Source organism: Streptomyces sp. NPDC093260 (genome assembly GCF_040683715.1).
GTDB lineage: Bacteria > Actinomycetota > Actinomycetes > Streptomycetales > Streptomycetaceae > Streptomyces > Streptomyces sennicomposti.
The window spans coordinates 55,498-113,168 of sequence record NZ_JBFBEK010000020.1; the positions used below are offsets into that span (position 1 = coordinate 55,498).

Annotated in this window: 40 protein-coding genes and 1 other RNA gene (1 of these 41 running past the window's edge); 15 read left to right on the plus strand and 26 right to left on the minus strand. The window is 73.9% G+C overall.

The window, feature by feature from the left end:
• The 11 genes from AB0N63_RS24350 to AB0N63_RS24400 form a co-directional block, all read right to left on the minus strand.
• Positions 1-873 carry the beginning of a UvrD-helicase domain-containing protein gene (locus AB0N63_RS24350; RefSeq protein WP_365531405.1) on the minus strand. 1,647 nt of this gene lie to the left of the window's left edge, so only the first 873 of its 2,520 coding nucleotides appear in the window; the start codon lies at positions 871-873; the stop codon falls past the left edge of the window.
• Positions 874-1,087: 214 nt separating this feature from the next.
• Entirely contained in the window at positions 1,088-1,915 is an 828-nt protein-coding gene (locus AB0N63_RS24355) for a zf-HC2 domain-containing protein (RefSeq protein ID WP_365531407.1), read from the minus strand.
• Positions 1,915-2,499, minus strand: a complete 585-nt coding sequence (locus AB0N63_RS24360) for a sigma-70 family RNA polymerase sigma factor (protein ID WP_009188888.1) — start codon at positions 2,497-2,499, stop codon at positions 1,915-1,917. Before AB0N63_RS24360 ends, AB0N63_RS24355 begins: the two co-directional genes overlap by 1 nt.
• A 259-nt stretch (positions 2,500-2,758) precedes the next feature.
• A complete protein-coding gene (locus tag AB0N63_RS24365) occupies positions 2,759-3,463 on the minus strand; it encodes a CGNR zinc finger domain-containing protein (RefSeq protein ID WP_365531409.1) in 705 nt (234 codons plus the stop codon).
• 310 nt (positions 3,464-3,773) lie between these two features.
• Positions 3,774-4,937 carry a uroporphyrinogen-III synthase gene (locus AB0N63_RS24370; protein ID WP_365531411.1) on the minus strand — a complete coding sequence of 388 codons (1,164 nt, stop codon included), beginning with the start codon at positions 4,935-4,937 and terminating at the stop codon, positions 3,774-3,776.
• A gap of 113 nt (positions 4,938-5,050) precedes the next feature.
• A complete protein-coding gene (locus tag AB0N63_RS24375; protein WP_365531413.1) occupies positions 5,051-6,406 on the minus strand; it encodes a NarK family nitrate/nitrite MFS transporter in 1,356 nt (451 codons plus the stop codon).
• A gap of 186 nt (positions 6,407-6,592) precedes the next feature.
• Positions 6,593-7,282, minus strand: a complete 690-nt coding sequence (locus tag AB0N63_RS24380) for a GNAT family N-acetyltransferase (protein ID WP_365531415.1) — start codon at positions 7,280-7,282, stop codon at positions 6,593-6,595.
• Between the two features lie 105 nt (positions 7,283-7,387).
• Positions 7,388-8,560: an acyltransferase gene (locus AB0N63_RS24385; RefSeq protein ID WP_365531417.1), complete on the minus strand. Its 1,173-nt coding sequence runs from the start codon at positions 8,558-8,560 to the stop codon at positions 7,388-7,390.
• Positions 8,557-10,722, minus strand: coding sequence for a bifunctional polysaccharide deacetylase/glycosyltransferase family 2 protein (locus AB0N63_RS24390; RefSeq protein ID WP_365531501.1), 2,166 nt, complete (start codon positions 10,720-10,722; stop codon positions 8,557-8,559). Before AB0N63_RS24390 ends, AB0N63_RS24385 begins: the two co-directional genes overlap by 4 nt.
• A gap of 368 nt (positions 10,723-11,090) precedes the next feature.
• On the minus strand, positions 11,091-12,137 hold the full coding sequence (locus AB0N63_RS24395) for a translation initiation factor IF-2 (RefSeq protein WP_365531419.1): 1,047 nt from the start codon (positions 12,135-12,137) through the stop codon (positions 11,091-11,093).
• Positions 12,138-12,292: 155 nt separating this feature from the next.
• Positions 12,293-13,261, minus strand: a complete 969-nt coding sequence (locus tag AB0N63_RS24400; protein ID WP_365531421.1) for a LysR family transcriptional regulator — start codon at positions 13,259-13,261, stop codon at positions 12,293-12,295.
• A gap of 83 nt (positions 13,262-13,344) precedes the next feature.
• Between AB0N63_RS24400 and AB0N63_RS24405 the strand changes: the two genes are divergently transcribed.
• A complete protein-coding gene (locus tag AB0N63_RS24405) occupies positions 13,345-14,682 on the plus strand; it encodes an MFS transporter (protein ID WP_365531423.1) in 1,338 nt (445 codons plus the stop codon).
• 71 nt (positions 14,683-14,753) lie between these two features.
• On the opposite strand, the gene ssrA is transcribed toward AB0N63_RS24405, so the two are convergent.
• From ssrA to ftsE, 5 genes are all read right to left on the minus strand, one after another.
• Positions 14,754-15,155, minus strand: a transfer-messenger RNA (tmRNA) gene (ssrA, locus tag AB0N63_RS24410).
• Between the two features lie 208 nt (positions 15,156-15,363).
• The gene (gene smpB / locus AB0N63_RS24415; RefSeq protein ID WP_365531425.1) at positions 15,364-15,843 is read right to left on the minus strand and encodes an SsrA-binding protein SmpB; all 480 of its coding nucleotides are present in this window, start codon (positions 15,841-15,843) and stop codon (positions 15,364-15,366) included.
• A 77-nt stretch (positions 15,844-15,920) separates the two neighbouring features.
• Positions 15,921-17,099: a S41 family peptidase gene (locus AB0N63_RS24420; protein ID WP_365531427.1), complete on the minus strand. Its 1,179-nt coding sequence runs from the start codon at positions 17,097-17,099 to the stop codon at positions 15,921-15,923.
• A gap of 68 nt (positions 17,100-17,167) precedes the next feature.
• Positions 17,168-18,085 (minus strand): permease-like cell division protein FtsX, encoded by a 918-nt coding sequence (ftsX, locus tag AB0N63_RS24425; RefSeq protein WP_009188902.1) that lies wholly within the window; start codon positions 18,083-18,085, stop codon positions 17,168-17,170.
• A 32-nt stretch (positions 18,086-18,117) separates the two neighbouring features.
• On the minus strand, positions 18,118-18,807 hold the full coding sequence (ftsE, locus tag AB0N63_RS24430) for a cell division ATP-binding protein FtsE (RefSeq protein ID WP_009188903.1): 690 nt from the start codon (positions 18,805-18,807) through the stop codon (positions 18,118-18,120).
• Between the two features lie 258 nt (positions 18,808-19,065).
• Between ftsE and AB0N63_RS24435 the strand changes: the two genes are divergently transcribed.
• Positions 19,066-19,260: a hypothetical protein gene (locus tag AB0N63_RS24435; protein WP_009188904.1), complete on the plus strand. Its 195-nt coding sequence runs from the start codon at positions 19,066-19,068 to the stop codon at positions 19,258-19,260.
• Between the two features lie 93 nt (positions 19,261-19,353).
• Here the strand turns inward: AB0N63_RS24435 and AB0N63_RS24440 are convergent, their stop codons facing one another.
• The 4 genes from AB0N63_RS24440 to AB0N63_RS24455 all read right to left on the minus strand — a co-directional run bounded on the left by AB0N63_RS24440 (position 19,354) and on the right by AB0N63_RS24455 (position 24,644).
• The gene (locus tag AB0N63_RS24440) at positions 19,354-20,097 is read right to left on the minus strand and encodes a hypothetical protein (protein ID WP_365531430.1); all 744 of its coding nucleotides are present in this window, start codon (positions 20,095-20,097) and stop codon (positions 19,354-19,356) included.
• 301 nt (positions 20,098-20,398) lie between these two features.
• Positions 20,399-21,514 (minus strand): peptide chain release factor 2, encoded by a 1,116-nt coding sequence (gene prfB, locus AB0N63_RS24445; protein WP_365531432.1) that lies wholly within the window; start codon positions 21,512-21,514, stop codon positions 20,399-20,401.
• Between the two features lie 49 nt (positions 21,515-21,563).
• On the minus strand, positions 21,564-22,805 hold the full coding sequence (locus AB0N63_RS24450) for a serine/threonine-protein kinase (protein ID WP_365531434.1): 1,242 nt from the start codon (positions 22,803-22,805) through the stop codon (positions 21,564-21,566).
• Between the two features lie 162 nt (positions 22,806-22,967).
• Positions 22,968-24,644, minus strand: coding sequence for a serine/threonine-protein kinase (locus AB0N63_RS24455; RefSeq protein WP_365531436.1), 1,677 nt, complete (start codon positions 24,642-24,644; stop codon positions 22,968-22,970).
• A 440-nt stretch (positions 24,645-25,084) separates the two neighbouring features.
• Here AB0N63_RS24455 and AB0N63_RS24460 point away from each other — a divergent pair, with 440 nt between their 5' ends.
• From AB0N63_RS24460 to AB0N63_RS24495, 8 genes are all read left to right on the plus strand, one after another.
• Entirely contained in the window at positions 25,085-28,870 is a 3,786-nt protein-coding gene (locus AB0N63_RS24460; RefSeq protein WP_365531503.1) for an FHA domain-containing protein, read from the plus strand.
• Between the two features lie 436 nt (positions 28,871-29,306).
• Entirely contained in the window at positions 29,307-30,710 is a 1,404-nt protein-coding gene (locus tag AB0N63_RS24465) for an ABC transporter substrate-binding protein (RefSeq protein WP_365531437.1), read from the plus strand.
• 78 nt (positions 30,711-30,788) lie between these two features.
• Complete coding sequence (locus AB0N63_RS24470; RefSeq protein ID WP_365531439.1) at positions 30,789-32,147, plus strand: sugar ABC transporter permease; 1,359 nt, start codon at positions 30,789-30,791, stop codon at positions 32,145-32,147.
• Entirely contained in the window at positions 32,144-33,049 is a 906-nt protein-coding gene (locus AB0N63_RS24475; RefSeq protein ID WP_365531441.1) for a carbohydrate ABC transporter permease, read from the plus strand. Before AB0N63_RS24470 ends, AB0N63_RS24475 begins: the two co-directional genes overlap by 4 nt.
• A gap of 177 nt (positions 33,050-33,226) precedes the next feature.
• On the plus strand, positions 33,227-35,539 hold the full coding sequence (locus AB0N63_RS24480; RefSeq protein ID WP_365531443.1) for a CDP-glycerol glycerophosphotransferase family protein: 2,313 nt from the start codon (positions 33,227-33,229) through the stop codon (positions 35,537-35,539).
• Positions 35,540-35,763: 224 nt separating this feature from the next.
• Positions 35,764-38,055 carry a CDP-glycerol glycerophosphotransferase family protein gene (locus tag AB0N63_RS24485; protein WP_365531445.1) on the plus strand — a complete coding sequence of 764 codons (2,292 nt, stop codon included), beginning with the start codon at positions 35,764-35,766 and terminating at the stop codon, positions 38,053-38,055.
• Positions 38,056-38,063: 8 nt separating this feature from the next.
• On the plus strand, positions 38,064-40,328 hold the full coding sequence (locus AB0N63_RS24490) for a bifunctional glycosyltransferase family 2 protein/CDP-glycerol:glycerophosphate glycerophosphotransferase (RefSeq protein ID WP_365531447.1): 2,265 nt from the start codon (positions 38,064-38,066) through the stop codon (positions 40,326-40,328).
• 128 nt (positions 40,329-40,456) lie between these two features.
• Entirely contained in the window at positions 40,457-41,722 is a 1,266-nt protein-coding gene (locus AB0N63_RS24495) for a hypothetical protein (protein WP_365531505.1), read from the plus strand.
• 21 nt (positions 41,723-41,743) lie between these two features.
• On the opposite strand, the gene AB0N63_RS24500 is transcribed toward AB0N63_RS24495, so the two are convergent.
• Positions 41,744-42,157 carry an organic hydroperoxide resistance protein gene (locus AB0N63_RS24500; protein WP_365531449.1) on the minus strand — a complete coding sequence of 138 codons (414 nt, stop codon included), beginning with the start codon at positions 42,155-42,157 and terminating at the stop codon, positions 41,744-41,746.
• Between the two features lie 133 nt (positions 42,158-42,290).
• Between AB0N63_RS24500 and AB0N63_RS24505 the strand changes: the two genes are divergently transcribed.
• From AB0N63_RS24505 to AB0N63_RS24515, 3 genes are all read left to right on the plus strand, one after another.
• The gene (locus AB0N63_RS24505) at positions 42,291-42,785 is read left to right on the plus strand and encodes a MarR family transcriptional regulator (RefSeq protein ID WP_365531451.1); all 495 of its coding nucleotides are present in this window, start codon (positions 42,291-42,293) and stop codon (positions 42,783-42,785) included.
• A 330-nt stretch (positions 42,786-43,115) separates the two neighbouring features.
• A complete protein-coding gene (locus AB0N63_RS24510) occupies positions 43,116-44,393 on the plus strand; it encodes a glycosyltransferase 87 family protein (RefSeq protein ID WP_365531507.1) in 1,278 nt (425 codons plus the stop codon).
• Between the two features lie 45 nt (positions 44,394-44,438).
• Positions 44,439-46,040 (plus strand): glycosyltransferase family 2 protein, encoded by a 1,602-nt coding sequence (locus AB0N63_RS24515; RefSeq protein ID WP_365531509.1) that lies wholly within the window; start codon positions 44,439-44,441, stop codon positions 46,038-46,040.
• Positions 46,041-46,297: 257 nt separating this feature from the next.
• Here the strand turns inward: AB0N63_RS24515 and AB0N63_RS24520 are convergent, their stop codons facing one another.
• Positions 46,298-46,921 carry a TetR/AcrR family transcriptional regulator gene (locus AB0N63_RS24520; protein ID WP_365531453.1) on the minus strand — a complete coding sequence of 208 codons (624 nt, stop codon included), beginning with the start codon at positions 46,919-46,921 and terminating at the stop codon, positions 46,298-46,300.
• Between the two features lie 179 nt (positions 46,922-47,100).
• On the opposite strand from AB0N63_RS24520, the gene AB0N63_RS24525 reads away from it, so the two are divergent.
• Positions 47,101-48,015 (plus strand): ABC transporter permease, encoded by a 915-nt coding sequence (locus AB0N63_RS24525; RefSeq protein WP_365531455.1) that lies wholly within the window; start codon positions 47,101-47,103, stop codon positions 48,013-48,015.
• Positions 48,008-48,793, plus strand: coding sequence for an ABC transporter ATP-binding protein (locus AB0N63_RS24530; protein WP_365531457.1), 786 nt, complete (start codon positions 48,008-48,010; stop codon positions 48,791-48,793). Before AB0N63_RS24525 ends, AB0N63_RS24530 begins: the two co-directional genes overlap by 8 nt.
• 93 nt (positions 48,794-48,886) lie before the next feature.
• Here the strand turns inward: AB0N63_RS24530 and AB0N63_RS24535 are convergent, their stop codons facing one another.
• The 4 genes from AB0N63_RS24535 to AB0N63_RS24550 all read right to left on the minus strand — a co-directional run bounded on the left by AB0N63_RS24535 (position 48,887) and on the right by AB0N63_RS24550 (position 57,465).
• Positions 48,887-50,404, minus strand: coding sequence for a hypothetical protein (locus AB0N63_RS24535; protein ID WP_365531459.1), 1,518 nt, complete (start codon positions 50,402-50,404; stop codon positions 48,887-48,889).
• A gap of 352 nt (positions 50,405-50,756) precedes the next feature.
• Positions 50,757-55,691 (minus strand): NAD-glutamate dehydrogenase, encoded by a 4,935-nt coding sequence (locus tag AB0N63_RS24540; RefSeq protein ID WP_365531461.1) that lies wholly within the window; start codon positions 55,689-55,691, stop codon positions 50,757-50,759.
• 538 nt (positions 55,692-56,229) lie between these two features.
• A complete protein-coding gene (locus AB0N63_RS24545) occupies positions 56,230-56,916 on the minus strand; it encodes an HAD family hydrolase (RefSeq protein ID WP_365531511.1) in 687 nt (228 codons plus the stop codon).
• Positions 56,917-56,952: 36 nt separating this feature from the next.
• Positions 56,953-57,465 (minus strand): hypothetical protein, encoded by a 513-nt coding sequence (locus AB0N63_RS24550; RefSeq protein ID WP_365531463.1) that lies wholly within the window; start codon positions 57,463-57,465, stop codon positions 56,953-56,955.
• Positions 57,466-57,671: the final 206 nt, after the last annotated feature.

The window sequence follows — 57,671 nt, forward strand, 5'->3', positions numbered from 1 at the left end:
CGCGTACCGGCGCCGGTCCTGGTAGAGCAGATAGGCGGCCCGGTGCAGCGCGACCGCCGTCTTGCCGGTGCCCGGACCGCCCTCGACGTACGTCACGGAGGAGGCGGGGGCGCGGATGACGAGGTCCTGCTCGGCCTGGATGGAGGCGACGATGTCGCGCATGGAGTGGCTGCGGGCCCGGCCGAGCGCGGCCATCAGCGCGCCGTCGCCGACGACGGCCAGCTCCCGCCCGTCCAGGAAGGCGGTCAGCTCGGGCCGCATCAGATCGTCCTCGACGCCGAGGACGCGCCGCCCCTTGGAGCGGACGACCCGGCGGCGCACCACCCGGCCGGGATCGACCGGGGTGGAGCGGTAGAACGGCGCGGCGGCCGGCGCGCGCCAGTCGATGACCAGCGGCGCGTACTCCGCGTCGAGCACGCCGATCCGCCCGATGTGCAGGGTCTCGGCGATGTCGGCGGTGCCGTCGGGGCGCACCGCGCCCTCGGCCGGCTCGACCGCGGTGTACGCGCCGTCGGGCCCCTTCTTGCCGTCCTTGCCGAGCAGCAGGTCGATACGGCCGAAGAGGAAGTCCTCGAACTCGTTGTTCAGCCGGTTGAGGTGGACGCCGGCCCGGAAGACCTGGGCGTCGCGCTCGGCCAGTGCGCCGGGCGTGCCGACCTGGCCGCGCCGGGCCGCGTCGTGCATGAGGAACTCGGCCTCGTGGATCTTCTCCTCGAGCCGCCGGTACACCCGGTCCAGGTGTTCCTGTTCCCCGCTGATCTCTCGGTCGCGCACGGAGTCGGCCTCGGCGTCGCGCGCCGTGTCGCGCACCGCGCCGGCCACCGCGTCGTGAACCGATTCGACCGCGGAATCCTGTTGAGCCTGAGCGGCCACCGGGCCCCCTTCTGACGTGCTGGGCAGCCGTCAACCGTACGCGAAGGGGACCCACCGGCGGAAGCCGGACCCGGCTTGCGCCGAGGCCGGCGCGGCGGAATGCGCCGCACCGGCCCTACCTCTCGGCCTCTCCCCCGGCTCCCGCGCCGCGACCTCGGCCCCCAGGCCCCCAGGGCCTTCGGGCCGTGCCGGGCTGATCCGGGGGGGAAAGACCTCAGGCCTTGACCTGGACGACCTTCTGGCCGTCGAAGGTCATCACCTCGAAGTGGTCGATCTGGTTGGGGTCGAAGGCCGCGCCGCCGCGCACGTACAGGGGGCTCTTGGCCTCCTCCGTCTTGGCGTTCGGCAGGCCGTAGCCCCAGTTCGGCACGGACCACGAGGTGATCGTCTCGCGTTCGCCGTTCTTGCCGACGGCGATGAGCGAACAGCGCTCGGGACCGGTGACGTTCTTCAGCTCCAGCACGGCGTTCGTGCCCCAGTCCTTCTTCTCCAGGGCGACGGTTGCGGTGGCGTGCGTGACCGGGTCGGTCGCCGTCACCTTGTCCGGCATCGCCTGGAAGGCGGCCTTGGCGGGGCTCGCGGCCACGGTGGCGTTCCCGCCGCCGTCCGAGCCGCCGACGGCGTACACCGTGAGCGGCCCGCCGACGATCAGCGCGGCCGCCGCGGCGACCAGGTAGAAGGACCTGCGCCGCTTGCGGGCCCGCCGCTCGGAGACCTCGTCCACGAGCTTCTCCACCAGCCGCGGGCTGGGCCTGGCCGACAGGGACTCGCCGATCGCGGGCGTGCCGGAGCCGGGCAGGTCCGCGAGCGCGGCCAGCATCGGTTCCATGCCGGCGAGTTCGTCCAGCTGCTGGGCGCACCACTCGCAGCTGGCGAGATGGGCCTCGAAGGCGGTGGCCTCGGCGTCGTCGAGGATCCCGAGGGCGTAGGCGCCGACGGTCTCGTGCTCGTTCGGGGCCGGTGATCCCTGCGTGGAGCCCATGGAGCCAGACATACCCGAACCACCTGTGCCGAATCCCTGATGTCCCCCGTACCCGCTCATCACGCCGTCACCCCCCGCTCCTCCAGAGCCAGCTTCATCGAACGCAGGGCGTAGAACACCCGGGAGCGGACGGTGCCGCTGGGGATGCCCAGCGTCTCGGCCGCCTCATTGACCGTACGCCCTTTGAAGTACGTCTCGACGAGCACCTCCCGGTGGGCCGGGGTCAGGTCGTCGAGTGCGTCCGACAGGGTCATCAGCCACAGCGCTTTGTCGATCTCGTCCTCCGCGGGGATGACCTCCAGCGGCGACGGATCGACCTCCTGCGGCCGGGCCTGCCGGCTGCGATGGCCGTCGATGACGATGCGCCGGGCGACCGTCACCAGCCAGGGGCGGACGGAACCGGTCGCTCGATTGAGCTGGCCGGCGTTCTTCCAGGCACGGATGAGCGTCTCCTGGACGACGTCCTCGGCACGCTGCCGGTCACCGGCGACCAGCCTGAGAACGTAAGCGAGCAAGGGTCCGGCGTGCTCTCGGTACAGCGCACGCATCAGCTCCTCGTCAGGTTCCGAGGGCTGTGAGGACATGCGATGTCGGGCCCTCGCTCCACGTTCATTGGCCACGGCCGCATCCTTGCGCACGCCCACCTCCGGTGTCCGGGGGTTCCCCCAGTCGGTCGCTCGCCGTCGGGTACGGACGTGAGCGGCGGCGTGTTCAAAGGAGGGCGACGGATTTCTGCGGGCCGGGGCGACGAGGCGGGACATGAGCGCACTTTTCCCCCGCGCCGCCTTCACATTTCCGCCATGGCGGGGGCGGGTGGGCGCTGCCCGTTGAAAACCGGACCGAAACGCCGCGTGGCGCGCATCACAGGGACCGAGTGGGCCGGGTGCGGGGCGTCGGCGTCGCTCAGGCGGGGCGGGTACGGGCCCCGGCCGCCGTACCCGCCGTGCGGCGGCGGTGGCGGGCGACGCGCTCGCGGTTGCCGCAGACCTCGCTGGAGCACCAGCGGCGCCGGCGCCCGCGGGAGGTGTCCAGGTACACGATCGGGCAGTCGTCGCCGGCGCACTCGCGCAGGGCGCTCCGGGCCACGGGGTCGGTGAGCAGCTCGACCGCGTCCCGGGCGACGACCGCGAGCAGCGCGGCACACCCCGGCGGCCCGGCCAGCACCCGCAGCAGGAGGCCGCCCTCACCGGGCACGGCACGCGGCGCGGGCGGGGCGAGACGGGCGGCGTCGTTGACGCGGTCGAGCGCGAGACGGTAGGCGCGGGGGTCGCCGCCGGGCGGGTACGACCCCGAATCGCCGCCGGACGCGTACGAGCGCGGTTCGTCCCCCGATCCGTACGCCCGCGCGCCCGCGCCCGTCACCGCGAGGTGCCCGCGCACCAACCGCCTGACGTCCCCGCGCAGTTCGCGGAACGCGGCGGGCCAGGAGGGGTCGGCGTGCGCGAGCGGGGTGCCCGGCGGGACCAGCCCGGACCCCGCGATCCAGGCGCGCAGCGGCATGAGGGAGTCCAGCCGCTCGCCGGGATGGCTGGTGGAGAGGAGGTCCAGGCAGATCCGCCCGGTGTCGAAACGCGGCTCGTAGGGGACCGTGGCCGTACCCAGTGCCATGTGCCTGTCACCGCCTAGGCAGGAACCGTCGGGGAGCCGAGAGGAGCACCCCCCTCCACAGTGCCCGCCCCGGGGTACGGCCGGAAGCCCCGCGTCGGGCAAGGACCGCCACCGCCGCGCGGCGACGCGGGCCCCGGCCTGGTCGACAGGCCCCGTACGCCGGCGTGGACGCGGTCGCGCCGGGGGCACGGATACGCGGTGCGGCCCGCGGGGGCAAGGATCTCCGCCCGGACGGTGGCGGACCCCGCCCGCGCACCCGTCAGGACCCGCACCCGGCGGCACGCGCACCCTGCCGGGGGCGCACCCGGGCTCAGCCGCCCCCGTCCGCGTACTTCGCGTCGCTCGCCGGGTCCAGGGCGAGGCGATAGCCGCGCTTCACCACCGTCTGGATCAGCTTCGGGGCGCCGAGGGACGTGCGGAGGCGGGCCATGGCCGTCTCGACCGCGTGCTCGTCGCGCCCCGCGCCCGGCAGCGCGCGCAGCAGCTCGCCGCGGCCGACCACCCAGCCCGGCCGGCGGGCCAGCGCCCGCAGCAGCGCCATCCCGGCCGGCGGCACCGGCCTGAGGTCGCCGTCCACCAGGGCCGCGTGCCCGCGGATCTCCACCCGGTGCCCGGCGACGGGCAGCACCCGGGCCCGCCCCGGCAGTTCCTGGCACAGCAACTGCACCAGCGGGCCGAGCCGGAAGCGTTCCGGCTGCACGGTCCTCACCCCGCGCGCCTGCAACGCCACGGCGGTGACCGGCCCGACGCACGCGGCCAGCACGTCCCGGCCCAGCACGGCCAACAGCTCGTCCAGCAGGCCCCGTTCCTCCGCCCGCGCCAGCAGCGACGCGGCGGCCGGCGCGCTGGTGAAGGTGACGGCGTCCAGGCCCTGCGAGACGGCCGCGTCCAGCAGCCGGTCCAACGGCGCGGGGTCCTCGGGCGGCAGCCACCGGTACACCGGCACCGGCACGACCTCCGCTCCCCCGGCGCGCAGTGCCTCCACGAATCCCGGCAGCGGCTCCCCGTGCAGCTGCACGGCCACCCGCCGCCCGCCGACGCCCTCCTCCAGCAGCCGGTCCAGCACCTCGGCCAGCGACTCCGAGGACGGCGACCACTCCTCGGTCAGCCCGGCCGCCCGGATCGCGCCCTTCACCTTGGGGCCGCGCGCCAGCAGTTCGGCCTCGCGCAGCCGGCCCAGCAGCGCCTCGCCGAGCCCCCAGCCGTCCGCCGCCTCCACCCACCCGCGGAAGCCGATCGCGGTGGTGGCGACCACGATGTCCGGGGTGCGGCCGATGATCTCCTTGGTGGCGGCGAGGAGTTCGCCGTCGTCGGCCAGCGGCACGATGCGCAGGGCGGGCGCGTGCACGACCGACGCGCCGCGCCGCTTCAGCAGCGCACCCAGTTCGTCGGCGCGGCGCGCGGCCGTCACCCCCACGGTGAACCCGGCCAGGGGCCCGCACCCGGCTCGCTGCTGTTCCTCGTCCTCGCCCATGGCTCTCGTCCCGCGCTCGACTCGTCGTACGTCCGGTTCCGTTCCGTCCCGGCGACCGAGCCTGTCAACGCCGCGTGACGGGCTCGGTTCGCCGGCATGTCACCAGTGTTACGTCACACCTCGGCATGGCTGAGCCGCGGCTCGGCCCCGACCGCGGCGGGACCGGTCACCACCCGCTCACCGCCCGGACGGCGAAGGTATACGGCGTACGTGACCACGAAGGCCGCGCCGTAGAAGACGAGGAAGGCGACGAACGCCGAGGTCCCCGTGCCCCGGGTGAGGAAGGACTGCCGGAAGGCCAGGTTGATCCCGACGCCGCCGAGCGCGCCCACCGCCCCGATCAGGCCCATCGCGGCCCCGGACAGCCGCCGCGCCTGCGCCGCTGCCGCCTCGCCCTCGAGCCCGCGCGCGAGGGCCCTGGCCTGGAAGATCCCGGGCACCATCTTGTACGTCGACCCGTTGCCGAGCCCGCTGAGCACGAACAGCACCACGAACACGGCCACGAACAGCGGCAGCGACCCCCGCATCCCGGCGGCGATCAGGGCGGCGGTCGCGGCGGCCATGGCGACGAAGTTCCACAGGGTGATCCGCGCCCCGCCGTACCGGTCGGCGAGCCGGCCGCCCACGGGCCGGATCAGTGAGCCGAGCAGCGGCCCGATGAAGGTGAGGCAGGCGGCCTGGAGCGGGGTCCTGCCGAACTGGCCGGTCAGCACCTGTCCGAAGGCGAAGCTGTAGCCGATGAACGACCCGAAGGTCCCCACGTACAGGAACGCCATGATCCAGGTGTGCGGGTCCTTCGCCGCGTCCACGGCCGCGCCGGTGTCGTTCTTCACGGTGGCGAGGTTGTCCATGAACAGCGCGGCCAGTACGGCGGCGGCGACGACCAGCGGGATGTAGATCCCCAGCAGCACGCGCGGGCCGCCGCTCGCGCCGATCACGGCGAGCGCGGCGAGCTGGATGACGGGCACGCCCACGTTGCCGCCGCCGGCGTTGAGGCCGAGCGCCCAACCCTTCTTCCGCATCGGGAAGAAGGCGTTGATGTTGGTCATCGAGGAGGCGAAGTTGCCGCCGCCGACACCCGCGAGCAACCCGACCCACAGGAAGGTGGCGAAGGAGGTCCCCGGCTCCATCACGACGAACGCGGCCACCATCGGCACGAGCAGCAGCCCCGCCGAGACGATCGTCCAGTTGCGGCCGCCGAACAGGGCGACGGCGAAGGTGTACGGCACCCGTACGACCGCCCCGACCAGCGTCACCATCGAGGTGAGCAGGAACTTGTCGGCGGGGCTCAGCCCGTACTCGGGCCCCATGAACAGGACGAGCACGGACCACAGGGTCCACACCGAGAACCCGATGTGCTCGCAGAGCACGGAGAAGAAAAGGTTCCGGCGGGCGATCCGCTCCCCCGTCGCCGCCCAGAACGCCTCGTCCTCCGGGTCCCAGTGCTCGATCCAACGCCTGCCGGCCATGCCGCCTCCCAGTACGCCCAGTACACCGACCAACGGACCACCGAAGGTAGGGACACCGGGTTTCCGCCCTGTGCCGCCGAGTGACCGGGAAGGAACGATGGCCTCACCCCGGAGCGCCGGGTGGTGAGAGGGCGGAGAGCAGGGGTGGGGAGCGGGGGTGGGGAGGCGGCCTCCGGGTGAGCCGGCTCAGCCCGCGTCCGGTGATCGCCCGACGGGGCCCCGGGCGATCAGGACGTCGGCCTCGTGGTGCCAGCCGAGGGCGGAGTAGAGGCGCCGGCCTTCCTGGCTGGCGATCAGGAGACCGGTGCGGGCGCCCTGGGACACCGCGGCCTCCGCCAGCGCGCTCATCACGGCGCGGCCCAGGCCGCGTCGGCGGTGCGCCGCCTCCGTCTCGATGCGATCGGCGATCGCGTCGCCGCCGACCACGGCGATCGTGCCGCGCGCCGCCACCTCTCCGGCGCGGTCGTGGAGGGAGACGACCGTGACCGGCCCGTCCGTGCGCACCTCGCGCTCGTACGGGGCGGCGGGCGCGTGCCGCGGGTGCTCGGTCAGATCGGTCGTCATGAACCACTCGGACCGCTGGACCAGCTCCAGTCCGGCGGCGCCGACGACGGCTTCGACGGCGTCCCGGCGCAGCGTCGGCACCGTGAGCCAGGTGACCTGCCGCGCGGTGGCCACGGCTGCCGCCAGCCGCCCCACGGACTCGGGCTCCTCGTCCGCGCACAGCGCGAACACCTCGACCTCGCGGCCGGGTTGGTCGCACTCGGACCGCAGACCGTCCCCGGCGGGCCCGACGGGCTCGGCCTCGGGCAGCGAGCGCGCGACGGTCCAGCCGTCCAGCCAACGTCGTATCAGCCCTGGTTCGATCGTCGTCATCCGGCGATTAGAGCACGCCCGCGGTTCCCGGACCGGAGAAGAACCTCCCGGCCGGCCGCCACCGAGCCATCCGGAGGCCACTCCCCCGGCCCACTCACCCCGGCGTCACTTCCCTCTCCCGTTCGGCCACAGGCGGGGCTTCCTCTTCGCCGCCACGTCCTCGATCCAGCCGAAGGCGAGGATCGCCACGGCTGTCAGCGGCCAGACCAGGAGGAACATCCACACCGAGTACGTGGAGTCCAGTACCGACGTCGCCGCGTCGCCCTGGAGGAAGGGCAGGCGGTAGGCGAGGTCGAGCAGCGGGACCGTGGCCGTGATCAGGGCGTTGTGCCAGAGGTAGATCGTGACCGCGCGGTTGTTGGCGAGGGTGATCGGCTTGTCCCAGCGGCGCAGGCGGGGCGGGAGTTCGCGCCAGGACGGGGAGTACTGGAGCAGGACCACCACCACGCCGAAGGACCAGGTCGCCTGTGCGAGCGGGATGTCGTTGAGGTCCCAGCCCTCCGGGCCGAGGTGGCCCGAGGCCCACCACAGGCCGAAGGCCATCACCAGCACCGCGCACGACACCGCCGCGTAGCGCGGGACGCGCCGCAGCACGCCCTCGTGGTGGGCGAAGCCGAGGACCCAGCAGCCGCCGTAGACCGCGAAGTCCGTCACCGCGTCGCCCGTCTCGCCGGGGAGTGTCACGAAACCCGTGCCGACCACCGCCGTCAGGGCCAGCGGCGCGAGCAGCGTCGGCCACGGCGCGCGGCGGAACGCCCACAGCAGCAGCGGCGAGGCCACCACGAACCACAGGTAGGCGCGCAGGTACCAGAGCGGTCCCGCCGCGTCGTCGGGCCACGTCACGTCCAGCAGCCCCGAGTCGGAACCCAGGTTCTCCGGGTAGGGCGGGGCGCCCACCGGGACGACGTACTCCAGGAGCTTCGGCAGGCCGCGCAGGCCCCCGAGGTCCGGGTCCCGCGCCGGGTTCCAGCCGGCGTACAGCATCAGGGGCAGGAGGACCGCGGCGAACGCCCACAGCGGGGGCAGCAGCCGCCGCAGCCTGCCCTTGATCACGCCCACCGCCGGGCGTTTCAGGGAGCGGGCCATCAGGGAACCGGCCAGGGCGAACATCACGCCCATGGACGGGAACAGCACCGTCAGCCAGCCCCAGCCGAAGAGGTGGTAGGCCACCACGCGGAGCAGGGCCAGGGCGCGCAGCAGGTCCAGGTAGCGGTCGCGGCCGGGGGCCGGTTCGCGGGGGTGGTCCGCGGTGGCCTCGGAGGTCAGTGCCTGGGTCATGCCACCGGCCTCCCCTCGCCTGGGAGGGCGCCCGGCTGCCCGTCGCCCGCGAGCGCGCCCGGCTGCCCGGCTCCGGCCCCGGCCCGTGTCCGTGCGACCGGTACCGGACCGCCCGGCGCCTCCACCACGCCCGTGCGGCGCAGCTTCTGCCAGCGCAGCCGGCCGCCGGTCAGCGCGGTGATCCAGGACTGGAGCAGCACGACGTACATGAGCTGCCGGTAGAGGATCTGCTGCAACGGCAGCGAGATCAGGTGCGTCATGCGTTCCCGGTCCAGCCGGAAGGCGTACGCCGCGCAGACCGCCTGGATCGCGAGGACGCCCAGCCACGCCACGATCGTCTTCTTCGTCGGGCCGAAGACGACGCCGTACAGCAGGAAGACGTCGATCAGCGGGGCCAGCAGCGGGGCCACCACCATGAACAGGGAGACCAGCGGCAGGCCGACCCGGCCGAAGCGGCCGGAGGGGCCTCGGTCCAGCAGGGCGCCGCGGTGCTTCCAGATCGCCTGCATGGTGCCGTAGGACCACCGGTAGCGCTGGGACCACAGCTGCTGGACGGTCTCCGGGGCCTCGGTCCAGGCGCGGGCGTTCTCCGCGTAGACGACGCGCCAGCCGGCGCGGTGCATCGCCATGGTGATGTCGGTGTCCTCGGCCAGGGTGTCCTCGCTCATGCCGCCGACATCCCGGAGGGCGGAGCGCCGGAACGCGCCGACCGCGCCGGGGATCGTCGGCATGCAGCGCAGCACGTCGTACATCCGGCGGTCGAGGTTGAAGCCCATCACGTACTCGATGTGCTGCCAGGCGCCGATGAGCGAATCGCGGTTGCCCACCTTGGCGTTGCCGGCGACCGCGCCGACCCCCGGGTCGCCGAAGGGCTGGACGAGTTCGCGGACGGTGGAGGGTTCGAAGACGGTGTCGCCGTCCATCATCACGATCAGGTCGTGCGAGGCGTGGGCGATGCCCCGGTTGAGGGCGGCGGGCTTGCCCGCGTTGCGCTGGCGCACCACCCGCACGCCGGGCAGGCCCAGGGCCTCGACGATGTCCGCCGTGCCGTCGGCCGAGCCGTCGTCGACGACCAGCACCTCGATCGGGTGCTCGCTCGCCGTCAGGGAACGGACCGTGTTCTCGATGCACTTGGCCTCGTTGTACGCGGGCACCAGCACCGAGACCGGTTCGGTGACCGGCTCTCCCCAGCGAAAGCCGCGGCGGCGCACCCGGCGGGCGTGCGCCCCGGAGAGCAGCAGCATCAGCGCGAACCGGGCGATGACCAGGCCGCCGATCAGGGCGAGACACACCCCGAGGCCGTCGGTGAGGCCGTCGGCGGCCTGGACCAGGAAGATCCACGCCCTGCCCTTCCACAGGCCGACGCCGGTGACCGGGGTGAGTGCGCTGGGCGCGCCGAGCGCCTCGGTGAGGTTGTCGAACCGGTAGCCCTCGCCCTGGAGTTCGGGCAGGTAGCGGTCGAGGGCCTGCACCGTCTGGTGGCGGTCGCCGCCGGAGTCGTGCATGAGGACGACCGCGCCCTCGCCGCCCTTCGGGGTGGCGTTGCGGATGATCCGCGCGATGCCGGGCTTCTGCCAGTCCTCGCTGTCGGCGGTGTTGACGACGGTGATGTAGCCGCGGCTGCCGATGTACCGGGTCACCGGCCAGGACCGGTTGTCCATGGCGTCGGCGAAGGAGGAGTACGGCGGCCGGAACAGCGAGGTGCGCACGCCGGCGGCGCCGGTGATGGCGAGCTGGGTCTGGGACAGCTCCCAGTCGATGCGGCTCTGGGACTGGTAGGAGAGGTCGGGGTGGTTGAAGGTGTGCACGCCCACCTCGTGGCCCTCGGCGACCATGCGCCGGACCAGGTCCGGGTAGCGGGAGGCCATGGTGCCGGTGACGAAGAAGACGGCGTGGGCGTGGTGCTTCCTGAGCACGTCCAGCACCTTCGGCGTCCACGTCGGGTCGGGGCCGTCGTCGAAGGTGAGGACGAGCCGGTGGTCGGGCACGCGCAGGCTGGTGGTCTGCCCGTGCCGGGTGTCGATGACCGGGCCGCCGTCGAGGATGTCCTGCGGCACCTGGTCGGTGGCGGCCTCGGGCCGGACGCGGTGGTCGGCGAGGATCTCGCTGTGCACGTAGCCGCGCAGCGTCAGCATCGCCATCAGCACGGCCAGCACGAGCATGGGCAGGAGCAGCCGCAGGGGCGGACGCAGTCGCCGGCGCGAGCGGGTACGGGCGCGGGTCCGGCCGCCGGTCCTGCCCCGGGCGCCGGCCCGGGGGCCGGGGGCGGTGCCGGAGCGGCGCGGCGAACGGCCGCCGTGGCGGCGGGCGTTCGGGAAGGCCGCACGGGTGGCGTCGGCCGCACGGATGCCGTCGGCGGGGCGGGCGGAGTCCGGCTCGTACGCCGCGAAAGCGTGCGTCGTGCCGGGCGCGTGCCCCGCGTCCGCGGCAGGCCGTACGTGCCGCGCGTCTGACGCGCGTCCCGGCGCGTCCGGGGTGTCGTCGGGCCGGCGGTTTCCGGTCGTCCGGGTGCGCCGGACGTGGCCCGCCATCAGGCCACGGTCCGGGAGGCCGTACCGGAGGGCCGGGTGCCCGCGCCGTCGGCCGGGGAGCCGGTGGGGCCGGGCGGGGAGGCCGGGCCGGGGGCCGTCGTCGGGCCGGGGGCGCCGGTGGCCGCCGGCTCGCTGCTGACCGGCACCGGGCTGCTCGGGCCGTCCGCGACCGTGCCGGGCGCGTTGGTCACGGCGCCGCCGCCCCCGCCCGAGGCGTTGCCGCCGTCACCGCTGCCGCCGCCCGGGGTCGTCGTCGGGTCGGGCGCGGTCGAGCCGCCGGTCGGGGTCGGGGCGGGCGGGGTGGTGGCCGGAGGCGGCGTGGGGGCGGTCGTCGGACCGGCCACGCCGCCGGCCGGCGGTTCGGTCCTGCCGGTCGCCGCTGCGGTCGGCTTGGCGCCGGGCGTGGTGCCGGCCTTGTGCGGCCCGGCGGAGGTGGAGGGCGCCGGTGCCCCGGCTCCGGTGCCGGGCTTGGCGCTGCCGGCGCCCTTGCCGGCGCCGGGCGCGGATATCCCGGGCACCCCGGGCAGTCCCGGGGCACCGGGTACGGCGCCGTCGCCCGTGCCGGGCGGCAGGACCGACTCCGAGGGTCCGGGCGAGGTCTCGACCTTGCTCGCCGGTTTGTCGTCGGCCTGCCCCGGCACCGGCAGCCAGGGCGCGTCGGAGTTGCCGGAGACGAGGGTGACGGCGATGACGACGGCGTAGGCCCCGCAGGAGAGCCCGACGGCCACGCCGATCCGCCGGAAGCGGCGGCTGCGGCGGCCCGACTCGTCCACGAAGACCGGCCCGTCGGAGCCGCGGGCGGCGTCCGCCCCGTCCGCTCCGGCCTCCGCGCGGTCGAGCCGCACGGTCAGTTCGGCCGGGTCGGCGGTGTCGGGTCCGGACCGCTCCCACGGGTCCTCGACCCGCAGCGCCGGCACGGCGGCGGTCTCCGGGAACCGCTGGGTCCCGTCACCACCGGCGTCACCGGTGTCGAGGGCGGGTACGGCTCCGGTCGCCGACGCGGCCACGGGCCATTCGAAGGGGGCTTGTTCCAGCCCCTTTTTCACGCGCACTAAGTCCCCCACGGGAGTGTTGCGGGTGCGCAGACGACCCCGAGCTCCCGTCGCCGGAACAGGCCCCCACCTGCCCGAGCGCCCCCCTTGTCCCACGTGCTCGGCGGTCACGAACGTAGTGTGCGCAAGGAGGGAGAAAAGCGGAAAGATCAATCTTGAACGGAATTGACCGATACATCGATGGCCGGAATCCATCCGTTTTCGGGTCGCCGCAGCCAGCCCTCCTCCGCCGCCAGTTCCGCCGCCGCGCGCCGCACCGCGTCCAGCGCCGGATGCGCCAGCCCCTTACGCCACACCAGCGACACGGGGGACAACGGCACGGGGTCGACGAGGGGCCGTACGACGGTGCGCGGCAGGGGCGGGAAGCCGACCACCGCGAGCACCGGGTGGCCGGTCTTGGCCATCAGCCGCTCGAACTCCTCCACCCCGACGGCCAGCGGCGCGGGCGGCGCCACCGCGATGCCGCGCCCGTCGAAGAGGCGGTGCGCGAGGTCGGTCCACTCCGGGGTGCGGGGGTTCCCGGCGCCCGCGTACACGGTCATGCCGGCCAGCGCGGCCAGCGGGACCTCGGGCAGCGCGGCCAGCCGGTGGGCCTCGGGCAGCGCGATCGCCATCGGCTCGTACCGGACGGGCTGGTGGTCGAGGCCTGCCCGCAGGGCCGCGTCCAGGCCCGCGTAGCGGCCGAAGGAGGCGTCGAGACGACCCGCCAGCAGCTCGGTGGCCGCGCCCGTGAGGCCGCTCTCGAAGCGGGCCATGATCTCGTGCTCGGGGGCGAGTTCGCGGGCCCGTCGCAGCACGCGGTGGCCGGTGGCCAGGCCCGGCGAGTTGAGGTCGAGGAAGAGCGGGCGGGCCTGTCCGAAGGCGGCCAGCAGCTCGTCCTGGGCGGCCAGCACCCGGCGCGCGTACGGCAGCAGCCGTTCGCCGTCGGCGGTCAGGGTCACCTGCCGGGTGGTGCGCACGAACAGCTCGGCCCCCAGCTCCCGTTCCAGCCGCCGTACGTCCCGGCTGAGGGCCTGCTGGGCGACGTACAGCCGGACCGCGGCGCGGGTGAAGTGGAGTTCCTCGGCCACGGTGACGAAGGCCCGCAGCAGCCGCGGGTCCAGATGGGGGACGGACATGCGGCGAACTTACAACGCTGATGCGTCAATCGGCTCCGAACAGGTGTTGGACCCCTCGCCCCGCCCGGGGCGACGGTGAGCCCATGCCACCGAGGACGCCCGAAGCCCCCGACCGGACCGAGAGGTCCCACCCCACCGACCCGCCCGCACCCACCGCCGGGACGCCGACCGAGGGCTCCGGCGCACCGGACGAAGGCCCCGCCGCCACGGTCGCCACGCCCGCCCCCTCCTACCGTCGCCTCTTCGCCCTCCCCGGCGCCCGTGCCTTCACCGTCGGGAACCTGGTCGCCCGGCTGCCGTCGGGCATGTTCGGGGTGAGCGCGGTGGTGATGATCGCGGGGGCGCGCGGCTCGTACGCCCTCGCCGGGGCCGTCACCGCCACCGGTCTGGCGGCGACGGCGGTGACCGCGCCCTGGGTCGCCCGCCTGGTGGACCGCCACGGCCAGGCCCGCGTCGCGGTGCCGGCCACGGTCTGCGCGGTGCTGGGCAGCCTGGCGCTGGTGCTGTGCGTACGCTGCGGCGCGCCCGACTGGACGCTCTTCGCAGCGTACGCCGCCACCGCGACCACCCCGAACACCGGCGGCATGTCCCGGGCCCGCTGGGCGCACCTGCTGCGCGGCGACCCCGCCGCCCTGCACACCGCGAACTCCTTCGAGCAGGCGGCCGACGAGCTGTGCTTCATGCTGGGCCCGGTACTCGCCGCCTTCCTCACCGGCGCCTTCTTCCCGGAGGCGGGCACGCTGACCGGTGCGGTGCTGCTGCTGGCGGGCGTGCTGCTGTTCGCGGCGCAGCGCTCGACCGAGCCGCCGCCACGCCCGCGCACCCGCGCGAAGGCTCCGCTGCGCGCGCCCGGCATGCCGGCGCAGCTGGCCGTGTGCGTCGCCATGGGGGCGGTGTTCGGTTCGATGGAGGTGGTGACGGTGGCGTTCGCGGACGAGCGGGGCCACCGGTCGGCGGCGGGCGTGGCGCTGGCGCTGCAGGCGGCCGGGTCGTGCGTGGCGGGGCTGGTGTACGGGGCGCTGCGGCCCGGCGGTCCGGCCGCCCGGCGGCTGCCGTGGTGCGTGGCGGCGATGACGGCGCTGATGTCGCTGCCGCTGCTGGCCGCCGCCCTGACCGGCTCGCTGCCGGTACTGGCCGGGGCGCTCCTGGCAGCGGGCACGGCGACCGCGCCGACCATGGTCACCACTATGACCCTGGTCCAGCAGCGCACCCCGGAGGGCCGCCTCAACGAGGGCATGACCCTGGCGGTGACGGGCCTGCTCGGCGGCATCGCCTGCGGCAGCGCGACCGGCGGCTGGACGGTGGAACACCTGACCCCGACGGCCGGCTACACGATCCCGATCGCAGCGGCGGCGACGGCCCTGCTCCTGTCCCTGACGCAGCGGGAGCCCCGGCAGGGCCGAGCCGTCCGACGGGACTGAGCGCACACGGCGAAGGCCCCGACGCTCGGAAGCGTCGGGGCCTTCGCCCACATGGGGTACCCGGTGTGGGTGAGTGGAGATGGCGGGAATCGAACCCGCGTCCAACGGTGCGGAACCAGGGCTTCTCCGTGTGCAGTCCGCTTCGCTTTTCTCGGCCCCGGAGATCACGCGGACAAGTCTCCGACGGGCTCAGTCACTGTTTGGTTTCCCTCTTCACCCCGTGACCGGGATCAAGGTTTAGTCCCCTAGTCGATGCCAGGATCCGGGTCGGGAACATCCCCGGGCTGACACTCCCTTTAGTAGGAGGCTCGCGATCGCTACCTGAGATCAGGCAGCGAGGGCGAAGGCCTGCTGGGAGGAATCGCGCTTGGTGTTGGCGATTATTTTTTTCGGCCTGTGGTTTACGAGATCATGGCCGCTTCCTCGACACGCTTCCCCTGCTTCGACAGCCGCTGTCGAAACCGATCATCCCCATGTTGTTTTTTCAAACCCTCCGAGGAGGGCCCCTCCGGAGAGGGGGCTCGCACCGGCCTCGCGGTGCTTGTGCCATCGTACGTGACCAACGCGGGTCCTTGCCAGCTTATTCCCGGCGTCCGCCCCGCCGCGGTCGCTCACCGTGGCCTTCGGTCCAACGCCATGGGCCGCCGGGGCATTCCCGGGGCGGGACCTGCCCGGCGGGCCTCACGCCCGCTGCTTGCGCCGGACCGCCGACATCGCGCGCTCGGTCTCGCGGCGGTCCTGCTTCTCGCGCAGGGTCTGCCGCTTGTCGTACTCCTTCTTGCCCTTCGCCAGCGCGATCTCGACCTTCGCGCGGCCGTCCTTGAAGTACAGGGCGAGGGGCACGATCGTGTGACCCGACTCCTGGGACTTGGCCTCCAGCTTGTCGATCTCCAGCCGGTGCAGCAGCAGCTTGCGCTTGCGGCGGGCGCTGTGGTTGGTCCAGGTGCCCTGGCTGTACTCGGGCACGTGCACGTTGTGCAGCCACGCCTCGTGGCCGTCCAGCTGGACGAAGCCGTCCACCAGCGAGGCCCGTCCCTGGCGCAGCGACTTCACCTCGGTGCCGGTGAGGACCAGTCCGGCCTCGTAGGTGTCGAGGATGAGGTAGTCGTGCCGCGCCTTCTTGTTCTGCGCGATCAGCTTGCGCCCTTTTTCCTTAGCCATAGTGCCGCCCATTTTTGCACTACGGGGCCGCTGGGCGGAAAGGGTATTCGGCGCGGGCCGGGCGGGGCGCCGGCCGGCTACGACGGGTCGCCGAGGCCCGTGAGGACCGTCTGGGCCCGTGTCACCGCGTCGCCGTCCGCGGGCAGGTCCGGCGTGATGCCCCGGCCGTCCACGGCGCGCCCCGCCGGGGTGCGGTAGTGGCCCACGGTCAGCTCGGCGACGGACCCGTCCGGCAGCCGGCTCGGCATCTGCACGGAGCCCTTGCCGAAGGTGCGCGAGCCCACGACGACGGCCCGCCCGCGGTCCTGGAGGGCGCCGGTGAGCAGCTCGGCGGCGCTCATCGTTCCGCCGTCGACCAGCGTGACCAGGGGTTTCGTGGTGTCGCCGCCGGGCTCGGCGTGCAGGGCGCGCTGCCGGCCGTCGACGTCGTAGGTGGCGACGAGACCGCCGTCGAGGAAGGCGGAGGCGGCGGCGACGGCCTCGGTGACCAGGCCGCCGGAGTTGCCGCGCAGGTCCAGGATGAGGCCCTGGCCGGCCGGTGCGCGGCGCACCGCGGCGCGGACCTGGTCGCCGGCGCCCTTGGTGAAGGCGGAGATCCTGATGACGCTCACGCCGCCGGCGAGCCGCCGAACGGTGACCGAGTCGGTGGACAGGCGGGCGCGGCGCAGGGTCCGGGTCCACTGGCGGTCGCCGCGCTGGAGACCGAGGGTGACGGGGGTCCCGGCGGGCGCGTCGTCGGCGTCGCCGCGCAGTAAGGCGACGACCTCGGTGACGGGCAGTCCGTCCGTCTTCTCGCCGTCCACGCTGCGCAGCCGGTCGCCCGCGCGGATCCCGGCGTCGGCGGCGGGCGAGCCGGTCTGCACCTTGGTGACGTCGATCCGGCCGTCCCGCTCGCGCCGCGCCCACAGGCCGACGCCGGTGTACCGGCCGTCCAGCGCCTCCTGGAACTCCTGGTAGTCGCCCGGGGAGTAGACGGCGCCCCAGCGGTCGCCGCTGCGGCTGACGGCCCGTTCGGCGGCCTCCATGGGGGACTTGCCGGCGGCCATCGCCTCGGCGGCGGCCCGCGTCACCTGCTCCTGGGCGGCGGGGGCCGAACGGACCGTGTCCTGCGACGACTTGCGCTCGCCGGCGCCGGTCCGCGCGCCGGGCAGCGACCCGGTCGCCGCGCCGGCCACGAGCACTCCGGCGAAGACCAGGGTCAGGGTCGCCCCGGCGCGGGGGCGGCGGGGCTGACAGAAGAGGTCACGGCCGGGCATGCCGGTGAGTGTAGGACAACGCCCCGGGGCCGTACGCCGGGTTGACCCGTACGGCCCGTTGGCATCCGTCACACCTTCAGGTACTTGCGCAGCGCCAGAAGACCGGCAAGGGCCGGGATCAGGAAGCTCACCGCGAGGATGAGCGGGATCTTGGTGATGACGGCGTCCCAGCCCACGAAGTTGATGAGCGGCAGCTTCGTGGACAGCGACACTCCGTGGTCGATCACGAAGTACTGCACGACCACCAGGAAGGAGGAGGCCAGTATGCCGCCGATGAGCCCGGCGACGGCGGCCTCCATGATGAACGGCGCCTGGATGTAGAAGCCGGAGGCGCCCACCAGGCGCATGATGCCCGTCTCCCGGCGCCGGCTGAACGCGGAGACGCGGACGGTGTTGACGATCAGCAGCATCGCCACGGTGAGCATCACCGCCATCACGCCCCGCGCGGCCAGGTTCAGATAGCCGAGCAGGGTGAAGAGGTTGTCCAGGATGCTCTTCTGGTCCTGCACGGACTGCACGCCGTCACGGCCGTTGAAGGCGCTGGCGATGACCTGGTACTGCTCGGGGTTCTTCAGCTTGACGCGGTACGACTCCTGCATCTGGTCCGGCGTGATGGAGGCGGCCAGCGGGGAGTTGCCGAACTGCTCCTTGTAGTGCTTGTACGCCTCGTCCTGGGACTCGTAGGTGACCTTGTCCACCACCGTCATCTTCTGCAGGTCCGCGAGGATCGACTTCTTCTGGTCCTCGGTGACCGCGCCCTTGGCGCAGTTGGGGTCGGACTCCGCGTTGCTCTTGTTGCAGAGGTAGATGGACACGTTGATCTTGTCGTACCAGTAGCCCTTCATCTTGCCGACCTGGTCGCTCAGCAGGAGCGACCCGCCGAACAGGGCGAGCGACAGGGCGACGGAGACGATGACGGCGAACGTCATCGTCAGGTTGCGGCGGAGACCGACACCGATCTCCGACAGGACGAACTGGGCGCGCATGGCGTCTGGTCAAGCCTTTCCGAGTGGACTCTTCAGTGCTGGTAGCCGTAGACGCCGCGTGCCTGGTCGCGGACGAGGCGGCCCTTCTCCAGCTCGATGACGCGTTTGCGCATCTGGTCCACGATGTTCTGGTCGTGGGTGGCCATCACCACGGTGGTGCCCGTCCGGTTGATCCGGTCGAGCAGCTTCATGATGCCGACGGAGGTCTGCGGGTCGAGGTTGCCGGTGGGCTCGTCGGCGATCAGGAGCTTGGGCCGGTTGACGAAGGCCCGGGCGATGGCGACGCGCTGCTGCTCACCGCCGGACAGCTCGCCCGGCATCCGGTCCTCCTTGCCGCCGAGCCCGACGAGGTCGAGCACCTGCGGCACGGACTTGCGGATCTCGCCCTGCGACTTGCCGATGACCTCCTGCGCGAAGGCGACGTTCTCCGCCACCGTCTTGTTGGGCAGCAGGCGGAAGTCCTGGAACACCGTCCCCAACTGGCGGCGCATCTGCGGCACCTTCCAGTTGGACAGGCGCGCGAGGTCCTTGCCCAGGACGTGCACCTGACCGTGACTGCACCGCTCCTCGCGGAGGATGAGCCGCAGGAAGGTGGACTTTCCGGAGCCGGAGGATCCCACGAGGAAGACGAACTCGCCCTTCTCGACCTCCAGGGAGACATCCCTGAGGGCGGGGCGGGTCTGCTTGGGGTAGACCTTGGACACGTTGTCGAATCGGATCACGGATGCACCACGGGTCGCCGGGGGTAGATGAGCGTGACCATACGCGAGTCCGGTGCGCCCGCGCAGTCGCCGGTACGGGTTGCGGGACAGTTGTACGGTTTGTCCGGGCCCCGGACGCGTACGGGCGCCGCGGGGAGTACGGGGCTTTCGGGGACCCCCGCGCTGAAAGCCGGGGAACCTGGCATTGTGGAGAAGGGAACGTTCGCGCGTCCGCGGGCGTTGTCCAGGTGTGACCGGCGGTGCAAGGAGGGCGAGCGCATGACGTACGACCGGTTGGTGTGCGCGAACTGCGCCGCGCCCGTGAGCGAGGGCCGGTGCCCGGTGTGCCGTGCGAACCGTGAGCGGCTGCAGCAGGAGAACAACTTCCTCGCGGGACTGAACCCGATGGCGCTGATCGCGCTGCTGGCGGTGCTGATCGCCGCGGTGGCGCTGCTGGCGCACCAGACGGCGTAGCGGTAGCGGCAAGCGAGCGAGGGGCCCGGAGCGGTGCGCTCCGGGCCCCTCGGCGTCAGTCGCCGCACACGCCCCGTGGGGCGGTGGTCACGCTCAGGCGGCGGCGCCGTCGCGGCCGGCCATGACGCGCGGCAGCACCCGGAAGCCGATGCCGCCGGCGATCATCGTCGCGGCGCCGATCAGCAGGAACGTGGTCTCGCCGGCACCGGTCTCGGCCAGCTCCTTGCCGTTGCCGTTGCCCTGCGGAGCGGTGTTCCTGGTCTCGCCGGTGTCGGTGAGGGCCGAGGTGCCCTGCTCCTGCGGGGCGGCGCCGCCGCCGTCCGGGGTGGTGCCGCCGGTGGTGTCGGAACCGCCGGTCCCGTTGCCGCCGCCGTTGCCGCCGTGGTTGCCGCCGGTCCCGTTGCCGCCGCCGCTGCCGCCCTGGTCGCCGCCGGTGCCCTGGTCGCCGCCGTTGCCGCCCTGGCCGCCACCGTTGCCGTTGCCCGGCTGGGTCGGAGTGCCGCCGCCGTCGCCCGGCTGGGTCGGAGTGCTGCCGCCGTCGCCCGGCTGGGTCGGAGTGCTGCCGCCGTCGCCCGGCTGGGTCGGAGTGCCGCCGTCACCGGGCTGGGTCGGAGTGCCGCCGTCGCCCGGCTGGGTCGGAGTGCCGCCGTCACCGGGCTCGGACGGGGTACCGCCCGAGTCGTCGCACGTGGGGTCGATCACGATGTCGCACGGGGTCGGCTCGTCACCCGGGCCCGGGTCGGCCGAAGCGACGCCCGCGACCATCAGCGAAGCACCCGCGGCGACGATCGCGCCCGCCGCTATGCGCGCGACACGGATCCGCGTCTTCTTTGTCATGTAGTTGCTACCCCCAGTAGCTGATCGTCGATGAGGCCGCGCTCGGGGCCGTGATCGACGGAGGTAGCTGTGCGAATGAAGCCCCCCGGTTCACATGCGCCCCGCAGATACGCATGCCGCGCTTAACCCTTCCCATATTTCAAAGCAACGTCAAGGTCGTTGCGTACGCGATGTCCCGGTACGCGCTCTTTGCCGGAGGAATTGGGATATGAAGGTGACGCAAAACCCGGACACGCGGGCATGAAAAAGGCAACCTCCGCGCTGAGCACGGCGGTTGCCTTGTCGACAAAGCGTTCTGTTCTTACTTGCTCTGCTGTTCCTGCTGCTTGCGCCAGCGAATGCCGGCCTCCAGAAAACCGTCGATCTCGCCGTTGAACACGGCCTCGGGATTGCCGACCTCGAAGTCCGTGCGCAGGTCCTTCACCATCTGGTACGGGTGGAGGACGTAGGAACGCATCTGGTTGCCCCAGGAGTTGCCGCCGTCGCCCTTGAGGGCGTCCATCTTGGCCTGCTCCTCCTGGCGGCGCCGCTCCAGCAGCTTGGCCTGGAGGACGTTCATCGCCGTGGCCTTGTTCTGGATCTGGGACCGCTCGTTCTGGCAGGAGACGACGATGCCGGTGGGCAGGTGGGTGAGGCGCACCGCGGAGTCGGTGGTGTTCACGCCCTGGCCGCCGGGGCCGGAGGAGCGGTACACGTCCACCCGCAGCTCGGACTCGTCGATCTCGATGTGGTCGGTCTGCTCGACCACGGGCAGGATCTCCACGCCCGCGAAGGAGGTCTGGCGCCGGCCCTGGTTGTCGAAGGGGGAGATGCGCACCAGGCGGTGCGTGCCCTGCTCGACGGAGAGGGTGCCGTAGGCGTACGGCGCCTGGACGGCGAAGGTGGTCGACTTGATGCCGGCCTCCTCGGCGTACGACGTCTCGTAGACCTCGGTCTTGTAGCCGCGCTGCTCGGCCCACCGCAGGTACATGCGCTGGAGCTTCTCGGCGAAGTCGGCGGCGTCGACGCCGCCGGCCTCGGCGCGGATGTTGACCAGGGCCTCACGGGCGTCGTACTCGCCGGACAGGAGGGTGCGGACCTCCATCTCGTCCAGCGCCTTCCTGACGGCCGCGAGCTCGGACTCGGCCTCGGCACGGGTGTCCGGGTCGTCCTCCTCCTCGGCCATCTCGAAGAGCACGGCGAGATCGTCGATCCGTCCGCGCAGCGCCTCGGCCTTCCTGACCTCGGCCTGGAGGTGGGAGAGCTTGCTGGTGATCTTCTGCGCCTCGTCCGGGTTGTCCCACAGGGACGGCGCGGCCGCCTGCTCCTCGAGCACGGCGATGTCTGCCCTCAGCTTGTCGAGGTCCAGAACGGCCTCGATCGACTCCATGGTCGAGGAGAGGGACTTGAGCTCTTCGGATACGTCGACGACTGCCACGCCCTCCAGCGTAACGGCTCCGCCGGGCGGGGAACGCCGGGCGGCGGGGTCAGGGCGACTGGGGCGCGGAGTGCCGGGTGTCCTGGGGCGCGGCGGGATCGTCGCCCGAGGCGGCCCACCAGGCGCCCGCACCCACGGCCGCCGCGAGCAGCGCGCCGGCCACGCTCAGGGTGATCCGGCGGCGCCGGGCGGCGGTGCGGTGGCGGGCTGAGCCCGGGCGGGGCGCGCCCGGCGTGCGCGGGGCTCGGGCGGTGCCGTGGGCCGGGCCGGCCAGCTCGTCGGGGGCGGGCACCCGCATGGAGGTGTGCGTGTCGCGGTTGGAGTCGGGCCTGGCGCCGGGCACCAGCGGCACGGCGCCGCGGCGGCGGACCCGGTCCCCGGCGGGCGCGGGCTCGGCGGGCACGGCCTCGTCCCGCTCCCCCTCCGCGGCTTCCGCGCCGGGCTCGTCCACGTCCAGGGGCGGCATCCCGGCCAGCAGCGGCAACAGCTCCCGCAGCCGGGCGGCCAGCTCGGAGGCGCGCAGCCGGGAGGCCGGGCCCTTGGCCAGGCACTGGACGATCAGCTGCCACAGTTCGTCGGGGATGCCGGGCAGCGGGACCACGGTCTCGGTGACGTGGCGGCGCAGCACGGCGCCGGGGTGGCCGCCGCCGAACGGGGTGAAGCCGGCCAGCAGCTCGTACAGGACGGTGGCGAGGGCGTAGATGTCCACCGCGGCGCGCGGGGGCAGGCCCTCCACGATCTCGGGGGCGAGGTAGTCGGGGGTGCCGATGATCTTCGTGGCGCGGGTGCGCTTGGGCGAGTCGATGAGTTTCGCCACGCCGAAGTCGGTGAGCAGCGCGGGGTGTGCGCCGCCGGGGCCGAGCGGGCCCTGCATGTCGAGCAGGATGTTCTCCGGCTTGACGTCGCGGTGCACGACGCCCGCGGCGTGGGCGGCGGCGAGTCCGTCGGCCACGTCGGCGGTGATCGCCACGGCGGCCTCGGGCGACAGTCGCCGCTCGCGCTCCAGCCGGGTGCGCAGGTCGGTGCCGCGGACCAGGTCCATGACGAGGGCGAGGTCGTTGCCGTCGACCACGAGGTCGCGCACGGAGACGACGTTCGGGTGCTCCAGGCCGAGCAGGGCGGTGCGCTCCTGCACGAAGCGGCCCACGAGCTCCTGGTCGGAGGCCAGGTCCTCGCGCAGCAGCTTGATGGCGACGGGCCCGTCGGGGCCCTCGCCGAGCCACACCGTGCCGGCGCTGCCCCGGCCCAGGATCTGGTTCGCGGTGTACCGGCTGCCGATCTTCCGTGCCAAGACTGCTCCTACAGACGCGTGTTGCGGCTGAGGCTACGCGTCCGGAACGGCAACCTTCACCGCGGAGGCCGAAATCACCCGCCGGATGTCGACAAATCTCCCGACTCGCGGCGCGGGGGGGCGCGCGGGCCGGGCGAGGACGGCGTCCGGCGGGTGGTGGCCTCAGTTGCCGCTCAGGTTCTTGACCCAGTCGGTGGCCTGACTGAACCAGTGGCTCAGCTCCGACCAGTAGCCCCGGCCGGTGCCGATCCAGCTCTGGAGCGGGCTCAGCTCCCAGACCAGCCAGCCGGCGACGAACAGGATGACGAGGGTGAACAGACAGCCCTTCAGGCAGCCGAGTCCGGGGATCTTCATCGGGTTGGCGCTGCGCTGGCGCGGCGGCCGCGGCTCGCGCGCGGGCCGCCGGGGCTCGGGGGCGGGCGGCGGCGCGTACCGCTGGGGCTGCGCCTGGGGCTGCGGCTGCGGGGTCTGGCGGCGCTGCGGGGCGGGGGCGTACTGCTGCGGCTGCGGCTGCTGTTGCGGGTGGCCGTAGCCGTAGCCGGGCTGCTGCTGGGGCTGGGGGCGGGCGACCTGCCGCTGGGGACGGCGGCGCAGCGGGTCCTCGCCGGGGTCGAGGTACTGGGTCTGCTCGTTGCGGTCGCGGGCCGCGCGCAGCTGGGACTGCCAGGGGTGCGGCTGGTCGGGCTGCTGCTGCCCCTGCTGGCCGGGCTGACCCGGCGGCACGGGCGGCATCATGCGCGTGGGGTCGGGCGCGCCGGTGTGCGGCAGGACGCTCGTCGGGTCGGCGGCGCCGGCCGGACCGCCGGTGTGCGGCAGGACGCTGGTCGCGCCGTTCGGGTCGTACGCCGGTGCGCCCTGGCCGTGCGGCAGCACCTGGGTGGGGTCGGCGGCGCCGGGCACGCCGTCCGGGGCGGGCACGGTCGCCGGGTCGGGGTCGGGGGCGAGCAGGGCGCCCACGCCCTCGGCGGCGGCGATCTGCGCGGCGTTCGCGTGCACGCCGATGCCCTCGGCGACGACGCGCAGGGCGCGGGCGAGGTTCTCGGCGCCGGGCCGCTCCTCGGGGTTCTTGCGCAGGCAGCGCTCTATCACCGTCCACAGCGGGTCGGGGACGGTGGAGGGGCGGCGCGGTTCGGCGCTCAGATGCTGGTGCAGCACTTCCAGGGCGGAGCCGCCGGCGAACGGCGGCCGGCCGGTGACCAGCTCGTACAGCAGGATGCCGGCGCCGTAGATGTCCACGGCGGACGTCTGCGGGCGGCCCTCGGCGGACTCGGGCGCGACATACGCGGGCGTGCCGACGAACTCGTGGGTGCGGGTGAGGCCGGGCGAGTCGGCGAGGCGGGCGATGCCGAAGTCGGTCAGCATCGGGTGCAGCTGCCCGCTGTCCTGCTTCAGCAGCACGTTGGCCGGTTTCAGATCCCGGTGGACCACCCCGTCGGCGTGGCTGGCGGCCAGCGCGTCGCAGATCTGGGCGGTGAGCAGGGCGGCGGCGACCGGGGTGAAGGGGCCGTTCTCGCGCAGGTGGCGGTGGAGGTCGGGGCCGTCCACGAGGTCCATGACCAGGGCCAGCAGATCGCCCTCGACGACCAGGTCGCGGACCCGGACGATGTTGGGATGGGTGAGCCGGAGCAGCACGGAGCGCTCCCGCAGGAACCGCATCACGACATCGGCGTCGTTCGCCAGCTCCTCCTTGAGGACCTTGATCGCGACGGTCTCGCCGGGCTGGCCGGGCACGGCCGCCTCGGCGCCCGCGGTCTCTCGCTGGCTGGCTCGCCAGACGGTGCCCGTGGCGCCGCGACCGAGCGGCTCCTCGAGCAGGTACTTGCTGCCTACCGGCCGCACGTCATGTGCTCCCTGCTGCTTGCTTGCCTGTCCCCCGCGCCCGGTGGGGCCCCGCGGGTTTCCGCCCCACTGTAGTGCCGCTCCTCGTCGTCGCTCAGGCTCTTGTGGACGACGTACGCGGGGGACGCCGTACATGTTCGAAGGAAAGACGCCCGACTCGGGGCCGTTGGTTGCCCGCACGCGAACGTGAGCGATCTCAAGGCGGTATCAAGCAGACATTCGCCGGGCACGGGTCCGGCACTTTTGGGGTCAGAGCCGACCAATCAAGATCACTTGGCGCTGGGCGGCGGGCGCGGTGTCAGTGGCAGGTGCGAGGATGCTGCCAGTTACTGGCCGACGTGCTCGTGCGGCGGTGGGGGGTGGCCCGCGGTGGGGGACCGCAGGGCGGCTTCGCCCTCCCCGTTCCCCGGGCGCCCGCGCAGAAGGGACCGCTGACGGCGATGCAGATCCGGCTGACCGTCGTAGACCCGCTGGGCCCGCCCACGGCCCTGGGCCGCGCCGCGAGCTGCGACGTCCTGGTCACCGCCCCCGCGGGCACGGCCCTGGCCGCGGTGGCCTCGGCGCTGGCCGCCGTGGTGGGCGGCGAGAGCGGTACGACGGCCGAGCGGGGCGGCCAGCGCGCGGGCGGCGAGCGCGGCGGCCGGGAGCCCGGCGCGGGCGCGGTCGTGCTGTACGCCGGGGCGGAGCGGCTGGACGCGCAGCGCTGCACGCTCGGCGAGCCGCCCCTGCTGGACGGCGCGGTGCTGTCCCTGGGCGCGCCCGCCGAGGCCGAGCCGCACCCCGAACTGGACGAGGCCCCCACCCAGCTGCACGTGGTCGCGGGCCCGGACGCGGGCGGGGTCCATCTGCTGCACGGCGGCCGGATCACCGTCGGCCGCTCCGCCGACGCCGACGTGCCGCTGGACGACCCCGACGTGTCCCGGCTGCACTGCGCGGTCACGGTCGCCCCGGACGGCCGGGTCTCGGTCGCCGACCTCGGCTCCACCAACGGCACGGTGCTGGACGGCCGCCCGCTCGGCGACCGCCCCGTCCGCTTCGCACCGGGCGCGCTGCTGCGCATCGGCGAGTCGGCCCTGCGGCTGACCCCGGCGGCGGGCCCGGCGGCGCGCGTCGCGACGGCGCCGGACGGCGAGGGGCATGTGCGGGTCGCGGGGGGCGCGGCGGGGGGCTCCGGGAGCGCGGCGGGTGCCGCGGGTTCTCCGGCAGGCGCCGGCTCCTCGGGTGCGGCAGGTGCCGGTGGGTCCGGTGGGGCGTACGCGGGTGACGTGCACGCGCGCGTGCCGGGCGGCGGCGGTGCGGGGGCCGGGGGCACGGGTTCCGGCGCGGACGCGGCGACGGCCGGGGGCACGGGTTCCGGCGCGGACGCGGCGACGGCCGCGGGCACCGGTGCGGCGCCGGGCCTCGACGCCGGTACGGGAGCGGCGGCCGGCGGCCACGGCGCCGCGGACACGGCCCGGACGACGGGCGCGGCCGGCGCGTGGGGCGCACCGGGCCCGGCGGGTACGGCACGCTCGGCGGAAGGCCGGGAGGAGCACGGCTTCGCCGGGTCGCCCGCGGTGCCCGCGCAGGGCCGCGCGCCCCGGATCGAGAGCCACGGCGGCGACACCCACGCGGGCCGCCTCGGCGCCGGCGGCCGTGCCGACGCCTTCGCCGACCACCCGGACGCCCCCGCCGGAGGCGACGCGGGCGTCGAGGAGCGGGGCCGCAAGGGCACGCCCCTGCGGGGCACGGAGGTGCCGCAGGGCCTGCGCAGGCGCGGCGGGCTCGGCGCGTGGGCGCGGCGCCTGACCGGCGGGCGCGGCGAGAGCGCGGCGGCCCGCGGCGGGACGTACGGCGACGCCATGCCGCCCGCCCGGGGCGAGGCGCCCGCGGTGTACGCGGGCCCACAACTGCCGGAGACGTGGCCGGACCCGGCGGCGTTGCTGCTGACCGCGCTGGGTCCCGGCCCCCGGCTGTGGGAGCGCGGCCCGGGGCACCCGGAGGCGCTGGCGGTCCGGCTGGGCACGGCCGACCGACCGGCCCCCGACGGTTCGGGGCGGCTGCTGCCGGCGGTGCCGGTGACCGTGGGGCTGCGCGAGGTCGGCGCGCTGGGATTGGCCGGGCCGCGCGAGCGGCTGTCCGGGCTGGCCCGCGCGGTGCTGGCCCAGCTCGCCGCGCTGCACTCCCCCGAGACCCTCGAGATCGTCCTGATCAGCACCGACCGCGCCCGCGCGCAGGAGGAGCGCACCGCCGAGTGGGCGTGGCTCGGCTGGCTCCCGCACGTACGGCCGGGACACGGCCAGGACTGCCGGCTGCTGCTGGCCCACGACCGCGACCAGGCCGCGGCCCGCACGGACGAACTGCTGCGCCGCCTGGACGACCACCTGTCAGGCGTCCACCGCCCCGGACCGGCCCCGGACGCCCCGCAGGAGCAGGCCGAGGGCAGGCGGCCCTCCTGGGTGCGGGACGAGGACCCGGCCGCCGCGCAGTTCCCGGGGCCGTACACCGTGGTCGTCGTGGACGGCGACCCGGGCGGGGCCTCCGTGCGCGAGGCGGTGGCGCGGCTGGCGCACGAGGGGCCGCGGGCCGGGATCCACGTGCTGTGTCTGGCCGAGGCGGCCCCCGCCTCGCCCGCGTCGCCGGTGACGGAGACGTACGACGCGGCCTGCGCGGTGTCGCCGGTGTTCCGCGAGTGCGGCGCCGTGGCGCTGCTCAGCGGCGACGTGGCGACGGCGCTGCGGCTGATGCGCGTGGCGCGCGCGGGGACGGAGGCGTACCGCACGGGTACGGCACCCGCCGCGCACCCGCAAGAGCACCCGGAGTCGCCCACGCCCGTCTCCCCCGGCACGGTCGGCGTCGTGGACGCCGTGTCCCCGGCGTGGGCGGAGCGGTTCGCACGGGCGCTGGCCCCGCTGCGGGCGGCGGACGCGGCCGGCGGCGACCGGCCCGCGCGGGTGTCCGCGCCGCTGCCGCTGTCGGCGCGGCTGCTGGACGAACTGGGGCTCGCCCGCGCCACCCCCGCCTCGCTGCTGGCGCGGTGGGCGGACGCGGCCGACGACACCCGGGCCCTGGGCGGGCGGGCCGTGCTGATACTCGGCGCCGGTCCGCGCGGGCCGGTCTGCGCCGACCTGGTGGCCGACGGGCCGCACCTGCTGATCGAGGGCCCCGCAGGGAGCGGCCGTACGGAGCTGCTGCGCGCCGCCGTCGCCTCGCTGGCCTCGGCGGAGCGCCCGGACCGGCTCGGCATCGTCCTGGTGGACGGCCGGGACGGCGTCGAGGCGGGCGGCGGACACGGCGACGGGCTGCGCGTCTGTACGGACGTGCCGCATGTCACGACGCATCTCACCGCCAACGACCCGGTGCGGATGCGGGAGTTCGCGCAGTCGCTGAGCGCCGAGCTGAAGCGGCGGGCCGAGCTGCTGGGGCTGTCCGGCTTCGCCGAGTGGCACACCCGGCGCGAGGTGTCCGGCCGGATCGTCGCCCAGCGCACCGCGCCCGGCCGTACGGCGCCGGACCGCACCCCGGACCGGGCGAGGCCGGCGGATCAGGCGGCGGGCGGTGCGACGGTGGGCGGCGGTCCGTCCGGTGCCGCCGATCCGGGGGCGCCCGCCGGTGCGGGCGATCTCGACGCCCCGCCCAGTTCCACCCTGCGGCTGCGGCCCGCCGCCGCCCGTGCGCGCGCCGCGGTGGTGCCGCCGCTGCCCCGGCTGGTCGTGGTCGTCGACGACCTGGACCTCCTGGTCTCCCCCGCGCTCGGCTCGCCCGGGCGGCCCGCGGCCGGCTCGGTGATACGCGCGCTGGAGGCGGTGGCCCGGGACGGTGAGCGGCTCGGCGTCCACCTGGTGGCGGCGACCGCGCCCGGCGGCCGTACGGCGGAGACGGAACCGGCCCGCCGGGCCACGCTGCGGGTGGCGCTGGACGCCCCGGCCGGCGGGCGCGGCGCCGCCGCCCCGCTCGACCGGGACCGGGAGCTGAGGGGCGAGCCGGCGCCCGGACGCGGCCGGCTGACCGGGCCGGACGGCCGGGTGACGCCGTTCCAGGGCGGCCGGGTCACGGGCCGCATCCCGCGCACGGCGACCCAGCGGCCCACGGTCGTCCCGCTGGAGTGGCAGCGCATGGGCGACCCGCCGGCCCGCCGCCCGGTGCGGGAACTGGGCAACGGACCGACGGACCTGGCCCTGCTGGCCAGCGCGCTGGAGCGGGCGGCACGGGAGGTGTCGGCGGCGGAGGTCCCGTCCCTGCTTTGACCCCGGGCGGGCCCGCCCGGCCCGCCGCCTGGGTCCGGCCCGCCGCCTCGGCCCGCCCGGCACCTCGCCCCGCCGCGGCGCCCGCACCGCACACCTGCCACCCCCGCACACCCGCCGCACACCCGCCGCGCCCCCGAAGCCGTCGCCGTGCCCCCGGCCCACCCGCCCGCACGGCCGGCTCCCGCACTCGCCGCCCCCCAGCCGCCCCCTCCCGGCGACCCCCAACCCCTCCTGCTACCCCCCTCCGCCCCGCTTGACGCGCGTCACACGCGCCTCAACGCCCCTTGTGACGACCGCCTCTGACGCAGAGTCACGACGTGTTAACGATCGTCCTCGGGACACCGGGGATGCTCTTGCCGACGCCCATGCCCCGGCGTAGACCAGAGCGCACGAAACAGCGCTCGGCGTTCGACGAGGAACGAAGAACGGGGCATTGATGCGCAGCACGAACAGCACCACCCGCACCCGCAGGGCGGCCAGGGCCGCGGCGGTCGTCGCCGCGGGAGCCCTCGCGCTCTCCCTCACCGCGTGCGGCGGAGGCGACGACGACAAGAAGACCGGCAGCGACGAGAGCAGCAAGGCGAGCGGCGGGGGCGCGGAGACCGGCTCGACCGTCACCCTGCCGAAGCTGGACGGCACGACCCTGGAGGTCGCCGCCGTCTGGACCGGCGCCGAACAGGCCAACTTCAAGAAGGTGCTCGCGGAGTTCTCCCAGCGCACCGGCGCCAAGGTCACCTTCGTCCCCGCCCAGGACCCGATCATCAACTTCCTCGGTTCGAAGATCGCGGGCGGTCAGCCGCCGGACGTGGCTCTGCTCCCGCAGCCGGGCGCCATCAAGCAGGCCGTCGAGAAGAAGTGGGCCAAGCCGGTCGGCGCCGAGGCGCAGGCGCAGCTCTCGAAGAACTATTCGCAGGGCTGGCAGGACATCGGCAAGGTCGACGGCAAGCAGTACGGCGTCTACTACAAGGCCGCCAACAAGTCGCTGATCTGGTACAACGCGAAAGCCCTGGAGAACGCGGGGGCGAGCGAGCCGAAGACGTGGAAGGACCTGCTGTCCACGGCGCAGCAGGTCTACGACTCCGGGGTGACCCCGTTCTCGGTGGGCGGCGCCGACGGCTGGACGCTGACCGACTGGTTCGAGAACGTCTACCTCTCCCAGGCGGGCCCGGAGAAGTACGACCAGCTCGCCCAGCACAAGATCAAGTGGACGGATCCGTCGGTCAGGCAGGCCCTGACCACCCTCGCGCAGATCTGGTCCAAGAAGGACTACCTGGCGGGCGGCCCGGACGGCGCCCTCCAGACGGAGTTCCCGGCGTCGGTCACCCAGACCTTCACCGGCGGCGACCAGCCGAAGGCCGCCATGGTCTACGAGGGCGACTTCGCGCAGGTCAACATCGGTGAGACCAAGGCGAAGGTGGGCACGGACGCCAAGGTGTTCCCGTTCCCGGCGGTCGGGGCGAGCGCGCCGGTGGTGTCGGGCGGCGACGCGGCGGTGATCCTGAAGGACTCCAAGGCGGCGCAGGCGCTGATGACCTTCCTCGCCTCGCCGGACGCGGCGACGATCCAGGCGAAGCTCGGCGGCTATCTGTCGCCGAACAAGAACGTGCCGGAGTCGGCGTACCCGAACGAGGTGCAGCGCACGATCGCCAAGGCGCTGATCGCCTCCGGCGACGACTTCCGCTTCGACATGTCCGACCAGGCGCCGCAGGCGTTCGGCGGCACGCCGGGCAAGGGCGAGTGGAAGGAACTCCAGGACTTCCTGAAGAACCCGTCGGACGTGGCGGGCACCCAGGCGAAGCTGGAGAAGGACGCGGCGGCGGCGTACGGCGGCGGGAGCTGATCCCATGGGACGCGCACACGACGTACGTCCGGCGCACCCGGAGCGCCGCGCCGGCCGGGTACGACGGCGGGCCGGGCGATGACGTCGGCCACGGCGGCGGGGGCCTCGCCCGCCCCCGCCTCACCGCCTCCCGCCGCGCCCCGCGGCCGCAAGAGCGTGACCGGCACCCGCAGGCTCGTGGCGGCCCTGTTCCTGCTGCCCGCCCTGGTGCTGCTCGGCGCGCTCGTGGTCTACCCGATCGGGTACTCGATCGTCCGCAGCTTCTACGACTCCTCCGGCGACCACTTCGCCGGCTTCGACAACTACAAGGCCCTCTTCACCGACGACGGCATCCGCACCGCGCTGAAGAACAACGTCATCTGGGTGGTGTTCGCGCCGACGGTCGCCACCGCGCTCGGCCTGGTCTTCGCGGTGCTGACCGAACGGGTGCGCTGGGGAACGGCGTTCAAGCTGGTCGTCTTCATGCCGATGGCGATCTCGATGCTGGCGGCCGGGATCATCTTCCGGCTGGTCTACGACCAGGACCCCGACAAGGGCGTGGCGAACGCGGTGTGGGTCGGGGTGCACGACACCTTCGCGCAGTCCTCCGCGTTCCCGAAGGCCCACCCGGGCCGCGACTCGCCGCTCACGCCCGACCACGGCGGTTTCCTCACCACCGCGCCGGTGCACACCGGCCAGTGGGTGGCGCTGCCGCTGGTGGGCGTGGCCCCCGAACAGATGCCGGACGGCGCGAAGCGGGCCGTCCGGGCGGACCCCGAGCCGGGGAAGATCACCGGCACGGCCTGGCAGGACTTCACCCGCGGCAAGGGCGTCGGCAGGCTCGGCGGGGTGGACCCGTCCGAGCTGGGCTACGACGGGATGCGCGTCGAGGCGGTGAAGGACGGCAAGGTGGTGGCGAGCGCGAAGGCCGCCGCCGACGGCACGTTCACGCTGCCCGCCGAGGCCGACGGCGCCCGGCTGCGGCTGCCGGCGGAGAACTTCAAGGCCCCGTACAACGGGGTGGACTGGCTCGGCCCGTCGCTGGTCACCCCGGCCATCATCGGGGCGTACGTCTGGATGTGGGCCGGGTTCGCGATGGTGCTGATCGCGGCCGGGCTCGCCGGGGTGCCGCGCGAGCTGCTGGAGGCGGCGCGGGTGGACGGCGCGAACGAGTGGCAGGTGTTCCGCCGGATCACCGTGCCGCTGCTGGCGCCGGTGCTCGCGGTCGTCGCGGTCACGCTGATGATCAATGTGCTGAAGATCTTCGACCTGGTCTTCATCATCGCGCCCGGCTCCTCCCAGGACGACGCCAACGTGCTGGCGCTGGAGCTGTACCGCAAGGGCTTCTCCGAGGGGCGGCCCGGCGTCGCCAGCGCCATCGCGGTGTTCCTGCTGCTGCTGGTGATCCCGGTGATGCTGTTCAACATGAGGCGCTTGAGGCGGGAGGTGCGGCGATGACCACGACCGAGGCCGTCACGAAGGTTCCCTCGCCCCGGCCCGCCGAGGCCGGGCGGTCACTGGGAGCCCGGCTCGCCGAGATCGTCAGCGGCGGGCTGGTCCGGGTGTTCCTGATCGTGGTGGGGCTGTTCTGGCTGGTCCCCACGATCGGTCTGCTGCTGTCGTCGCTGCGCTCGCCGCAGGACATGGCCGCGAACGGCTGGTGGACCGTGTTCACCAAGCCCTCGCAGCTCACCTTCGACAGCTACCAGAAGCTGCTGGAGAACAGCGACATCGCCAACTCCCTGCTGAACACGGCCCTGATCACCGTCCCGGCGACGATCCTGGTCGTGGTGGTCGGCTCGCTGGCGGGCTACGCGTTCGCGTGGATGGAGTTCCCCGGCCGCGACTGGTGGTTCCTGGCGGTGGTCGGGCTGCTGGTGGTGCCGGTGCAGGTGGCGCTCATCCCGATCGCCGAACTCTTCGGCAGGATCGGCCTGTTCGGCTCGATCCTCGGGGTGGTCCTGTTCCACACCGGCTACGGGCTGCCGTTCGCGGTGTTCCTGCTGCGGAACTTCTTCGCGGAGATCCCGCGCGAGCTGCTGGAGGCCGCCCGGCTGGACGGCGCGGGCGAACTGCGCCTGTTCGCCCAAGTGGTGATGCCGCTGGGCGGGCCGGCGATCGCGAGCCTGGGCATCTTCCAGTTCCTGTGGGTGTGGAACGACATGCTGGTCGCGCTGGTGTTCACCAAGTCCGGCACCCAGCCCATCACGGTCGCCCTGCAGACGCAGGTGCGCCAGTTCGGCAACAACGTCGACGTCCTGGCGCCCGGGGCGTTCATCTCCATGGTGATTCCGCTGGCCGTGTTCTTCGCGTTCCAGCGGCAGTTCGTCTCCGGCGTTATGGCGGGCGCGGTCAAGTAGCCGTACACGAAGGCGAGAAGGACGGGGCGGTCCGACACCGGGCCGCCCCTTTCCGTTCACCCGCTGTCCCCCACATGCAGCAGCGAACCGTAACCGATTCACTCCATCGGCCGTTGCCGGGCACAGCCCCGTCGTGACGACGGGGCCGACCGCCCGCGCCGACCCTTGGATGGACCCTTGCCCCGGTTCAGTGTCATCGTGCCCGTGTACCGGGTCCAGGCGTATCTGCACCAGTGCCTGGAATCGGTGCTCACCCAGTCGTTCACGGACCTGGAACTGATCGCCGTCGACGACCGCTCGCCGGACGCCTGCGGGGCCGTCCTCGACGAGTTCGCCGCCCGCGATCCGCGCGTCCGCGTCGTCCACCTGCCCGCGAACGGCGGGCTCGGTCCGGCGCGCAACGCCGGGACGGCCGAGGCGAGCGGCGACTACCTGGTCTACCTGGACGGCGACGACACCCTCGCCCCGGGCGCGCTGCGCTCGATCGCCGACCGGCTGGCGGCGACCGGCGACCCCGAGGTCCTGGTCTACGGCTTCGCCCGCACCGACTGGACGGGCCGGGCCGTCCCCGACGAGTTCCGCGCGCCGCTCGCCCACGACGGCCCGGCACCGTTCCGGCTCGCCGACCGGCCGGAGCTGCTGCGGGTGCTGATGGTCGCCTGGAACAAGGCCTGCCGACGGGACTTCGTGGCCCGCGAGGGCCTCTCCTTCCCGGCCGGCTACTACGAGGACACGCCGTGGACGTACCCGGTGCTGCTGACTGCGCGGTCGATCGCGACCCTGGACCGGGTGTGCGTGCACTACCGGCAGCGCCCCGGCAGCATCCTGGGCACCGCCGACCGTCGGCACCTCGACGTCTTCGACCAGTACGACCGGCTGTTCGCGTTCCTCGACCGGCGTCCCGAACTCGACCGCTGGCGGCCGGCGTTGTACCGGCGGATGGTGGACCACCTGGGCACGGTGGGCACGCGTCCCGGCCGGGTGCCCCGCGGCTGCCGCCGGGAGTTCTGGCGCCGGGCCCGCGCGCACTGCCGCCGCCACCGCGCCCCCGGCCCCCGGCCCGCCGCGCGCACCCGGCTGCGGCACGCCCTGGTCCGGCTCGGGCTGCACCGCGTCTTCCGCACCCTGCTGGTGGCCGCGGCCCTGCGCCGCCGTACCGCCGCCGCGGCCACCGGCGTGCCGCGGGCCCTGCGCTCCGCCCTGCTCCAGGCGCACTACCGCGTCCAACTGTGCCTGCCCGTGCGCGCCGACCGCGCCGTGTTCGCCGCGTACTGGGGGCGTGGGTACGGCTGCAGCCCCGGCGCGCTGGAGGCGGCGTTCCGCGACCTCGCGCCGCACATCCGCACGGCGTGGATCGCCCGGCCCGAGCACCTGGACACGGTCCCGGCGGGCGTGCGCCGGCTCACGCCGGGCACCGCCGCGTACTGGACGGCGCTCGCCCGCTCCAAGTACCTCGTCAACAACGTCAACTTCGACCGCCGCCTGGTCAAGCGCCCCGCCCAGGTGTTCGTCCAGACCCAGCACGGCACCCCGCTCAAGCACATGGGCCTCGACCTCCAGGAGCACCCGGCGGCGGCCCGCGGCACGGACTTCGCCGAGCTGCTGCGCAACACCGCCAAGTGGGACTACGTCCTGTCCGGCAACCGGCACACCACGCTCACCTGGGAGCGCGTCTACCCCGGCCGCTACACCACCCTGGAGTACGGCCTCCCGCGCAACGACGTGTTCCAGCGGGCGACCTCGGTGGACGTGGCCCGGCTGCGCGCCGAGCTCGGCGTCCCGGAGGGCTCGGTCGCGCTGCTGTATGCGCCGACCCACCGCGACCACCGCCGCACCCAGCACCCGCCGCTGGACCTGGAGCGCCTGCTGTGCCGCCTCGGCCCGTGCTTCGTCGTCCTGGCCCGCGCCCACTACTTCCACGACGGCCCGCCGGACTCCGGCGGGCCGCTCGCGGGTGACGGCGCGGGTGCGGCCGGGGGCGGGGGCCGGGTCATCGACGTCAGCGGGCACCGGAGCGTCGAGGAGCTGTGCCTGGCCTCCGACGCGCTGATCACCGACTACTCCTCGCTGATGTTCGACTACGCCAACCTCGACCGGCCGATCGTGCTCCTCACCGACGACTGGGCGGCGTACGAGGCGGTCCGGGGCGTCTACTTCGACGTGCGGGAGTGTCCGCCGGGCGCGGTCGCGCACTCCGCGGACGAGCTGGCCGACCTGCTGTGCGGAGACGACTGGCGCGGTTCGAGCTCCGCGCGGCTGCGGACCGCGTTCCGGGAGCGGTTCTGCCCCTGGGACGACGGCCGCGCGGCCGAGCGGGTGGTGCGGCACGTGGTGCTGGGGCAGCGGGACGAGGCGTCCGGGCTGCCGCCCGTCGTCCCGCCCGGGCGCAGGCATCCGGTGCCGTCGCGGGCGGCCACGGCGCACGGGCGTTCCCGGCTCGCCACCGTGCCGCAACCCGCCGGCCCCCAGACCGTCACCGAGAGCCGCTGAACGCCGTTTGTCCTTCCGGGAGTCCGTATGCGACCCGGCACGACGCGGTCCACGCCCACCCGGCCCTCCACCTGGCGGCCGTCGGGCCGTCCCGGGCGGACGCCCGCGCGCGACGGCGCACCCGGCCCGCCGGCCGCCGCGCCGCAACGGCAGGTCACGCGCCGCAACGGCGGGCCGGCGCACCGGCGGGTGGGCCGGGCCACGGCAACGACAGAGAGAGCAGCATGCCCCGCTTCAGCATCATCGTCCCGTCCCACGGGGTGGCCGGCCGGCTGTCCCAGGCGCTGGACTCGGTCCTCGTCCAGTCCTTCGGCGACTTCGAGCTGATCGCGGTGTGCGACGCGCCCGGCGCCCCCGCCGCCGACGTGGCCGCGGGACGCGCCGGACGGGACGCGCGGGTGAGCGTGGTGCACTCGCCGCCGGCGGCGGGGCTCGCCGGGGCGCGCGACGCGGGGCTGCGGGCGGCGACCGGCGCGTATCTGCTGTTCCTCGACGGCGACGACCTCCTGTTGCCGGGCGCGCTTTCGGCGCTCGCCGGGCGGCTGGCGGAGACCGGCGAGGTGGACGCGCTGTACTTCGAGCACGAGCGGACGCCCTGGTGGGAGGGGGCGCCGACGGGTCCGGCCGGGCGGTTGCCCGCCGATGCGCCCGCGTCCGCCGTCGCGCCCGGCGAGGTCCCGTGGCTGACCGGGGTGCGGTGGCCGGCCTGGAGCGCCGCCTACCGCCGCGCCTTCGTCACCGGCCACGGCCTCGCCTTCCCCGCCGGGCACCACACCGACCTGGGCTGGGGCGGGCTGGTCACCGTGGCCGCCGAGCGGATCGCCGTACTGCGCCGGGCCGTCGTACGGCACCGGGAACGCCGGCAGGGCAGCCGGCTCGCACTCCCGGGCGAGCACCAGTTCGACCTCCTCGACCAGTCCGAGCGGGTGCTCGTCCGGGCCGCGGAACGGGGCCTCGACGCGCGGCGGTACGCGCCGTTGTTCGACCAGGTCCTGGCGGCCGTACTGGAGACGGCCGCGCACCCGTCCCGGGTGCCCGCGCGCCGCCGCCGCGCCTTCCTGCGCCGCACGCGCGCCCTGCACCGCCGCCACGGCCCGGCCCGCACACCCCGGCCGGACGGCCGCGACCGAACGGCCCGCACCGCGCCGCCGGGCGGCTACCCCGGCACCAGCGTCGACACCGCCCCCCGCCTCGCCCGGCACGTCGCGCTCACGCGCCTGCTCCCCGTCGCCCTCGCGCACCCCCTCTTCCGCGCCCTGTGCGCCACCGGGCGGGCCGGGGCCCGGGCCGGGCGGGCGCGGGCCGCCGTCGCCGCACGCGCCCGGGCCCTCGGCGCCCGCCTGGTCTACCGCTGGCACCTGCACCGCCCGCTGGACGAGAACCTCGTCGTCTACTGCGCGTACTGGGGCCGCGGTTACGCCTGCAACCCGGCCGCCCTGCACGCCGCAGCCCGCGAACTCGCCCCGCATCTGCGCGCGGTGTTCCTGGTCGAGCCCGGCCGGGAACACGCCGTGCCCGAGGGCGTCGACCGCGCGGTGATCGGCTCGGTGCGGTACTGGAAGGTGCTGGCCCGCGCCAAGTTCCTGGTGAACAACGCCAACTTCGCCGACGCCGTCGTCAAGCGCCCCGGAAGCGTGCACCTCCAGACCCAGCACGGCACGCCGCTCAAGACGATGGGCTGCGACCAGTCGACGTACCCGGTGGTCGCCGCGCAGAGCGGCAGCTTCACCAAACTGCTGCGCCGCGTGGACCGCTGGGACTACAACCTCTCCGCCAACCGCCACTCCACCGAGATGTGGGAGCGGGCCTTCCCGGGCGCCTACGAGGCGCTGGAGTACGGCTATCCGCGCAACGACCTCTACTACACGGCGGACGCCGGGGCCGTGGCCCGCGCCCGCCGCGCGCTCGGCGTCCCGCGGGGTGCGACAGCCGTCCTCTACGCCCCCACCCACCGCGACCACCAAACCGGCTTCGAGACCGGCCTCGACCTGGAGGCGTTCTGCGCGGCGGCCGGCGAGAACGTCGTCGTCCTGCTGCGCGCCCACTACTTCTACGACCACGGCGGGCGGCGCAGCAGCGGCCGGGTCATCGACGTGACCGGGCACCGCTCCACCGAGGAGGTGTGCCTGGCCGCCGACGCGCTGGTCACCGACTACTCCTCGATCATGTTCGACTACGCCAACCTCGACCGGCCGATGGTGGTCTACGCCGACGACTGGGAGGTGTACCGGGAGACGCGGGGGGTCTGCTTCGACCTGATGGAGTGCCCGCCGGGACCGGTGGCGCGCACCCCCGGGGAACTGGCCCGCGTGTTCCGCGACGGCTCGTACGCGGGCGCCCGCTCGGCGGCGCTGCGGGCGGTGTTCCGGGAGCGGTTCTGCCAGTACGACGACGGGCGGGCCGCCGAGCGCGTCGTGCGCCGGGTCTTCCTCGGCGAACCGCCCGAGGCCCTGCCGCCCGTGGTGCCCCTCGCCCGGCGTGTTCCGGCCCCCGCGGCCACCCTCGTAAGGAGCTGACGACAGCAGTGCCCCGTTTCAGCGTCATCGTCCCCTGTTTCAAGGTGCAGGGGTTCCTGCGCGAGTGCCTGGACTCGGTCCTCGGGCAGTCCTTCCGGGACGTCGAGGTGATCGCCGTGGACGACTGCTCCCCGGACGGTTCGGGCGCGATCCTGGACGAGTACGCCGCCCGCGACCCCCGGGTGCGGGTGGTGCACCTGCCGGAGAACGTCGGTCTCGGCCGGGCCCGCAACGCCGGACTCCCGCTCGCCACCGGCGACTTCCTGCTCTTTCTCGACAGCGACGACACCCTCACCCCGGGCGCGTTGCGCGCCCTTGCCGACCGGCTGGAGCAGACCGCCGACCCGGATGTGCTGGTCTTCGACTACGCGCGCACCTACTGGTGGGGCGGCACCCGGCGCAACGTCCTGGCGAGGGTGCTCGCCGAGTGCGCCGAGGGCACCTTCACCGCGGCCGAACGCCCAAAGATCCTGGACCTGTTGATGGTGGTGTGGAACAAGGCGTACCGGCGCGGCTTCGTCGAGGAGCACGGCTTCACCTTCCCGCCGGGCTACTACGAGGACACCCCGTGGACGTTCCCGGTGCTGCTCAGCGCGGACCGGATCGCCACGCTGGACCGGATCTGCCTGCACTACCGCCAGCGGCGGCAGGGCAACATCCTGTCCACCACCAGCCGCAAGCACTTCGACGTCCACGACCAGTACGAGCGGGTGTTCGCGTTCGTGGACTCCCGCCCGGAGCTGGCGGGCTGGCGGCCGTATCTGCACCGCAAGATGGGCGAGCACTGCCTCGACGTCCTCGCCAAGCCGGACCGGCTGCCCCCGTCGGACAAGGCCGAGTTCTTCGGCGCCACCGCCCGCATGTTCCGTGCGCACCGGCCCGCCGGGGCGAGCGCGGAGGGCGAACTGCGCGTCCTGGAGGGCGGTTACGCCGCCTATCTGCTGCGCCGGCAGGCCGGGCGGGCGGAACGGGAGCTGGCACGGCGGGCGGTGAAGGTGCGCAGAGCGGCGGGCCGCCGGGCCAAGGACGGCTGGGCCGCGCTGCACGCCCGCCGGCCGCTGGAGCCGGACCTCGTCCTGTACTCGGCGTTCCACAGCCGCGGGGTGCTCGGCGATCCGGCGGCCGTGTACCGGGCGGCGCGCGAGATCGCCCCGCACCTCAGCGGGGTGTGGGTGGTGAAGAGCCCCGAACTGGCGCGGGAGTCGGGGCTGTTGCCGCCGGACGTGGAGTACGTGCTGCCCGGCACCCCGCGCCACCGGCGGCTGGCCGCGCGGGCCGCCTTCCTCGTCAACAACGTCAACTGGCCCGACGCGCAGGCCAAGCGTCCCGGCAGCGTCCACATCCACACGCATCTGGGGACGCCGCTGAAGTACATGGGCGCCGACCTCCTGGACAAGCCGGGCGCGCGGCACGGTGTGGACGTGCCGCGGATACTGGACCGCGCGGACCGCTGGGACCACAGCCTGGTCGCCAACCGCCACTCCGAGCTGGTCTGGGAGCGCGCCTATCCGTGCCGTTTCGCCTCCGCGCGCACCGGCAGCCCCCGCAACGACGTGCTGGTCCGCGCGCGGCCCGGGGACGGTGCGGCGGCCCGCGCCCGGCTCGGGATCCCGGCGGACCACACGGTGGTGCTGTACGCGCCGACCCGGCGCGAGTACCGGCGCGGCGGCCACGTCGAGCGGATCGACCCGGCCCGGCTCGCCGCCGACCTGGGTCCGGGCCACACGCTGGTGGTCCGGCTGCACCCCTCGCTGGCGGGCGGTCCGGCGCGCGGCGCGGGGCTGGCCGAGCTGCACCGGCGCGGGGTGCTCGTCGACGCGACGGACGAGCCGTACGTCGAAGAGGTGATGCTCGCCTCCGACGTCCTGGTCACCGACTACTCCGCCCTGATGTTCGATTACGCCAATCTGGACCGGCCGATCGTGCTGCACGCCGACGACTGGGGCGCGTACGCGGCGAGCAGGGGCGTCTACTTCGACGTCACCGCCGAGCCGCCCGGCCATGTCTCGCGCTCCCACGAGGAGCTGGCGCGGCTGCTGACGTCCGGGAGCTGGCGGGACGCGGAGTCGGCGCGGCTGCGGTCGGCCTTCCGGGCCCGGTTCTGCGAGTACGACGACGGCTGGGCGGCCGAGCGGGTGGTGCGGACGCTGATCCTCGGCGAGCGGGACTGGACCCCGCCGGAGACGACGTCGCCCCTCGCCGCCGCGGCCGCGGGAACGGGCGCGCAGGTGCCCGCGCAGGCCTCGGGCCACGACCGGCTCACGACGTCATGAGCGGCGACGTGAACGGCGGCACGGGCCGCGACATGAGCGGCGGCGCAGGCGGGGCTACGAGCGGCGTCCGGTGGCGGCTCGCCGCGGTCCGCGGGGCGCTGCGGGGCCCGCGCGGGCCGCTCGGCTGGGTGCTGCTGCTGGCCGCCGTCTTCGCGCTGGCGCAGCTCGGCACGGTCACGGGACGGGACACGCCCGACACCAAGAACTACCTGGCCTACGCCCTGAGCCTGCGCGGCGAGGACAAGCGGGAGACGGCGGCCGTCGTGATCGAGCACGCCTGCGCCGGGCGGGCGGCCCGGGCCCGCCGCGAGCAGAGCGTGGACGTGCTGAAGTTCGACGCGCCGAGCCCGGCCGCCCGGGTGGCGAAGAAGTGCCGGGCGGAGCTGTGGCGCGAGGTGGACGCCCGGCTGCGGGCCGGGCAGACCGGCGGCCACACCCTGCCGTTCCTGTCCGTCCGTTTCATGCGCATCTTCGAGGTGCGCCCGGGCTACCCGGTCTTCCTGATCCCGTTCGTCACGGTGCTCGGCGCGACCTGGGGGCTGTGGACGGCGGGGGTGACGGTCACGGCGGCCGGCGGCGTCCTCGTCTATCTGCTGCTGCGCACCCGGCGCGTCCCGGTCCACCTGGCGCTGACCGGGCAGGCCCTCTACTACGTCCTGCCGTGCGGCACCACCGCCATGCGGCCGATGGCAGAGGGGCTGATGCTGGCGCTGACGCTCGTGGCGCTGTGGGGCTGCGCACTGGCCCTGGACGGCCGCCGCCGGACCGGGATCGTCCTGACCGGCGGCGCGCTGACCGCGCTGTTCGCGGTCAAGCACTCCCAGGCGCTGTTCCTCGGGGTGGGCCTGGCCGCGGCGGGCGCGCTGGTCGCCGTACGGCGGTGGACGCGGGGCCGGTCGCCCGGAGGCGCGGTGCTGGGGCTCGCGGCGGTGGGCTGCTGCGCCGTCCTCGGCACGTTGCTGCTGGCGCGGGCGCTGCGCTATCCCACCGAGGCGGACAGCGTGCAGGACCTGCTCACCGATCACTACGCGCTGCCCGACCGGGCGCACCCGTGGCCGGAGTTGCTGCGGCTGGAGGGGCACTTCTGGCGGGAGTGGCTGCGGCGCCAGCTGTGGCAGCCGCTGTTCGCGACCCTGCTCGCGGCGGGCGCCTGGGGCGCGCTGCGGCGCGGCGGCCGGGCGTTCGGGGTCTTCGTGCTGGCGGCCGCGGCCACCGGCTTCCTGACCCAGGCGGCGCATCCCGACATCACGGTGTGGGGCGAGCGGCTGATCGTGCTGGCCTGGCTGCTGCCGGTGGTGGGGGTGCCGCTGCTGCTGGAGCGGCTGGCGGCGCTGCGGCCGGTGGGTCTGCCGGGGCCGCGCTCGGCGCGGGAGCGGAGCGCGGCCGTCCGGTGAGACGCCGCCGGGCGCCCCGGACTACTCGATGACGAGGTCGACCGGGATGTTGCCGCGGGTGGCGTTGGAGTACGGGCAGACCTGGTGGGCCTGCTCGACCAGCTTGCGGCCGGTCTCCGCGTCCACGGTCTCGGGCAGCTCCACGCGCAGGGTGACGGCGAGCCCGAAGCCCTCGCCCTGCTTGCCGATGCCGACCTCGCCGGTGACGGCGGCGTCGCTCACGTCCACCTTGGCCTGGCGGCCGACGAGGGCGAGGGCGCTGGCGAAGCAGGCGGCGTAGCCGGCGGCGAACAGCTGCTCGGGGTTGGTGCCCTGCCCGTCGCCGCCCAGCTCCACCGGCGGGGCCAGCTGCACGTCCAGCTTGCCGTCGGAGGTGTAGGCGCGGCCGTCACGGCCGTGGGTGGCGGTGGCGACGGCGGTGTAGAGCGCGTCCATGGAGACCATCCCTCTCGATACATCGGTGATACGCGTGGGCGTCGGTCCGGGCGATCGCCCCCGGACGAGCTCAACTCAAGCACACAATTCAATTGCACACAACTGAATCATGTCCGGCGCTATCCTGGGGAGCATGACTACCGAGGTACCGCCGGCCGCAGCGCCGGACGAGGAGGACTGGCTGAGCCTGGACGGCCAGGTCTGCTTCTCGCTGCACGCCGCCTCGCGCGCCTTCAACGGCGTCTACCGGGTGCTCCTCAAGGAACTGGGACTGACCTACCCGCAGTACCTGGTGATGCTGGTGCTGTGGGAGCACGGCGAGCAGCCCGTGAAGCGCCTCGGCGAACGCCTGCGCCTCGACTCGGGCACGCTGTCGCCGCTGCTGAAGCGCCTGGAGGCGGCGGGCCTGGTGCGCCGGGAGCGCAGCGCGCTCGACGAACGCTCGGTCGAGGTCCGCCTCACCGACGAGGGCACGGCCCTGCGCGCACGCGCGCTCGAGGTCCCGCGCCGCATCGCGGAGGCCACCGGCTTCACCCTGGAAGAGATCACCACCTTGCGCACCACCCTGAACCGCCTGACGACGGCGCTGGACGAGGCAGTCCTGAAAACCTCCCCGGACTGCGGCTGACCGCTGGCGCCCTGAAGGCACGAAGGGCCTGGAGGGACGCCGCGAACGGCGCGCCCGGCCCCCACGAACCCTCACCAGGCAACGAACCCGGGGGTCCGGGGCAGCGCCCCGGGCTCGGGACGGGAGAGGGCGGCGGACGCGACCCGCCCCCAGGAGCCGCCCACCCGGGGAAGGCACCCGCCCCGGGGAACCGCCCCCCGAAACCGACCGCAGTTCGGCCATCCGGCCAACTCTCGGAGACGGTCGGCGCAGCCGACGCATCCCCGCCCCGCCCCAGGTCTACGATCCGCCGTGATGAGCGCCTTCCGTGCCTTCCACGTACTCCGGGTCATGCAGTCCCCCCGCGCCCACACCCGCACCACGACAGGGGCTCACCGCCTCCTCCCCCTGGTGGCCGCCTGGCTCCTCACCCGCGCCCTGATGCTGTGGCTCCTGGCCCACGACACCCACCCCCTGCTGGGCCGCGGCGCGGTGGCGCGCGAGGTCTGGAAGCTGTACCACCACTGGTACACGACCCTCGCGCACGGCGCCTTCCCCGCCCACGACGCCCTCTGGCAGTACCCGCCGGGCGCCGGCCCAGTCCTGCTGTCGCCCGCGCTGCTGCCGGGCCTGACGTACTTCCAGGGCTTCGTGGCGCTCACCCTCGCCGTGGACGCGCTGATCGCGCTCGCGCTGGCCCGCGCGGGCTCCCGGCCCGGACGCAGCCTGAACGGCGCGGCCTACTGGACGCTCGGCCTGCCGCTGCTGCTGCACGTCCCGCTGGCCCGCTACGACGTCCAGGCCACCGCCTTCGCCGTGCTGTCCCTGCTGGCTCTGCGCCGCTCCCCGCGCGCCGGCGGCGCCCTCGCCGCGCTGGGCGCGCTGGTGAAGGTGTGGCCGGCCCTGGTGCTGCTGGGCGCCCCGCGGGGCCGTACGACGCGCTCGGCGTGGACGTGGGCGGCGGCCGCGGCCGCCGTGGCCGGGCTCGCGCTGGCGGCGGCGTTCCGCAACCCGCTGGCGTTCGTGCGCCAGCAGGGTGGGCGGGGCGTGCAGATCGAGTCGTTCGGCGGCACCGTGCTGTCCTTCGCCACGCACGCGGGCTGGCCGGGCACGGTGCGCTACCAGTACGGGTCGCTGGAGTTCACCGGCCCGCACGTGGCCGCCGTGGCGCATCTCTCACTCGTCCTGTCGGCGGCGGCGTTCGCGCTGCTGGTGCTGTGGCGGGTGCGGGCCCGCCGGTGGACGCCTGCGACGCCCTACGACGCCGCGCTGAGCGCCGTGCTGCTGTTCACCGTCACCAGCCGGGTGATCAGCCCGCAGTACCTGGTCTGGCTGCTGGGACTGGCCGCGGTGTGCCTCACCTCACGGCAGACCACGCAGCGCCCCGTGGCCGCGCTGATCGCGGCGGCCGCCGTGGTCAGCGTCGTGGCGTATCCCACGCTCTACCACCTCGTGGCATCGTGCACTTGGACGGGTTGTGTGGTGATGTTCGTACGGAACGGTCTGCTCGGCGTCGCCGCGGTACTCTCTTTGGCCCGGCTGTGGCGCTCGACGCGGTCACCGACGCCGCACACGACCCCAGAACCGGACACGCACCGTCTTCCGCGCGGGACCCTGAGTCCCTCTTAAACGGGAAATACACCGACCCGCCTACGATTCAGGCCTGTGGACCCCATGCACCCGCACTCCCTCCAGCCCCCGCACGTCAGTGTCGTCGTCATCGGATACAACGACGCCGCCCACATCGCCCACGCGGTGCGCTCCGCGCTCGCGCAGGGGCCGACCGTCGGCGAGGTCGTCGCCGTCGACGACTGCTCGACGGACGGCAGTCACGACGTGCTCGCCCGGCTCGCCGCGGACGAGCCGAGACTGCGGGTGATCCGGCGCGAGAGGAACAGCGGCGGCTGCGGCAGTCCCCGCAACGACGGCATCGCCGCGGCGACGTGCCCGTACGTGATGTTCCTCGACAGCGACGACGTGCTGCCGCCCGGCGCGGTGGACGCGCTGCTCGCCTCCGCGCGCGAGGAGCGCGCGGAGGTCGTGAGCGGGCTGTGCGTGCGCCGTGAGCTGCCCTCCGGGCGGGAGGTGCGCTGGCAGGAGGCCCTGTACTCGGCCGGCGCCGTCCTGGACCGCCCCGAGCAGCAGCCGCGCCTGGTGTACGACACGCTGTGCGTCAACAAGCTGTACCGCACCGACTTCCTGCGCGAGCACGCCATCCGCTTCCCCGAGGGGCGCTTCCCCTACGAGGACATCGTCTTCACCGCCCGCGTGCTGGCCGCCGCTCCCCGCATGGCGCTGATCCCCGACCGCGTGTACCAGTGGCACGTACGCCGGTCCGCCGAGCGGCTGTCGATCTCGCTGGACCGCGCGGACGTGGCGAACTGGCAGGCGCGCACCGAGGCCAACCGGCAGGCGTACGAGATCCTGCTGGGCGCCGGGCAGAAGAAGCTCGCACGGGCGGTCCGCGCCAAGTTCCTCGACCACGAGCTGCGCATGTACGTCCGCGAGCTGGCCCTGCGCGACGCGCAGTACCGGCGCGGCTGGTGGACGCACACCCGCAGCCACCTCGCCGGGTACGACGCGGCCGACTGGTCCGCCGACCCGGTCGCCCCCGGCCGGCTGCTGGCCCGGGTGATCATGGCCTCGTCCGAGCCGCGCGACCTGTCCCGGCTCAGGGAGCTCGCGGCGCGCCCGGCCCGGCTGTGCCCGCCCTACGCGCGCGCCGCGAACGGCACACCGGTCTGGTCGGACGACCTGCCCCAGGTGACCCTGGAGCCGTACCCGGCCCGGCCGGCGCACCGGCTGCCGCTGGCGGTGGACGCGGCGCTGCGCCCCCGTCCCCGGGCCACCCTGCTGTGGCTGCGCCTGCACGAGATGTACGGCCAGGTGGCGGCGGCCGGACCGCGGACGCTGAAGGTGGAGTGGCGACACCGGGAGAGCGGGCACGCGGCCGGGCGCGCCACCGTCCCGCTGGTACGGGCCGCCGACGGCACCTGGTCGGCGCGGACCGTCGTGGACCTGTCGGCGCTGGGGGCGGGCACCTGGGATCTGCGGCTGCGCGTGACCTTCGCCGACGGCAGCGGCGCGGACGTGACGGCGCACGCCCGCGCGGGCGCCGGGCTGCTGCGCCGCAGCGTCGTGCCGAGCCTCAGGTTCGGCGTGCTGCTGGCCCAGCCCTACGCCACGCACTCCGGCGCGCTCGCGGTACGCGTCGCCACCGGTCTGAGCGGAGTGACCTCGGTCCTGCGCGGCCGCCTCCGCCGCCTGCTGCCCTGACCGAGCCCGCTCCCGCGCCCCGACCGGCGCCCGTCCGCGCCCGTCGCCCGTCCGCGCCCGTCGCCCGTCCGCGCCCGTCGCCCGTCCGCGCCCGTCGCCCGTCCGCGCCCGTCGCCCGGAAGCCGCTCCCCCGGAACCGGCCGCCCGGCGGCGGCGGTACGGCCCGCGGCGGACCGGACGCCCGCCGCGCACCACCCCGCCGCCCGCCGCTCCGGCGCCTCGCCGGGGGCCGACGGGCCGGCCGCCGTCGGTTCGCGCTACAGCGCCTTGATCGCCTCCGCTGTGCCGCGGGCGAGGGCGGCCAGGTATCCCTTGGGGAGTTTCGGGGCGCGGATGACGACCGAGCGCCAGTACAGGGGGCCGGAGATCAGGTCGAGGGCCAGGTCGCGGTCGAGGCCGCGCCGGATCTCGCCGCGCTCCTCGGCCGCCGCGAGGATGCTGCTGGCGACACTCTCCTGGCCGTGGCGCACGGCCTTCTGCACGGCGTCGGCGAGGTCCGGGTTGCGGGCCGCCTCGGCCTGGAGATCGGGCAGGATCTGCGAGGCCACGGGGTGGCGCAGGGCCCGGGAGGTGACCTCGTACAGCAGCCTGAGGTCGCTCTCCAGGGCGCCGGTGTCGGGCGCGGGCAGGCCCTGCACGGCCAGCGCGGAGACGACGTCGAGCACCAGGTGCAGTTTGGAGCGCCAGCGGCGGTAGACGGCCGTCTTGCCGACCCCGGCGCGGCGCGCGATCCCCTCGATGGACGTGCGCGCGTAGCCGGCCTCCGCCAGCTCCCCGAAGACGGCGGCCCGGATCGCCTCGGTCACGTCCTCGCGGAGCACGGCCGCACCGGCGGGGGCACGGCGGCGCGGACGCGTCTCGGGTTCCCCGTTCGTCGTCATGCCGACCAGCATAGGGCGTGACGACGATACGGTTGCGTTCCGACGCCGGTTGGCCCTACTCTCGCCTTGCGACGATACGGCTCCGTACCGACGTAAGAGAACGTGAAGAGAACCGTGAAGACGGACGGCGGACCGGGAGCCGCACACCCCCACCCCTCCCCCGAGCGAAAGCAGCGGATGTGAGTCAGGTCCTCCACCCACCGCCTCCGACCCCGGCTCCGGCCGCGGAAGACCTCGCGGCGCTCGCCGCCCGGCACGGCCTGTCCGTCAGCGGCGCCCGCCCGTCCCTGCCGCAGTACGTGCGCGACCTGTGGGCGAGGCGGCACTTCATCACCGCGTTCGCCACCGCCAAGCTCACCGCCCAGTACAGCCAGGCGAAGCTCGGGCAGGTCTGGCAGGTGGCCACCCCGCTGCTGAACGCGGCGGTGTACTACTTCATCTTCGGCGTCCTGCTGGGGACCAGCCGCGGCGTGGCGGACTACGTCCCGTTCCTGGTGACCGGCGTGTTCGTCTGGACGTTCACGCAGAACTCGATCATGGCGGGCACCCGCGCCATCTCCGGCAACCTCGGCCTGGTGCGGGCCCTGCACTTCCCGCGGGCCGCGCTGCCGATCTCCTTCGCGATCCAGCAGCTCCAGCAGCTGCTGTTCTCGATGGTCGCGCTGGTGATCATCCTGCTCTGCTTCGGTGTGGCGCCCGGCGTGGCGTGGCTGCTGGCCGTTCCGACGCTGGTGCTGCAGTTCGTGTTCAACGCGGGCGTCTCGATGGTCATGGCCCGGATGGGGGCGAAGACCCCGGACATCGCGCAGCTGATGCCGTTCCTGCTGCGCACCTGGATGTACGTGTCCGGCGTGATGTGGAGCATCGACGCCACGCTCAAGCACAGCGACGTGCCGAGCTTCGTCAAGACGCTGCTGGAGATCAACCCGGCCGCCGTCTACATCGATCTCATGCGCTTCGCGCTGATCGACAGTTTCAAGGCCCACCAGCTCCCGCACCACGTGTGGGCGTACGCGCTGGGCTGGGCGCTGCTGGCCGGTGTCGGCGGCTTCGTCTACTTCTGGAAGGCCGAGGAGAGGTACGGACGTGGCTGAGCAGAACACCGAGAAGGTCCCCACCGTCATCGCCGACCAGGTGGACATCGTCTACCGGGTGCACGGCACCGGCGCCGGCAAGGGCAGCGCCACCGCCGCGCTCAACCGCATCCTGCGCCCGGGCCGGGCCGAGAAGGCGGCGGGCGTGCGGCGCGTGCACGCGGTGAAGAAGGTGTCCTTCGTCGCCTACAAGGGCGAGGCCATCGGCCTGATCGGCACCAACGGCTCCGGCAAGTCCACGCTGCTCAAGGCGGTGGCGGGGCTGCTGCCGGTGGAGAGCGGCAAGATCTACACCGACGGCCAGCCCTCGCTGCTCGGCGTCAACGCGGCGCTGATGAACGACCTGACCGGCGAGCGCAACGTCCACCTCGGCGGCCTGGCCATGGGCATGTCCCGGGAACAGATCCGCGAGCGCTACCAGGACATCGTCGACTTCTCGGGGATCAACGAGAAGGGCGACTTCATCACCCTGCCGATGCGCACGTACTCCTCCGGCATGGCGGCCCGGCTCCGGTTCTCCATCGCCGCCGCCAAGGACCACGACGTCCTCCTCATCGACGAGGCGCTGGCCACCGGCGACCGCAAGTTCCAGACCCGCTCCGAGGCCCGTATCCGCGAGCTGCGCAAGCAGGCCGGCACGGTGTTCCTGGTCAGCCACAACAACAAGTCCATCCGTGACACCTGCGAGCGGGCGCTGTGGCTGGAGCGCGGGGAGCTGCGCATGGACGGCCCCACGGACGAGGTGCTGAAGGCCTACGAGGACTTCACCAAGTCCTGAGGGCCCCGTCCGGTTCCGCCGGAGGCCCGCAACCGCCTGTGCCCGCCCGGTCCGTCCGGGCGGGCACAGGCGGTTGCGGGGGCGTCGCGGGCGTCAGGGGGTCACCGCGTACAGGACCTCGTCGCCGGCTGTGTCCCGGGCCACCGGGCGCAGACCCGGGACCGGGTGCGGGGTGGGGTCGTCCAGGACCCAGCGGACGGCGTAGGCGCGCAGGATGTCCCGGCGCGCGCCGGGCGGCGTGCCGGGCCGGTAGTAGCGCTGGGCGGCCCGCTCGCGCCGGTCCTCGTCCGGCAGGAAGAGGTCCGGGTAGCCGGGGGTGACGGTGTAGGCGCCGTAGGCCGGGATCAGCCGGGAGGGCAGGTCGCGGGCCATCACCACGTCGCCGTAGCGCACGTACGGGGTGATCCAGTGGTAGCCCGCCCACGGCCGGACGTAGTTGACGGCGACGACGGCGGGCAGCCGGGCGCGGCCGACGACGTAGCCGAGCACCCCGGACTGGGTCCACGTGCCCACCGCCAGGGCCGCGGCCAGCGCCCACGCCCACCGGACGCGCACCGCGCGCGGCCCGCCCTGGACGACGGCGAGGGCGGCGGCCAGCTGCGCCGGGATCAGCGCGGCGGGCAGCGCCCGGCCCCAGGAGTAGTGGCCGCAGGCGAACCCGGCCGCGCACACCAGCGCACCGAGCGCGAAGAAGAGGACGAGCGGGTCCCGGCGGTCGCGTCGCCACCGCGCGGCCAGTGCGGCCACCCCGAGCAGCACCAGCCAGTACCGGCCGGGGAAGTGGTCGTAGAGGGCGCGGTGCACCTCCTCCAGGTCGCCGCCGGCCGTGAACAGCGCGAAGAAGTCGTAGTACGGCCACACCCACAGCACCAGCAGTCCGAGGGCCGCCGAGGCGGCCAGGCGCGGCCACTGCGCGCGCGGGGGCCGGGCGGCGAGCACCGCGGCGAGCGCGCCGAGGGTGGCGACGACACCGGTGAACTGGTGGCACAGCAGGATCACCGACCACAGCGCCCCGAGCCCCAGCCACACGTCCCAGCCGGCCGGGGCGCGCAGGGAGCGGGTGAGCCAGGCCCAGTGGTGGAAGGCGAGGCCGAGCGCGACGACGCTCGGGTACGACACCGTCAGCGCGAGGGAGTTCAGCGAGAGGAAGCCGCTCCAGTTGATCAGGACGGTGCCCCACAGCAGGACCAGGCTCAGCACGGCCAGGGCGGGCGCGGCCGGGTGCGCGCTCAGCGTCCGCACGTACCGGCGCACGCCCGTCGCCAGCAGCGCCAGCCCGGCGAGGGCGGCGAGCCGCAGCACCACGAACACCGACAGCCCGGTCACCCGGGCGACGCAGCCGAGGACCAGCATCCACGGCGAGTAGTACGGGCTCGGGGCGTCGGCGTCGACGAGCGGGTCGCGCGGCCGGGTGAGGCTGTGGCGCAGCCGCTCGATCGTGGCCGCGTGCATGCCGAGGTCGCCGGCCCACGGCAGGCGCACGATCACCAGAAGCAGCAGGACGGCGAGGAGGGCGACGGCGGCCCAGGGGGCGGCGGAACGTTTCGCGGAGACCGGCGGCCGTACCGCGGTCCGGCCCGCGCGCCGTGCCTCAGGCGGCGCGGAGCGCATGGTGCCGGGAAAGCCGGGCGCGGTGGACAGGAAAGCGGAATAGGACCCGCCGCGGGGAATTCCCCGGAGAAAAGTTGATGGTTACACAAAGGGGCGGAGGGGGCCCGGGACGTGCTGCGACGCGTACGGGAGCAGGGGCGGAAGCGCGTGCGGCCGGACGGCTCTCGGCGAGTTTCACAGTCACCCGGCAACATTACTCGAATGATCGTGAATAACAGGAAAGGGTAAATTTCCGCGCGGCGCGCGCCAAACAATGGAAAGAAAACGACAAGAGCGCCCGGGACCAGCGCGCCCCCGGACCGAAGCCCGGGGGCGCCCTCACGCCCGGCGGCCGACGGCCGCCCGCGCGCCGCTACGAGTGCGTGCGCAGCATCGTCCGCATCGTCCGCATCGCCACCGACAGGTTGGCCAGGTCGAACGAGTCCGAGCCGCGGATCTCCTCCAGCGTGGTGCGGGCCCGGCCCAGGATCGCCGCGTTCTTCTGCTCCCACACCTCGAACCGCTGCTCCGGCGTCGAGGTGCCGTTGCCCGCGGCCAGCACGTCCGCCGTCAGCGCGGCGTGCGCCGCGTACAGGTCCTCGCGGATCGCCGCGCGGGCCATGGACTGCCAGCGGTCGTTGCGCGGCAGCTCGATGATGCGGTCCATCAGCTGGGTGATGGAGAGCCGGTCGGCGAGGTCGTAGTACACCTCGGCGACGTCCAGCGGGTCCTTGCCCATGCGGTCGGCCACCGAGACGATGTCCAGCGCCGGGAAGGCCGAGGAGAAGCCGGCCACCCGCGTCGCCAGCTCGTCGGGGACGCCCGCGGCGGACAGCTCGTCGTAGACCTGCTGGTACCAGTCCAGGTCGGCGCCCTTGAGCAGCTTGGGCAGCTGCGCCCACACCTGCTCCACCCGGTCGACGAAGAACTCCACCGTCTCACCGAGCTGGAGCGGCTGCGGCCGGTTGTTCAGCAGCCAGCGCGTGCCGCGCTCGACCAGCCGGCGCGAGTGCAGCCGGATACGGGTCTGGACATCGGCTTCGACCTGGTTGTCCAGGGCCTCCACCGCGTCCCACACCGGCGCCGAGCGGAAGATCGCGCGGGCCACGGTCTGCGCCCGGACGATCTCCTCCAGCGACGCGCCGGTCTCCTCCCGCAGCCGGTGCAGATAGGTGGTGCCACCGGTGTTGACCGTGTCGTTGACCAGGACGGTCGTCGTGATCTCGCGGTGCAGCGGGTGGCCGTCGATCTGCTCGCCGAACCGCTCGCGCAGCTGGGTCGGGAAGTAGGCGTGCAGCAGCGTGCGCAGATACGGGTCGTCCGGCAGCGAGGTGTGCAGCAGCTCCTCGGCGACCGTGATCTTCGTGTACGCCAGCAGGACGGCCGTCTCGGGGCCGGTCAGGCCGTGCCCGGCGGTCAGCCGCTCGCGGATCTGCCGGTCGGTGGGCAGGAACTCCAGCGCCCGGTCCAGATGGCCCTCGCGCACCAGGTGCTTCATGAAGCGCTGCTGCGCGTGCAGCATGTCCTTGGACTGGGCGAGCGCGTTGGCGATCGCCGTGTTCTGCGCGTAGTTGTTGCGCAGCACCAGCGCGCCGACCTCGTCGGTCATCTCCGCCAGCAGCTTGTTGCGCTGCTTGACGGTCATGTCGCCGTCGGTGACCAGGCCGTTGAGCAGGATCTTGATGTTCACCTCGTGGTCGGAGGTGTCCACGCCCGCGCTGTTGTCGATGGCGTCGGTGTTGACCTTGCCGCCGGTCTGCGCGAACTCGATCCGGCCGAGCTGGGTGCAGCCGAGGTTGCCGCCCTCGCCGACCACCTTGACCCTCAGGTCCCGGCCGTCGACGCGGATGGCGTCGTTGGCCTTGTCGCCGACGTCGGCGTTGGACTCGGTGGACGCCTTGACGTAGGTGCCGATGCCGCCGTTCCACAGCAGGTCCACCGGGGAGGTGAGGATCGCCCGCATCAGGTCGGCCGGGGTCATCTTGGTGACGCGGGACTCGATGCCGAGGGCCTCGCGGATGTGCGCGTTGACCGGGATGGACTTGGCGCTGCGCGGGAAGATCCCGCCGCCCGCCGACAGCAGGGAGGTGTCGTAGTCGGCCCAGCTGGAGCGCGGCAGCTCGAACAGGCGGCGGCGCTCGGCGTAGCCGGTCGCCGCGTCCGGGTTCGGGTCGACGAAGATGTGCCGGTGGTCGAAGGCGGCGACCAGACGGATGTGCTCGGACAGCAGCATGCCGTTGCCGAACACGTCACCGGACATGTCGCCGATGCCGACCACCGTGAAGTCCTCGGACTGGGTGTCCACGCCCAGCTCGCGGAAGTGCCGCTTGACCGACTCCCAGGCGCCGCGGGCGGTGATGCCCATGCCCTTGTGGTCGTAGCCGGCCGAGCCGCCGGAGGCGAAGGCGTCGCCGAGCCAGAAGTCGTAGGACTCGGCGACCTCGTTGGCGATGTCGGAGAACGTGGCCGTGCCCTTGTCGGCGGCGACCACCAGATAGGTGTCGTCGCCGTCGTGGCGGACCACGTCACGCGGCGGCACGACCTCGCCCGCCACCATGTTGTCGGTGATGTCGAGCAGCGCCGAGATGAACGTCCTGTAGCTGGCGACGCCCTCCGCCAGCCAGGCGTCGCGGTCCACGCCCGGGTCGGGCAGCTGCTTGGCGACGAAGCCGCCCTTGGCGCCCACCGGCACGATGACGGTGTTCTTCACCATCTGCGCCTTGACCAGACCCAGGATCTCGGTGCGGAAGTCCTCGCGCCGGTCGGACCAGCGCAGACCGCCGCGGGCGACCTTGCCGAAGCGCAGGTGCACGCCCTCCACCCGCGGCGAGTACACCCAGATCTCGTACGCCGGGCGCGGCGCCGGCAGGTCCGGGATGGCCTGCGGGTCGAACTTCATCGAGACGTACTCGTGCGGCCGGCCGTCCGCGCCGGTCTGGAAGAAGTTGGTGCGCAGGGTCGCCTTGACCACCGTCAGGAAGGAGCGCAGGATGCGGTCCTCGTCCAGCGAGGCCACCTGGTCGAGTGCCGCGTCGACCTCTTCGAGCAGGGCGTCCACCAGCTCGTGCCCGGCGCGCTGGCGCTCCGGGGCCATCCGCGCCTCGAACAGGGAGACGAGCAGCCGGGTGGTGTGGACGTTGTTGCGGAGGGTGTCCTCCATGTAGTCCTGGCTGAACGTGGAACCGGCCTGGCGCAGGTACTTGGCGTAGGCGCGCAGCACCATCGCCTCGCGCCAGCTCAGCCCGGCGCTCAGCACCAGCGCGTTGAACCCGTCGTTCTCCGCCTTGCCGGTCCAGGCGGCGGCGAACGCGTCCTGGAACCGTTCGCGGGCGTCGTCGCCGAGGTGGTCGCCGATGCCCGCGGCGTCCTTGGGCATCCTCAGGCCGAAGTCGTAGATCCACGCCGTGGTGCGGTCCGCGCAGCGCAGCTCGTACGGCCGCTCGTCGGTCACCTCGACGCCGAGCCGGCTGAGCACCGGCAGCACCTGCGAGAGGGAGACGGTGCCGCCCTTCTGGTAGATCTTGAAGCGGCGCTCCTCGGGGGCGGCGCCCACCGGCTCGTACAGGCTGAGCGCGAACGTCTTCGTCTCGTCCAGCTGCTCCAGGTTGACCAGGTCGGCGACGGCCGCGCGCGGGGTGTGGTCGGCCTTGTAGCCCTCGGGGAAGGCGGCGGAGTAGCGGCGCAGCAGCTCGGCGGCGCGCTCCTCGCCCAGTTCGGCCGTCAGCGCCTCGGAGAAGGCGTCCGCCCAGGAGCGGGCGGCCTCCACCAGACGGCCCTCGATGCGCTCCTTGTCGGCGTCGGACAGCTCGGACAGCTCGGTGCCCTGCGGGACGCGGACGACGAAGTGCAGCCGGGACAGGATCGACTCGGTGTTCCAGGCGGTGAAGTCGACGCTGGTGCCGCCCAGCTCCTCCTTGAGGATGTCGATGATCCTGAGGCGCACACCGGTGGTGTAGCGGTCGCGCGGCAGGTAGACGAGGGCCGAGTAGTAGCGGCCGTACTCGTCCTGGCGCAGGTAGAGCCGCAGCCGGCGGCGCTCCTGGAGGTACAGGACGGAGGTGACGATCGACTGGAGCTCGGCGGCCGGGGTCTGGAACAGCTCGTCGCGCGGGTAGGTCTCCATGATCTGGAGCAGGTCGCGGCCGTCGTGGCTGTTGGGCGAGAACCCGGCGCGGTCCAGGACCTCCTCGACCTTGCGGCGGATCACCGGGACCCGGCGCACCGACTCGGTGTAGGCGGCCGAGGAGAACAGACCGAGGAAGCGGCGCTCGCCGACGACCTCGCCCTTGTCGTTGAACTTCTTGACGCCGATGTAGTCCAGGTACGACGGCCGGTGCACGGTGGCCCGGCTGTTGGCCTTGGTCAGCACGAGCAGCTTGTGCTCGCGGGCCTTGGCGCGGGCGTCGGCGGGCAGCCGCTCGAAGGACGGGCTGACCGGGTGGCTGTCCTCGCCGCCGTGCTGGGGGTCCGAGCGCAGTATGCCGAGCCCGGTGCCGGGGACGGCGGCCAGCGAGTCGTCGTCGCGCAGCCGGTACTCGCGGTAGCCGAGGAAGGTGAAGTGGTCGGCGGACAGCCAGCGCAGCAGCTCGCGGGCCTCCTCCACCTGCGGTCCGGGCAGGTCGGCGGGGACCGGCTCGCCGGGCAGGCCGTCGGCGATGCGGACGGCCGCGTCGCGCATCTTCTCCCAGTCCTCGACGGCCTCGCGGACGTCGGAGAGCACGCGCAGCAGCTCGGCGGTGATCTGCTTGAGGTCGGCGCGGTCGGTCTCGCGGTCGATCTCGACGTGGATCCAGGACTCGATGTGCGCGTCGTGCGGCAGCTGCTCGCCGGGCTGCGCGGCGGGCAGCACCTCCAGGAGCTTGCCGGTCAGGTCGCGGCGGACCACGAACTGCGGGTGGATCACGACGTGGATGCCGCGGCCCTGGCGGGTCAGCTCGTTGGTGACCGAGTCGACGAGGAAGGGCATGTCGTCGGTGACGACCTCGACCACGGAGTGGCTGCACGTCCAGCCGTTCTCCTCGACGGTCGGGGTGTGCACGCGCACGTTGGCCGTGCCCTGCGGGCGGGTGGCGGCCAGCCGGTAGTGCGAGATGGCGGCTCCGAAGACGTCGACCGGGTCGCGGTCGGCGAGGTCCTCGGGGGCGGTGTGCAGGTAGTAACGCTGGAGGAACGAGAGCACGGAATCCCGGTCCGGGGCGCCCTCGACTGTCGTCCCGGCCGGGAGGTGCCCCCCGGCCGGACTGTTCTCAGCTACCCGAACGGCCCTTTCGAGCAGATCGGCCTTGGCTTCGTCCAGCTTGGTCTGCATTGTCCTCTGGCTCCTGTCGCGCGCCGTTGCGTGACGTTGAAGGAAGTACGGTCTCTTCCCCTTCGGCGTAACGTCCGGGTCCGGGGTTTCCGGCCCCTACCGACGCTATGCCGCTGGGTGAGATGAGCGGGGGGATATCGGCCATCTTCGACGCGCCCGGAGGGTGTGACGCTGCTCTCTGCGGCGCCGCTTCCCGGGGTTGACGCGGCGTCCCGGGGGCCACACCGGCCCCGTACCGCCCGCGAGGACCAGCGACCGCCGCCCGGTCACGGATGTGGTCCGTGCACACCGGGCGCAGAGCGGTGGCGACGGCGCCCCCGCGAACTATCGCGCTGATCACGCCACAAGGCTATCGCTCCTGCGGGGTGACCCGTCATGAGCCGTATGTGTACAAAACCGGGGGTGAAACTTTGACGTTCTGCACAGGGAGCACGGGGCGCGGGTGCCCTAGGGGTACGGGTGCGCACGGGTCTGCGTCCGCGTACGGGTCTGCGTCCGCGTACGGGTACCCATGGGCGGGCCCGTCGCGCGGGCGGGCTCAGGCGGCCAGGCGCTGCGCCTCGGCGACCGCCTCCTGGAGGGTGTCCACCACCGGCACGCCGACCTGTTCCAGGCTGGCCCGGCTGTGCGAGCCGCCCGTGTACAGCACCGCCCGCGCCCCCGCGTGCCGGGCGGCCACGGCGTCGTCGGCGGCGTCCCCGATCACCACCGTGCGCGCCGGGCTCACCCGCTCGGCCAGGGCGCCGAGGTGGCGCACCATGTGCTCGGCCTTGCTGCCGCCGGACGGTCCGGTGCGCCCGTCGACGCGTATGAAGTGCGCCTCGATACCGAAGCCCCGCACCAGCGGGACCAGGTCCTCATGGCCGTACATGCTCAGGATCGACTGGCTGTGGCCGGCCGACGTCCAGCCCGTGAGCAGGTCCACCGCGCCCTCGGCGAGCGCGCAGCGGGTGCGGTGCTCGGTGTAGTGCCGCTGGAAGACCTCGTCCATCAGTTCCCACTCGGCGTCGGTGGGCAGTCTGCCCATCAGCCGCTCGTAGAACTTCGGGATCGGCACGCAGTACAGCGTGCGGTACCGCTCCAGCGTGATCGGCGCGAGACCGATCTCGGCGAAGGCGGCGTTCGTCGCGCCGATCACCGCGTCGTTGTCGTGGAACAGCGTGCCGTTCCAGTCCCAGACGATGTGCGCCCCCGACGGCGTCCCCGTTCCCGAAACCGAGTGCATCCCCATGCCGTCCAACGTACTCGCAGCCACTGACAGTCAGGAGTCCTCGCGCCCGGTGACGAGGTTCCCGATCTCCTGCGTGGCGAACCACAGCAGGTCGTGCTCCTCGGCCGCGTCCACGGCGGCCTGCGCCTTGTCGTCCCCGGCATCCGCCGCCGCGAGGGCGGCCGCGGCGGCGGCCACCTCGGCCCCGGCGTCGCCGGAGTCGACGTGCACGGCGGCCGCCTTGGCCAGCGGCACGCTCCCGGCCAGCCGCACCTCGCCGGGCTCGGTGCCCGCGCCCGGCCCGGCGCTCACCGCGCCGTCCGCCACGTCGACGGCGACCACGACCCGGCGGCGCGGTGCGTCGGGCGCCGCCGCGAGCTGCCGCAGGGAGGCCAGGGCGGCCTGGGTGAGGGCGGCGTACTCCAGTTCCTCGGTGTCGTCGGAGCCGTACCAGGCGCGCAGCGCGGGGGTGACGGCGTAGGCGGCGAACGGCTCCGCGCCCAGCCGCCCGGTCCGGTGCGCCTCGGCGAGACCGGGGAGGGTCAGGGGGACGTAGACGCGCATGACGGGCCGCTTTCGTGGTCGGAGGGCTGCGGGGGCGCCCGGGGGCTTCGTGCGGTGCCCGGGGGCTTCGTGCGGTGCCCGGGGGCCGCGTACGGTGCCCGGGGGCCGCGTACGGTGCCGTCGGAGCCGTGGTGGCGCGCGGGGTCGCCCGGACGGCCTTCAGGATACGTGCGGGCGTCCCCGTTCGTGTCCCCGGCGGCACTCCG

Bases quoted from the DNA above. Each gene is read 5' to 3' on its own strand.
- AB0N63_RS24355 (WP_365531407.1), bottom strand. From the start codon at position 1,915: ATGAGCGGGTACGGGGGACATCAGGGATTCGGCACAGGTGGTTCGGGT.
- AB0N63_RS24365 (WP_365531409.1), bottom strand. From the start codon at position 3,463: ATGGCACTGGGTACGGCCACGGTCCCCTACGAGCCGCGTTTCGACACC.
- AB0N63_RS24370 (WP_365531411.1), bottom strand. From the start codon at position 4,937: ATGGGCGAGGACGAGGAACAGCAGCGAGCCGGGTGCGGGCCCCTGGCC.
- AB0N63_RS24375 (WP_365531413.1), bottom strand. From the start codon at position 6,406: ATGGCCGGCAGGCGTTGGATCGAGCACTGGGACCCGGAGGACGAGGCG.
- AB0N63_RS24380 (WP_365531415.1), bottom strand. From the start codon at position 7,282: ATGACGACGATCGAACCAGGGCTGATACGACGTTGGCTGGACGGCTGG.
- AB0N63_RS24385 (WP_365531417.1), bottom strand. From the start codon at position 8,560: ATGACCCAGGCACTGACCTCCGAGGCCACCGCGGACCACCCCCGCGAA.
- AB0N63_RS24390 (WP_365531501.1), bottom strand. From the start codon at position 10,722: ATGCTCGTGCTGGCCGTGCTGATGGCGATGCTGACGCTGCGCGGCTAC.
- AB0N63_RS24400 (WP_365531421.1), bottom strand. From the start codon at position 13,261: ATGTCCGTCCCCCATCTGGACCCGCGGCTGCTGCGGGCCTTCGTCACC.
- AB0N63_RS24405 (WP_365531423.1), top strand. From the start codon at position 13,345: ATGCCACCGAGGACGCCCGAAGCCCCCGACCGGACCGAGAGGTCCCAC.
- smpB (WP_365531425.1), bottom strand. From the start codon at position 15,843: ATGGCTAAGGAAAAAGGGCGCAAGCTGATCGCGCAGAACAAGAAGGCG.
- AB0N63_RS24420 (WP_365531427.1), bottom strand. From the start codon at position 17,099: ATGCCCGGCCGTGACCTCTTCTGTCAGCCCCGCCGCCCCCGCGCCGGG.
- ftsX (WP_009188902.1), bottom strand. From the start codon at position 18,085: ATGCGCGCCCAGTTCGTCCTGTCGGAGATCGGTGTCGGTCTCCGCCGC.
- AB0N63_RS24435 (WP_009188904.1), top strand. From the start codon at position 19,066: ATGACGTACGACCGGTTGGTGTGCGCGAACTGCGCCGCGCCCGTGAGC.
- AB0N63_RS24440 (WP_365531430.1), bottom strand. From the start codon at position 20,097: ATGACAAAGAAGACGCGGATCCGTGTCGCGCGCATAGCGGCGGGCGCG.
- AB0N63_RS24460 (WP_365531503.1), top strand. From the start codon at position 25,085: ATGCAGATCCGGCTGACCGTCGTAGACCCGCTGGGCCCGCCCACGGCC.
- AB0N63_RS24465 (WP_365531437.1), top strand. From the start codon at position 29,307: ATGCGCAGCACGAACAGCACCACCCGCACCCGCAGGGCGGCCAGGGCC.
- AB0N63_RS24470 (WP_365531439.1), top strand. From the start codon at position 30,789: ATGACGTCGGCCACGGCGGCGGGGGCCTCGCCCGCCCCCGCCTCACCG.
- AB0N63_RS24475 (WP_365531441.1), top strand. From the start codon at position 32,144: ATGACCACGACCGAGGCCGTCACGAAGGTTCCCTCGCCCCGGCCCGCC.
- AB0N63_RS24485 (WP_365531445.1), top strand. From the start codon at position 35,764: ATGCCCCGCTTCAGCATCATCGTCCCGTCCCACGGGGTGGCCGGCCGG.
- AB0N63_RS24500 (WP_365531449.1), bottom strand. From the start codon at position 42,157: ATGGACGCGCTCTACACCGCCGTCGCCACCGCCACCCACGGCCGTGAC.
- AB0N63_RS24505 (WP_365531451.1), top strand. From the start codon at position 42,291: ATGACTACCGAGGTACCGCCGGCCGCAGCGCCGGACGAGGAGGACTGG.
- AB0N63_RS24510 (WP_365531507.1), top strand. From the start codon at position 43,116: ATGCAGTCCCCCCGCGCCCACACCCGCACCACGACAGGGGCTCACCGC.
- AB0N63_RS24515 (WP_365531509.1), top strand. From the start codon at position 44,439: ATGCACCCGCACTCCCTCCAGCCCCCGCACGTCAGTGTCGTCGTCATC.
- AB0N63_RS24520 (WP_365531453.1), bottom strand. From the start codon at position 46,921: ATGACGACGAACGGGGAACCCGAGACGCGTCCGCGCCGCCGTGCCCCC.
- AB0N63_RS24535 (WP_365531459.1), bottom strand. From the start codon at position 50,404: ATGCGCTCCGCGCCGCCTGAGGCACGGCGCGCGGGCCGGACCGCGGTA.
- AB0N63_RS24540 (WP_365531461.1), bottom strand. From the start codon at position 55,691: ATGCAGACCAAGCTGGACGAAGCCAAGGCCGATCTGCTCGAAAGGGCC.
- AB0N63_RS24545 (WP_365531511.1), bottom strand. From the start codon at position 56,916: ATGCACTCGGTTTCGGGAACGGGGACGCCGTCGGGGGCGCACATCGTC.
- AB0N63_RS24550 (WP_365531463.1), bottom strand. From the start codon at position 57,465: ATGCGCGTCTACGTCCCCCTGACCCTCCCCGGTCTCGCCGAGGCGCAC.